Genomic DNA, 57,671 nt, shown 5'->3' with positions numbered 1-57,671 from the left:
CGATGCGGCGGCCCAGCGCCTGCTGCAGGTGACGATGCGCGAGCCCACGGCCATGACCACCCGGGCCTTTACCAACCCACCGTCGATCATGACCAGCACCAACAAGCCGGAATGGCGGCGCATGCAACAACCGGCGGCCAACGGCCACGGCAATGCCCGCAGCCTGGCCGGGTTCTATGCGGGGCTGCTGGACGGCAGCCTGCTGGAAGGTGAAATGCTCGACGAACTGACTCGCCAGCACAGCTTTGGCGAGGATAAGACGTTGTTGACCCAGACCCGTTTTGGCCTGGGTTGCATGCTCGACCAGCCGGATGTGCCGAACGCGACCTACGGCCTTGGCCCACGAGCGTTCGGTCATCCGGGGGCCGGGGGCTCCATCGGGTTTGCCGATCCCGAACATGATGTAGCGTTCGGTTTCGTGACCAACACGCTCGGGCCTTACGTGTTGATGGACCCGCGCGCGCAAAATCTTGCGCGGGTGCTTGCCGCTTGTCTATAAAACGCCATTGAAGGCCATGGACACAGGAACCTCGTGTCCTTTTCAGTTTCGAAGCGTCTGTTTATGCGGCCAAAACATGGCCTTGTTTTTTCATTTAGATCATTTTGTGGATATCCAATGTCATCGAATAAAACCCTCGCTCTGGCGCTGTGCTTCGCTATCACTGGTTGCGCACAAACCCCACAAAATGATGCCGAGGGCAGCGGCGGCTGGTGGCCGTTCGGCTCTTCCGACAAGGTGGCGGCCAAGGAAACAGCGCCAGCGGCGCCCCTGAAGCCTGCCGCCGTCGCACCGCAAGCCAAGGCCGAGGGCGCTAGCCACTGGTGGTGGCCGTTCTCTTCCGAGGAAACCGCCGCAGACGCCGCCAGAAAAGTCGAAGCAAAGGCAGAAGCGCAAGCCAAGCCTGAGGCCAAGGCGCCGACAACCGCTGTTGCCAAGGCCGAAGCCGAAAGCAATGGCAAGTGGTGGTGGCCGTTCGGCGGCAAGGACCAGGAAACCGCCAAGGCGGTGCCGATGCCCGATCCGAAAGTCACCCAGGCCTGGCTCGACGACTACGAACCGAAGCTGCGCACGGCGATCCAGGACAGCAAGCTCGAACTTGAGCGCCGCGATAATGTGCTGGTGGTCACCGCGCCCGTGGACGGCTCTTTCAACCCGGACCGTCCGGCGATGCTGCTGCCCGTGACCCTCGGCCCGTTCACCCGCGTGGCGAAGATCCTTGAAACCGACCCGAAGACCGCCGTGCTGATCCTTGGTCACGCCGACACCTCGGGCGCCGCACCGGCCAACCTCAAGCTCAGCCAGGAGCGTGCCCAGTCCGTGGCGGCGATTTTCCGCCTCAGCGGCCTGCAACGTGATCGCCTGATGCTGCGCGGCATGGGCGCCTTGGCGCCACGTGCGGCCAACGACAGCGTTGAAGGGCGCGCCTTGAATCGTCGTGTGGAATTGCTGGTCACGCCGGCCAACACCATGGTTGCGCTGCTGAGCAAGTACAACATGCCGGCCCCGGCCCCAGTGACGATGGTTGCGGCCCAGGATGTGAAGCCTGCTGCCCCGGCGCCTGCGCCTGCGGCTAAAAAAGCGGTGGCCTCGACCACCAAAGCTTCGGCCAAGAAAGCACCGGCCAAAAAAGCCGCGACCAAGGCGCCTGCAAAGAAGGCCGCGGCCAAGCCCGCTACTCCAGCGAAGAAGCCCCAACCGGCCAAAGCCGCCACCGATACCAAGAAAGTCGCGGCCGCCGATGCCCCCAAGCAGTGATGGGCTAACCACAAGGAATGCGCCATGACTCAAGCGCTGGCTGATATGCGCCGCGACTACACCCGCGACGGTTTGACCGAGGCGCAAGCCCCGGCCGAGCCGTTCGCCCTGTTCCACCAATGGTTCGCCGACGCGGTAAAGACCGAACAGGCCCCGGTGGAGGCCAACGCCATGACCCTGGCCACGGTGGATGAGCAGGGACGTCCGCACTGCCGGATCCTGCTGCTCAAGGGGTTGGATGCCCAGGGTTTCACGTTCTTCACCAACTACGACAGCGCCAAGGGCCAGCAACTGGCCGCGAACCCGTTTGCGGCCATGACGTTTTTCTGGCCGACCCTTGAGCGCCAGGTGCGCATCGAGGGCAAAGTGGTGAAGGTCACGGCGCAGGAATCGGACGCCTACTACCAAGTTCGTCCGCTGGGCAGCCGTTTGGGCGCTTGGGCGTCACCTCAGAGCCGCGTGATTGCCGGGCGCGGCGAACTGGAAGACCTGCTCAAGGCCACCGAGCAGCGCTTCAGCGACAGCCAGCCACACTGTCCCGAGCATTGGGGCGGTTATCGCCTGCTGCCCGAACGCATCGAGTTCTGGCAGGGCCGTCCGAGCCGCCTGCACGATCGCCTCAACTATCGCCTGCAAGGGGCGCAGTGGACTCGCGAGCGTCTGGCGCCTTAGCATCGGGATAAGCTGCCGCGGCGGTCTGGAGCCATTGCGGCAGGTCTCGGCGCTTGATGCCTTGTGCCTGGGCACGGGCCAATTGTTGCAACATGTAGGTTTTCTTTTGCCCATCCGGCCCCGCCAGTGAAAGCGCCAGATCGCGATCCACCCAGCGTTTGATCCGCACGTACAGCCACCAGTGGAAGTACAAACCGGCCACGGTGGTGGCGACGATAATGAAATAATCCATGAAAAATTCCAGGGTTGATGACGCAGGTTTCGGAAATTGACGCTACTGTTTGGTGAATTTTTCGGGCGCGCCTGTATCCCACCTGAATGAAAACAATTTTATCCCGGCGAGGCCGTGACAGGCGTCAAGCTGCGGAGTTTAATGAATCCCTGTCTTTTGGAGTTTGATGCTATGCGTAAGTCTGTTTTGCTGGTTGCTTCCTTTTCCACGATGGCGATGTTGCTCACTGGCTGTCAGTCGAGCCTGACCGGTGACTCCTACTCCCGTGACGAAGCGCGTCGCGTGCAGACGATTCGCATGGGGACCATCGAATCCCTGCGTCCGGTCAAGATCGAAGGCACCAAGACCCCTATCGGCGGTGCGGCCGGCGCTGTGGTCGGTGGTGTCGGTGGCAGCGCCATCGGTGGTGGCCGTGGCAGTATCGTCGCTGCCGTGATCGGCGCCGTGGCGGGTGGCCTGATTGGTTCCGCCACTGAAGAAGGCCTGACCCGCACCCAGGGTGTGGAAATTACCGTTCGTGAAGATGACGGCAGCATGCGTGCCTATGTGCAGCAGGTTCAGGAAAACGAGGTGTTCCGTGTGGGTGAGCGGGTTCGTATTTCCACTGTGGGTGGTACGAGTCGCGTATCGCACTAATTTACGGGAGGGATTCCAGAGTTGTGTGTATATCCGTTGTTGGGGTAACGGCTACTTATGGTTCCGCTCTTACAGCGGGTCACTTTTGAAAAGCGCAAAAGTAACCAAAACGCTCTTGCCCCACCACTCGGTGCCTCGCCTAGGCTCGGCATGCCCTCACTCCGGCATTGCTCCGTGGGCCGCCGCGAAGGGCCATCCATGGCCCAGCGCGGCTACCTCGGCATCCATGCCGAGGTGCCCACTGCGCAATGCCTGCGTTCGGCCATCGTGGTTAACGGGGCGCCCAGATCAAAATCAAAAGCGAGGCGGCCTGATAGCCGGCCTGGTTGGGGTGGGACCGCGTTTCTCCTGTGGGAGCGAGCTTGCTCGCGATAGCGGTAGTTCAGTTACATAGATGTTGGACCTGCTGTCGTCATCGCGAGCAAGCTCGCTCCCACAATGGTTCTATGTTTTATATAAGTTTTGTGCTCGCTGAGAACTTGATGCGAGCCTGCTCGCGATACTTGCTATTCAACTTAGATGCTTGCTCTTGCTCTTGCTCTTGCTCTTGCTCTTGCTCTGCTTTAGATGTTGATCTCGGCGCCCCATTAACCACGCTGGCTGAACGAAGGTATTGCGCAGTGGGCAACCCGGCATGGATGCCGGGTTAGCCGCGCTGGGCCATGGATGGCCCTTCGCGGCGGCCCACGGAGCAATGCCTTCGTTCAGGCATGCCGAGCCTAGGCGAGGCACCGAGTGGTGGGGCAAAGCGTTTTTGGTTACTTTTGGCTGGTCCGGCTCCCGGCTCTTCCAAAAGTGACCCGCTGTAAGAGCGGAACCCTAAGTGGCCGTTACCGCAGCAACGGATATACACACAAACCATACTTCTACTTGTCCATCAAATTGCTACTGGTAGAACCGGATATTGAGGACCCGAAACGACTTAAAGACGTGTTGGAAAGTATCAGGAAGGCAATGCCGCCCGCTTGCGACTGGCCGCCGCCGTCACCGCATAACCCAGCAACGCCGCCAGGATCGAACCGGTGAGGATCCCCATTCGGTCCATGCCAGCGTAGTCACTCACACCCGGTTCGAACGCCAGGGAGCCGACGAACAGGCTCATGGTGAAACCAATCCCGCACAGGATTGCCACGCCCAGTACCTGGCCCCAATTGGCGCCGGCGGGCAGGCTGGCGATGCCGATTTTCACGGCCAGCCAGGTCAGGCCGAAGACGCCGACGGTCTTGCCCAGCAACAGGCCGATGGCGATGCCCATCGGCACGTCATGGGTGAAGCTCTCGACGGTGACGCCGCTCAGGGACAGGCCGGCGTTGGCGAAGGCGAACAGCGGCAGGATGCCGTAGGCCACCCAGGGATGCAGGGCATGTTCCAAGGAGAGCAGCGGCGAAGTCTCGGCGTTTTTCGTGCGCAGCGGAATGCAGAACGCCAGGGTTACCCCGGCCAGCGTGGCATGGACACCGCTCTTGAGCACGCAGACCCAGAGGATCAGGCCCACGACCATGTAGGGCCCGAGCTTGACCACGCCCATCCGGTTCATCGCCACCAACACGGCGATGCAGGCGGCTGCCAGCATGAGCGACAAGGTCGACAGGGCGCCGGAATAGAAGATGGCGATGATGATAATGGCGCCCAGGTCATCGATGATCGCCAGGGTCATCAGGAACAGTTTGAGCGACACCGGCACCCGCTTGCCGAGCAAGGCCAGCACGCCGAGGGCGAAGGCGATGTCGGTGGCCGTCGGAATTGCCCAGCCGGCGAGGGCGGCCGGGTTATCGCGGTTGAGAAACCAGTAGATCAGCGCCGGCACCACCATGCCACCAATCGCTGCCGCGCCCGGCAAGACGATTTGCGACGGCTTTGATAGTTGCCCGTCGAGGACCTCACGCTTGACCTCGAGGCCGATGAGCAGGAAGAACATCGCCATCAGGCCGTCGTTGATCCACAGCAGCAGGGGTTTGGCGATCTTCAGGGCGCCCACCTGGGCGACCACCGGGGTGTCGAGCAGGCCGTTATACAACCAGGACAGCGGTGAATTGTTGATGACCAGGGCCAGTACGGCGGCGGCGATCAGCAGCAGGCCGCTGGCAGCCTCCAGTTGAAAAAAACGTGTCAGAGAATTGCGTAGAGCCACGATCGCTCTCCATGTATCGAATCAAAAAGATGGCACACCCTAACCCGTACTGTTAGTTGTTAAAACAAAAGTTATATTCTTTTTTGTTATATGGCGTTACAGGGCCTTCGCCACGCAGTCGGCAGTTACGGACCATATTGGACCTTAGCTGTACCTGTGCGTGATGTCGGTTTTTTCCTAAGCTGGCGTCTGGTTTTTCCGAACTCCAGCCGTGCCTGCACGACCGCGTGATCTCCCCGCGTCGAACCGATCAGTGAGCAAACACACCATGAACGACCACCGCCAGTGGGCCCGTGAAGCGATCCGCATCATCGAGGCAGACTTCCAGCGCAGCGCCGATACCCACCTGATTCCGCTGCCGCTGCCTGGCCTGCCGGGCATCGAGCTGTACTTCAAGGATGAGTCCAGTCATCCCACCGGCAGCCTCAAGCATCGGTTGGCCCGCTCGCTGTTTCTCTATGCGTTGTGTAACGGCTGGCTCAAGCCCGGTGCGCCAGTGATCGAGGCCTCCAGTGGCTCGACGGCGATTTCCGAGGCTTACTTCGCCAGGTTGCTGGGCCTGCCGTTCATTGCGGTGATGCCGGCGACCACCTCCAGGGAAAAAATCGCACAGATCGCTTTCTATGGCGGCCAGAGCCACCTGGTGGATGATCCTACGCAGATCTACGCCGAATCCGAGCGCCTGGCCCGCGAGCATGACGGGCATTTCATCGACCAATTCACCTATGCCGAGCGTGCCACGGACTGGCGGGCCAATAACAACATTGCCGAATCGATCTTCCAGCAGATGCGCTTCGAGCGGCATCCGGAGCCCACGTGGCTGATCTCCAGCCCCGGCACCGGCGGCACCACGGCCACCCTGGGACGCTATGTCCGTTACCGCCAGCATGGCACCCGCGTGCTGTGTGCCGACGCCGAGCGTTCGGTGTTCTTCGATTACTACCGCAGTGGCGACGCCAGCCTGCGCCTGGATTGCGGTTCACGTATCGAGGGTATCGGCCGGCCGCGAGTCGAAGCGTCGTTCCTGCCGAACGTCATCGATGCGATGGTCAAGGTGCCGGACGCCTTGTCGCTGGCGGCCATGCATTACCTGGCCGAGCGTCTGGGACGACGGGTCGGCGGGTCCAGCGGCACCAACCTGATCGGCGCACTCATGGCGGCCCGGCAGATGGCGGATGCGGGGGCGTCGGGGTCGATCGTGGCGATCTTGTGTGACGGTGGCGAGCGCTACGCCACGACCTATTACGACCCGGCATGGCTCAAGGCCCAAGGCTATGAGTTGAGCGGGCTGGTGGACATCGTGGCGGCGAGTGTGGAGCGGGGCGAGGCACTGCCAGAGAGTGTGTTGCGGGCCAATATCTGATCCTGAGTAAACCGAGGTCCCTTGTGGGAGCGGGCTTGCTCGCGAAGGCGGCAGATCATTCAACATCAATGTTGGCTGACAGTACGCCTTCGCGAGCAAGCCCGCTCCCACAGGGCCAACTGTCAGGCTTCGAGACCGAGAATGTTCCGCGCTACGGCCTCGGCAATCCGAATCCCGTCCACCCCCGCCGACAGGATTCCGCCCGCATAACCGGCGCCTTCACCCGCCGGGAACAGACCCTTGACGTTCAGGCTCTGCAGCGATTCGTTGCGGGTAATGCGCAGGGGCGATGAGGTGCGGGTTTCGATGCCGGTCAGCACGGCGTCGTGCAGCGAGTAGCCGCGAATCTGTTTCTCGAACGCCGGCAAGGCTTCGCGGATGGCTTCGATGGCGAAGTCCGGCAAGGCCAGGGCCAGATCACCCAGGGATACCCCTGGCTTGTAGGAAGGTTCGACGCTGCCCAGTGCCGTAGACGGCTTGCCGGCGATGAAATCGCCCACCAGTTGCGCCGGGGCCTCGTAGTTGCTGCCACCGAGTACGAACGCGTGGGACTCCAGGCGTTCCTGCAACTCGATGCCGGCCAGCGGGCCACCCGGATAATCCACTTCCGGGGTAATGCCGACGACGATGCCAGAGTTGGCATTGCGCTCATTGCGCGAATACTGGCTCATGCCGTTGGTGACGACGCGGTTCGGCTCGGACGTCGCCGCTACCACGGTGCCGCCCGGGCACATGCAGAAGCTGTACACCGAGCGGCCATTCTTGGCGTGGTGCACCAGTTTGTAGTCGGCGGCGCCGAGTTTCGGATGGCCGGCGTATTTGCCCAGGCGCGCGCTGTCGATCAGCGATTGCGGGTGTTCGATGCGGAAACCCACCGAGAACGGCTTGGCTTCCATATACACGCCACGGCTGTGGAGCATACGGAACGTATCCCGGGCGCTGTGGCCGAGGGCCAGGATCACGTGTTTCGAATGAATGCGTTCACCGCCGGCCAGTTCGACGCCGACCAGTTGGCCGTCCTCGATCAGCACATCGGTGACCCGTTGCTGGAAGCGTACTTCGCCGCCCAGGGCGCGAATCTGCTCACGCATGGTTTCCACCACGCCTGTCAGGCGGAACGTGCCGATGTGCGGCTTGCTGACATAGAGGATTTCTTCCGGCGCTCCGGCCTTGACGAATTCGTGCAGGACCTTGCGGCCAAGGAATTTCGGGTCCTTGATCTGGCTGTAGAGCTTGCCGTCGGAAAACGTCCCTGCGCCGCCTTCACCGAACTGCACATTGGACTCGGGGTTGAGCACACTTTTGCGCCACAGGCCCCAGGTGTCCTTGGTGCGCTGACGCACTTCCGGGCCACGTTCGAGGATGATCGGCTTGAAACCCATCTGCGCCAGCAACAGGGCGGCGAAAATCCCGCACGGGCCGAAGCCGACCACGATCGGTCGCTCGCTCAAGTCGGCCGGTGCCTGGCCCACCACTTTGTAGCTGACATCCGGCGCTTCGTTGACGTTACGGTCATCGGCGAACTTGCGCAGCAGGCTGGCTTCATCACGCACCGTCAGGTCGATGGTGTAGATGAAGCACAGTTCGGAGGATTTCTTGCGCGCATCGTAGCTGCGCTTGAACAGGGTGAAGTCGAGCAGGTCATCGCTGGCGATGCCCAGGCGCTGCACGATGGCAGGGCGCAGGTCTTCTTCGGGGTGATCGATTGGCAGCTTGAGTTCGGTGATTCGTAACATGGCGGGGTCCGGTTCGCGGGATGCACAACTGCACCAGGGCGTGAACCGGCGATTATAAGCCAAAAGCTGTGAATCAGTCGTCGCGCGCGCCACCGAAGTAGGCGCAGCCGCGTTGGACCTGGCCGTTGACCCGCAACTCGGCGCTCATGTGTTGCACGCTGTCGCTGACACTGTCGACACAACGCGCAGGTGTGACCCACAGCTCGACTTTCTGGCCATTGGCCTCGGTGCCCAGGTTGAAGCGGCCATCGCCCAATTGCTCCTCGACGTAAGGCACCGCCAGCGGCGGCTGGCCTTCGCGGTCCAGCACCAGGCCCTTGCCACTGGCCTTGAGCGTCCATTCCGGGCTGTGTCCCGCGGCGCGCAGGATCACTCGTTTGAAGTCGACGTCTTCGCAAGCTGTTCCCGAGCGTTCCAGGCGATACAGCTGTTCAATGTCCAACTGACTGTCGGTGCCGGCCGCTGCGCTGGAAACGATACGGCCACGTACGTCGGCAAACAGTTTGCCCTGGTCATCGGCCAGGCTGGCGGCCTGTTGCAGCACGCTGGTGCCACCGCTGTCGTTGACGATGTAGCGGCGCTGTTCCTGGCATGGCTGGAACACCAGTTTGCCATCGGCCGCCGTGAGTTCGCCCTGCAGGCGTGTCTGGCCGGCGTGGGAGGCGCTCTGACGTGGGGTGTCGAGCAATTGGCAGCCGGTGAACAGCGGCAGGAGGGCGACAAACAGCAGGGAGCGGGCGGCACGCATCATTGGGTCTCCAGACAAGTGCCGCCACGTTACTCAGACTGATCCTGCATCACAAGGGGTGTTAGCCCACGTGAAAGGTCTGACCGGTTTGTAGGCCTTCGACGCTCTTGGCGTAGGCCAATGCCACATCCACTGCGGGGACGGGTTTGAAGCCGCGGAAATAAGGCGCGTATTTGCCCATGGCTTCCAGCAGCACGTTCGGGCTCACCGAGTTGACCCGCATGCCCCGTGGCAACTCGATTGCCGCGGCGCGCACGAAACTGTCCAGGGCGCCGTTGACCAGGGCCGCCGAAGCACCACTCTTGATCGGGTCGTGGCCGAGCACGCCGGTGGTGAAGGTGAAGGATGCGCCGTCATTGGCGAATTCGCGACCGATCAGCAGCAGGTTGACCTGGCCCATCAGCTTGTCCTTCAAGCCCAAGGCAAAGCTGTCTTCGGTCATGTCGGCCAGGGGCGCAAAGGTGACGTTGCCGGCGGCGCAGACCAGGGCGTCAAAACGGCCAGTCTTCTCGAACAGGGCGCGAATCGAGGTGCTGTCGCTGATATCCACCTGCAATTCACCGCTGCGGCGGCCGATCCGAACGATTTCATGGCGGGGCGACAGTTCTTTATCAATGGCCGAACCGATGGTGCCGTTGGCACCGATCAAGAGGATTTTCATGAGCTGTTCCTTAATGGGTTGAACGAGTTTTCAGTCTAGAGGGGTTCTTTCCAGTGATAATCGTGCTAATAGGCAACCTTTGGTTTTCATTTGGAAACAATCCAATGAGCGAAATGGATGACCTGGCGGCGTTCGCCGTGTTGATGGAGGCCGGCAGTTTTACCTTGGCGGCCCAGCAATTGGGGTGCAGCAAGGGCCAGTTGTCCAAGCGCATCAGCCTGTTGGAGAGCCGGTTTTCGGTGGTGTTGCTGCAACGCACCACACGGCGCTTGAGCCTCACGGCGGCAGGGGCGGCGCTGTTGCCTCAGGCCCAGGCGCTGCTGGTGCAGGTGGAAAGGGCGCGTCAGGCATTGGCTCGGTTGAAGGATGACATTTCCGGGCCGGTGCGTATGACGGTTCCGGTTTCGTTGGGTGAAACCTTCTTCGAGGGCTTGCTGATGGAGTTCGCTCGCACGTATCCCAACGTGCAGATCGAACTGGAGCTCAACAACGGTTACCGTGACTTGAGCCGTGATGGTTTCGACCTGGCGATCCGTTCCGACGCCGCCATCGACGAGCGGCTGGTGGCCCGGCCATTGTTGGCGTGGCACGAAATGACCTGCGCCAGCCCGGCCTACCTCGAACACTACGGCGAGCCTGAGATGCCCCAGGCCCTGGCCGAGCACCGCTGTTTGCTCAACAGCCACTACAGTGGCCGGGAAGAATGGCTTTACCACCAACAACACGAACTGTTGCGGGTCCGAGTGTCGGGGCCGTTCGCCAGCAATCACTACAGCCTGCTGAAAAAAGCCGCCCTGGCCGGTGCTGGAATCGCCCGGCTGCCGTCGTACCTGCTGCATGAGGAGTTGGCTGACGGACGCCTGCATTGGCTGCTGCGCGACTACCAGACCCGGCGCATGCCGATGTACCTGGTACACCCGTATCAGGGCGGCCTGCCCAAGCGCACCCAGGTGCTGGCCGACTATTTGATCGACTGGTTCAAGCGTAGCGGCGAGGCGCTGGATCGGCTACAGCGATAACCCGGTCATTTGATATCCCTTGTGGGAGCGAGCTTGCTCGCGAAGGCGGTGGTACATCCGGTATTTGTGCAAGCTGACCCACCGCTATCGCGAGCAAGCTCGCTCCCACAGGGGATCTGTGAGGGGGGCTGTGTTCAGCCGTGGGCGTAACGCTGGGCTATCAGGTGATCGATCGACAACACCCCCGGTCCACGGGCCATCAGGTAGAGCAAGACCGCCGCCCAGGTGCCATGGGTCGGGTAGGCGTCGGGGTAGACGAACACCCGGAGGGTCACGGTCATGCCGAGCGCAATACCTGTTCGGTTAGGAGATGGGCAATGGCCTGGTGGCGGATGAGCCCCGCCAGGGTGTGTTCCAGGTCAAGATCGATTGAGGCCTCAATGGCAGCCGTCAGGGAAAACCCTTGTTGTGTCGTCGGCTGCGTGAACGGTCGGGACGGTTGTCATGCTCAGGGCTGAACCGAGGGCGAGGACCAAGGCAGCGGCGGACAGGGTACGGGTCGAGGCAGTCATGGTGATTCTCCAGTCTTCAGGGAAATGAACTGGCGTTAGCGCCGGTCTGCTGAACTAGAAAAGGGTGGTGGGAAAGCGTTACAGCGGACTCTCGATTTTTATGCACTGCAAAACCCGTGGCGCGGGAGCAAGCTCCCTCGCCACAGGGGATTGCGGGCGGTCCGGGCAAAAAAAACGGCCTGAAGGCCGTTTCTTTTACTGCGACAGACTCAACCGCCCAGATACGCCTCGCGCACTTTCGGGTCGGTCAGCAGGGCTTCACCGGTGCCTTGCATCACCACCCGGCCGTTCTCCAGCACGTACGCCCGGTCGGCGATTTTCAGCGCCTGGTTGGCGTTCTGCTCTACCAGGAACACCGTCACGCCATCCTTGCGCAGTTGCTCGATGATGTCGAAGATCTGCTGGATGATGATCGGTGCCAGGCCCAGGGAAGGCTCGTCGAGCAGCAGCAGCTTGGGTTTGCTCATCAGCGCACGGCCGATGGCGAGCATTTGCTGTTCGCCGCCGGACATGGTGCCGCCGCGCTGGGTAAAGCGTTCTTTCAGGCGTGGGAAAAGGTGCAGGACCTTGTCCATTTGTTCCTGATAGTCGCCCTTGTCGGTGAAAAATCCGCCCATGGCGAGGTTTTCTTCCACGGTCAGTCGGGCAAATACCCGACGGCCCTCAGGTACCACGGCGATGCTCTTGCGCATGATCCGCGCCGAGTCCTGGCCCACCAGTTCCTCACCCATGTAGCGGATGCTGCCGCTGTGGGCCTGGGGCGAACCGCAGAGCGTCATCAGCAGGGTGGATTTGCCGGCACCGTTGGCACCGATCAGCGTGACGATTTCGCCCTGGCGGACTTCGACGTTGACGCTGTGCAGGGCCTGGATCTTGCCGTAGAAGGTGGAAACGTTTTCGAACTGCAGCATTTACGCTTCCCCCAGGTAGGCTTTGATCACTTCAGGATTGTCGCGGATCTGTTCCGGCGTACCGTCGGCCAGGGGCGTGCCCTGGTTGATCACGACGATGTGGTCGGAAATGCTCATGACCAGCTTCATGTCGTGCTCGATCAGCAGCACGGTGACGTTGTGCTCCTCACGCAGCACGCCGATCAGGGCCTTCAGGTCTTCGGTTTCCTTCGGGTTCAGGCCGGCGGCCGGTTCGTCGAGCATGAGGATCCGCGGACGGGTCATCATGCAACGGGCGATTTCCAGGCGCCGTTGCTGACCGTAGGCCAGGGTGCCGGCGGTACGGTTGGCGAACTCGGTGAGATTGACCTTGTCCAGCCAGTACTCGGCGTACTCCATGGCCTCGCGTTCGCTTTTGCGGAACGCCGGGGTCTTGAACAGGCCGGCAAAGAAGTTGGTGTTCAAATGACGATGCTGGGCGATCAACAGGTTCTCGACCGCCGTCATGTCCTTGAACAGCCGCACGTTCTGGAAGGTACGCACCACACCCTTGCGGGCGATGTGGTGGCCGGGCAGGCCCTGGATCGGCTCGCCGTCCAGCAGGATGGTGCCGCCGGTGGGCTGGTAGAAGCCGGTCAGGCAGTTGAACACGGTGGTCTTGCCCGCGCCGTTCGGCCCGATCAGGGCAACCACTTGCTTCTCTTTCACGGTCAGGGCCACGCCGTTGACCGCCAGCAAACCGCCGAAGCGCATGCTCAAGTTTTCGACTTTCAGGATCTCGCGGCTCATTTGCGCAGCTCCATGTGGGGGCGTTGCATAGGCAGCAGACCTTGAGGACGCCAGATCATCATCAGCACCATCAAGGCGCCGAACATCAACATGCGGTATTCGCTGAATTCACGCATCATTTCCGGCAGCAGGATCATCACGATCGCCGCCAGGATCACGCCCAACTGCGAGCCCATCCCGCCCAGCACCACGATGGCGAGGATGATCGCCGACTCGATGAAGGTGAAGGATTCCGGCGTCACCAGGCCTTGGCGAGCGGCGAAGAAGCTGCCGGCAAAACCGGCGAACGCAGCGCCGAGGGTAAAGGCCGACAGTTTGATCACGGTTGGGTTGAGACCCAGGGCACGGCAGGCGATTTCGTCTTCACGCAGTGCCTCCCAGGCGCGGCCGATCGGCATGCGCAGCAGGCGGTTGATGACGAACAGCGCGGCCAGGGCCAGCAACAGGGCAACCAGGTAGAGGAAGATCACCTTGTTGATCGAGTTGTATTCCAGGCCGAAGTACTCATGGAAGGTCTGCAGGCCTTCGGCGGCTTTACGTTCGAAGGTCAGGCCGAAGAACGTCGGTTTCTCGATGTTGCTGATGCCGTTCGGGCCACCGGTGATGTCGGTCAGGTTGCGCAGGAACAGGCGGATGATCTCGCCAAAACCCAGGGTCACGATCGCCAGGTAGTCGCCGCGCAAGCGCAGGACCGGGAAACCCAGCAGGAAACCGAAGGTGGCGGCCATCATCCCGGCGATGGGCAGGCAGATCCAGAAGCTCAGGCCGAAGTAGTGGGACAGCAGCGCGTAGCTGTAGGCGCCGACGGCGTAGAAACCGACGTAACCCAGGTCCAGCAGGCCGGCCAGGCCTACGACGATGTTCAGGCCCAGGCCCAGCATCACGTAGATCAGGATCAGCGTGGCGATGTCCACCGCGCCGCGAGAGCCGAAGAACGGCCACACCAGGGCCACGACGATCAGGCCCAGCACGATCCAGCGCTGGGTGCTCGGCAGGGTCAGGAAGTGGCTGGCCTTGGCCGGGATCACCGGCAGGCCGGGCGAAGACTTCCACGCCGCGCTGATCTGCGTGCTGAACAGCACGCGCACGAACATCAGCAGCGAGCACACGGCGATGGTCGCCAGGATCGCCGGGCTGGTGCCGTGCACTTCCAGGTTGATGCCGACGATGGTCAGTTTAAGACCCAGTACCGGGTAGGCCACGGCCCAGACCAGCAGGGCGCTGAAAAGCGCCGATTTGAGATGCCTAGTCATACTTTCTCAACCTCCGGGCGGCCCAGGATGCCGGTCGGCCGGAATAACAGAACCAGAACCAACAAGCCGAACGCCACGACGTCCTTGTACTGGTCGCCGAAGATGTCGGCGCCAAAGGCTTCCGCCACGCCCAGCACCAGCCCGCCGAGCATCGCCCCGGGGATGCTGCCGATGCCGCCCAGTACCGCGGCGGTGAAGGCTTTCAGGCCCACGAGGAAGCCGGCGTTGGGGTTGATCACGCCGTATTGCATGCTCAACAGCACCGCGGCGATGGCCGCCAGGGCCGCACCGATGACGAAGGTCAGGGCGATGATGTTGTTGGTGTTGATGCCCAGCAGGTTGGCCATCTTGATGTCCTCGGCACAGGCGCGACAGGCGCGGCCGAGGCGGGAACGGGAGATGAACAACGTCAGGCCGAGCATGGCGACCAGGGTCACCACGAACACCACGATTTGCATGTAGGAAATCAGCACTTCATGTGCCCCGCCTGGCCCGATGGCAAAGTTGCCCGGGATCAGGTTGGGAATGGATTTGTCCTTGGAGTCTTGCGAAAGCAGTACCGTGTTCTGCAGGAAGATCGACATGCCGATGGCGGAGATCAGCGGGATCAGACGGTTGCTGCCGCGCAGGGGGCGGTAGGCGATCCGTTCGATGCTGTAGCCATAGGAGCTGGTGACGACGATGCTCGCGAGAAACGCCGCGGTCATCAACAGCGGGACACTGTCGAGTCCCATCATGCTCAGCCCGGCGATGGCGATGAACGCCACGTAGGAGCCGATCATGTACACCTCGCCGTGGGCGAAGTTGATCATTCCAATGATGCCGTAGACCATCGTATAGCCGATGGCGATCAGGGCATACGTGCTGCCAACGGTCAGGCCGTTAACCAGCTGCTGGAAGAAGTGATAGATGTCAGGCATTACAGCGCTCCTAAAAACCTGATACGCATTTCACTGGTGGAGTCATTTTCCCGCCCGGGCCCCGTGGATCTGCATCCACTTCGAACACGAGGTTTGCCAGCGAACCGCTGATGACGGTTTTGAGATTTTCAGGTGGGGAGGCTGGCGGATCACGCCAGCGCGGCCCAATACATTTAAAACAAAGCCCACGGCACGCCGTGGGCTTTATTGGCAGTCAGTCAGGCCAGGCCTTACTGAGGCGAAGCTTCGGTTTTAGGTTTGCCGAAATGCCACTCGTAGACCACGAACTTGAAGTCCTTCAGGTCGCCTTTGGCGTCAAAGCTCAGGTCACCGGTAGGGGTCTTGAAGGTGCCGGCGTGGATGGCTTCAGCCACTTTGCCTGCGTCTTCACTCTTGGCAGCCTTGATGGCGTCAGCGATCACGGTCACTGCGGAGTAGGACGGGAACACGAACGGACCGCTCGGGTCTTCTTTCTTGGCCTTGAACGCGTCAGCCAGGGCAACGTTGGCCGGATCCTGGTCGAAGGATTTCGGCAGGGTCACCAGCAGGCCTTCGGAGGATTCCTTGGCGATTTGCGAGATGGAGTCGTTACCCACGCCTTCCGGACCCATGAACTTGGCCTTCAGGCCTTTTTCCTGGGATTGACGCAGGATCAGACCCAGCTCCGGGTGGTAGCCGCCGTAGTAGACGAAGTCGACGTTGGCTTGCTTGAGCTTGGCGATCATCGAGGAGAAGTCTTTGTCGCCGGCGTTCACGCCTTCGAAGACGGCCACTTTCACGCCTTTGCCTTCGAGGGTTTTCTTCACGGCGCTGGCGATGCCTTCACCGTACTGCTGCTTGTCGTGCAGGACCGCAACGATCTTCGGCTTGACGTGGTCGGCGATGTAGTTGCCGGCCGCAGGGCCTTGGGCGCTGTCCAGGCCGATGGTGCGGAAGATCATCTTGTAGCCGCGAGCGGTGATGTCCGGGCTGGTAGCCGCCGGGGTGATCATGATCACGCCTTCGTCTTCGTAGATGTCGGAAGCTGGCTGGGTGGAGCTGGAGCACAGGTGGCCGACCACGAACTTGACGCCGTCGTTGACGACTTTGTTCGCGACCGCGACCGCTTGTTTTGGATCACAGGCGTCATCGTACTCGACGGCGACGAGCTGCTTGCCGTCGACGCCGCCCTTGGCGTTGATCTGTTCGATGGCCATTTTCGCGCCACTGAACTGCATGTCGCCGTATTGGGCTACAGGGCCGGTCTTGGGGCCGGCGATGCCGATCTTGATGGTGTCGGCGGCAAACGAATGGCTGGCAACCCCGGCCAGAACCATAGCGGCAAACAGTTTGGAAATCTGCTTAGTAGCCTTAGTCATAGTGCTCCACTCATGCTGTTGTAGTTTTTATAGTCCTGGCGCCGTAGCAGCAGAACCGGGTCAGATATCTTGGATACCCTCGCGGAAAATGCCCCCGGCAACTGTACCGGTACAGTGTAGAGCGCCCATTGTTGGCAAGGGAAGCTGGCGCTTGGGGGCAAAACCTGGGGGTGTCGCTTAATTGAAAGAAAAAGACAGAATAGCGGCGGGGGTTGTCCGGTCGTTTCGGCAATCCTTGGCTTTCCTGCGCTTTTCAATCGGTACCGCAATTTGCTACCGGGTTTTTCTGCCAGACCACCGACGTTATCATTCGCGCCGATTTCTTTTCCGGACAGGTCCCATGAATCAAGAACCTAGCACCCTCTATGCCAAGCTGCTTGGAGAAACCGCATCCATCACCTGGAAAGAGCTGGAGCCGTTCTTTGCCAAGGGTGCCCTATTGTGGGTCGATCCGGCACTGGATTTGATCGCCGCCGCCGAGGCTGTCGCCCAGGACGAAGGTACCAAAGTCGCCGCCTGGCTGGCCGCCGACCAGCTCGCCAAGCTGTCTGAAACGCGGGCGCTGGATTTTCTGGAGCGCGATCCACAGCTTTGGGCGGTGGTGGTTTCGCCGTGGATTATGATCCAGGAAAGGGCGTCGAATTGATTGATGCACCAAGTTGGTTCGTGTTTTTGCGTTTGAAAAAGTGTGTAGGTGAGTAGCGTGATGGCACCCTGCCGTGGCGAAACGCCACAGGGCAGGGTGACGTATACGTAACGGGAACAGTTCATGGAGCAGCCTTTGGGCTGCTCAATTGTTTCTGGATGTTGTTCAGGTGCAGGATTCAGGACCGCTATCGCGAGCAAGCTCGCTCCCACAGTGGGCCTGTGTTCATAAAACCCTTGTGGGAGCGAGCTTGCTCGCGATCGAGGCGACGCGGTCCCTGCACCAGCCTCAGTAAGTCCTGCCAGTATGGTTATTCAGGGAAATAACCTTGGTCTTGCCAATGCGGTGGCGGTAGATCTCGCGCAGGTACTTGATGGATTTCTTCACGCAGTCGCGGGACAGGCGGATGTCGTTGATCGAGACGAACTTGTCCTTGTCATTGATCAGCTCGCGGTACTTCTTCTCGTACATCGGCTTGATCGCGTACCAGTTGGTGTCGAGGATCTTCGCCGGGTTTTCGAATTCGTTGAGCAGGTCGTCGATGCGTGCTTCGTCGAAGTCCTCATTGATGATGAAGTCCAGGATCGAGTTGTCCAGGGTTTCGTCGAAACGGTACGGGGTGCGGGCGAAGCAGCGTTTGATGAAGGCGACGATCAAGGTCAGGAAATCATCCGACAGGCACGGGCTCTTGGCGATCAGGGTGGTCAGCGACAGGTTCGCCGAGGCGCCGATCACCAACGCGTAACGCTTGAGCGTGGTGTTGGGGAACAGGCTGTTGAGGTGGGTCTTGAGCCGGTTCAGATCCATGTAGGACAGCTTGTAGTCCTTGGGCAAGGAGACGATGGACACCACCGACGAGCAATTCTTGAAGAAGTGCAGGTCATGCAGGGCCGCGGCGTCGTAGCCGGAGTTCTTGTATTGCTCCAGCGAGGCGCGGTAGCGCTTGGATTCGATCGGCAACAGGCTGATGCCTTCGATGGCCTGGGTGACTTTGTTGAAGTGCGGCAGGTCGATGGAGCGGAAGAACAGGTCGTCGATGTTCAGGCGCGGCGGCTCTTTCTCGAACACCTTGAACTTGTCGCCGCTCGGCACCGGGGTTTCCGGGACGACAGACTCGGCATAGGCGATTGCCACCGGGCCGGCCAGGCTCATGAACAGGTCGTTGGCGTCCAGGCGAATGGTTTCGCCGATGTCGATGCCGGCACGGCGGAAGTAGTTCTGGTCGTAGTCGGTGGTGACGGCCTGGGCCGTCAGGATGTTGAAGATCTGCTGGGAGATGTACTGGTTGGCGTGCTTCTCCATGGCATTGACATCAATGTTCTGGATGTTGCCGTCATCGCTTTCTTCGGCGTAGCGCATGATGTCGTTGGAGATCAGCATCATCGCGTTCCATGGGCGGATACGGCCCATCACGCTGGCTTCGCTGCTGTCTTCGTTGGCGAAGTTGTACGAGAAATCCCATTCTTCCGACAGGTACTTGCACAGCAGGCGTCCGGCGTTGATGTGCAAGGCTTCGGACATTTCGCTGCGGTGGTCGGAAATGTTCGGCAGCACGCAGATGCCGCTGGTGAAGATCGGCTCGAAGACGAAGGAGTGGCCGCTCTTGCTGTCGTGTTCGTCCATTGGCTTGGTGTCGAACGTCTTGTTCATGTACGAGTACTGCTGGGCCAGGCCGAACTCCGAGGCCATGCCCGAGCCGGTACCGCCGCCGGCGCTGAAGATCGAGAAGTACAGGCGCGACTGGTTGGCCTTGATGCCGCAGCTGTCGATCAGGTACGAGTGGATCATTTTCCAGTCGGGGCTGGAGAAGCGCTGGGTGTCCTTGTTCAGGATGATCTTGGCCAGGTACTGGCCCAGGATCGGCGCGTTACCGGCACCACCGGCGTGGACTTCCGACAGGTCCATGATTTTCATTTTGCTGTAGTCGCGCAAGAAGCCGCTTTTTTCGCCCTTGCGCGAGAAACGGATGCGCCCGGCGATGTCCTTGTCCAGGTCGCCGAGCATCACCAGCGGCTCTACCAGGAACACCGGCTTGCTGGCCTTGCTGGTGCCCAGGCGCAGGTTGTTGCGGATCCATTGTGCGGGGCTGTAGCCCTTGTCGCTGTAGCCTTTGTCTTCGGCGTTGAATTCGTTGAGGTAGAACTTGCGGGCGTTGTACACCAGCTCGGCCACGTCCAGGGCGATGTTGGAGCCGCAGCGACCCAGGCCGATCAGGCACACCGACGGGAACTCCTGCTGGGCGCGGTCGTATTCGTCGTCCACCAGGTGCGGCGGGCGCGGGAACACGGTGTCACGCAGGCCGTCGAGGTTATCGAGGATACGGTCGGTGTTGGTTTCGGTGAAATACAGATACTGCTGGGTCGACAGAGGGCGCGGGGGGCTCGACGGCTTCGAGACTTCCGGGCCGTTGGCGGCCGGGCTCAAGGTCAGATCGGATACCGCAGTGGCTGTTTTTTTTGAGGTCATTGTGCGCCATGTGCCTGAACTGGTGGCTCGACGAATGCGATCATCGAACGCTCGCGGATGGGAGTTCGCGCCTGTATAAACGCGAAAATCGGTCCAAGCGGTCAGGGCTACGGCCTGAGCAGCGCTCGGGATAATCTTTTCCTGATCACGTTGAATCGGCCACCGGACTTCGATCTTTAACCAGCAAAAGGCAAAATGATGGCAATTGTTACAGGAGTTTGATCGGCATCAAGAAATACGCCGCGTCCCATGGGCGGGTATCAGCCTTGCGAATGATTGGAGACAGCTCCCGTGCCGCTGTCTAGATTGCATATCCAGGCCACGGACCGTTGGCCCATAACAATAAAAGAGACGGACCCATGCAGAACTCGACCCAAGCGGCGAATGCCTGGCGCATTCTGTTCCTGTTGTTCCTGGCCAACCTGTTCAATTTCTTCGACCGCACCATCCCGGCGATCATCATCGAGCCGATCCGCATGGAGTGGAGCCTCAGCGACTTCCAGATCGGCATCATCGGCACCGCTTTCACCATCGTTTATGCCATCGCCGGCTTGCCGCTGGGGCGCATGGCCGATACCGGTTCGCGCAGCAAGTTGATGGGCTGGGGCCTGGCGGCCTGGAGCGGACTGACGGCGGTGAACGGCCTGGTGGGCAGTTTCTGGGCGTTCCTGGTGGTGCGCATGGGTGTCGGTATCGGCGAGGCCAGCTACGCACCAGCCGCCAACTCACTGATTGGTGATCTGTTCCCGGCGCACCGTCGGGCTCGGGCGATGGGCATCTTCATGCTCGGCCTGCCCCTGGGCCTGCTGTTGGCGTTTTTCACCATTGGCGCGATGGTCAAGGCGTTCGACAGCTGGCGTGCGCCGTTCTTCATCGCGGCGGTACCGGGGCTGGTGCTGGCGGTGTTCATGTTTTTCATCAAGGAGCCCAAGCGCGGCGCGGCGGAAACCGTGCAGGTCTCCCAGGAAAAGATCGACAAGCCGGTTCGCCGAGTGTTGGCGATTCCCACCTTCCTGTGGCTGGTGCTGGCAGGGCTGTGCTTCAACTTCGCCACCTATGCCTGCAACTCCTTCCTGGTGCCAATGCTGCAACGTTATTTCCTGATGCCGCTGCACGAGGCGGCCGTGGCCACCGGGATCATGGTGGGCGTGACGGGGTTGTTCGGGCTCACCCTGGGCGGCTGGGTCGCGGACAAGATCCACCAGCGCGTGCCCAACGGCCGCCTGCTGTTTGCAGCGTTCAGCCTGGCGATCTCGACGGTCACCACGGCGTGGGCCCTGCATGCCGGACGCATTGAAATCGGCGTGTTCGTGGCGGTGTTCAGCGTGGGTTGGCTGTTTGCCTATAACTTTTACACCTGCGTCTACACCGCGATCCAGGACGTGGTGGAGCCACGCCTGCGCGCCACGGCGATGGCGTTGTACTTTGCCGGGCTGTATTTGCTCGGTGGCGGCCTGGGGCCGGTGGTGGTGGGCGGCTTGTCCGACTACTTCGCCCGCACGGCCATGGCCAGCGCGGGTGTCGACCAGATGACCGAAGCATTCAAGGCCATCGGCCTGCACGATGCGATGTACCTGATCCCGGTGGCGCTGCTCTTGACCATGGTGTTCCTGTTCCTGGCGTCACGCTGCTTCGTGCGCGATGCCAAGCGGATGAAGGACGGGATGAGCGCGGAGGTGATGTCGCAGGGCGTCGCGGCGACGGCTTGATAGCATTTGTGCGAGCAAGGCTTGTGTGGGAGCAGGGCTTGCCCGCGATGAAGGCGATGCGGTCTTTCAAAAAACCGAGGTGCCTGTTTCGCGAGCAAGCTTTGCTCCCACAATCCTTCTTCACCGATACAGGTTACCCAGCCTTCTCATCCCGCCCACGCAGCAAGCGATTGGGCATCGCCACCGCGGCCGCCAGCCCCAACAGCGATACCGCCGCGCTGATCAACAGCAAATGCCGGAATGTCGCCTGCAATGCCTGGCGCAAGGCGTTCTGGGCTTCGCCCGGGGCGGCGTTGAGGCCGTCCAGCAAGACGTTGCCGGCATGTCCTTCACCGATCAACGACGCGCCGGCGAGTTGGGCCAGGCTTGAGTCCTGCAGCAAGGCCAGCAGCAAGGCCGACATCAACGCCACGCCCACCGCGCCGCCAAGGGAACGGAACAGGTTGGTGGTGCTGGTGGCGACGCCGATATCCGCTTGTTGTACCGAGTTCTGCGAACCCACCAATGAGGTGGGGAACTGCATGCCGGAGGCGATGCCGCTGAGCAGCATGAACAGGCTGCTGAGCCAGAACGCGTCAGGCGCAGTGAAGGCCATGCCGAGGATGGCGAAGGGAAAGAGCAGGGCACCGCTCAGGATCATCGGTTTGTAGCGCCCCGTGACCGAGGTCCGGCGGCCGGCGAAATACGCACCGATCGGCAGCCCTATCGCCAGCGGCAACAAGTGCAACGCCGCACTGTCGGCACCGGCGCCGGTCACGCTCTGGAAGCGCAACGGCACCAGCACCGTCAGGGAAATCGCCTGGAAACTGGTGAAGAACACCGTGCACCAGCACAGCACCGCGCTGCGGTTGGCGAACAGGTGCATCGGCAGCAACGGTTCCCGCGCCCGGCGCTCGTACCAGGCGAACGTCCCCAGGGCTATCCCCGCGCAACCCAGCAACCCCAGCACTTCACGGCTGTGCCAGGCATGGCCCTGGCCGACCTCGGTGATCCCCAGCAGCAACGCCGTCAGGCCAATGATCAGCAACACGGTGCCCAGGTAATCGATGATCGGCGTGCGTTGCGGTACTGGCAGCCCCACCAGGGTGCGTCGGGCCACCCACCAGGCCGTGAGGCCCAGCGGCAGGTTGATCCAGAACACCCAGCGCCACGACAAGTATTCGGTCATGTAGCCACCGAGCACCGGCCCGGCCACGCTGGCCACCGCGTACATGCTGCTGAAATACCCTTGGTAGCGCCCCCGTTCGCGGGGCGGGATGATGTCGCCGATGATCGCCTGGCTCACCGAAATCATCCCGCCGGCGCCGATGCCCTGGACAATCCGCGCCAGCACCAGTTGTTCCATGTTTTGCGCCAGGCCACAGAACAGCGAGGCCAGGGTGAACAGGCCCATGCCGAACAGCATCAGCGGCCGGCGTCCGTAGAGGTCACCGAGCTTGCCGTAGATGGGCACCGCCACGGTCATGGCGACCATGTAGCCGGAAATCACCCAGGCCAGCAGGCTGACGTCGGCAAATTGTGCGGAAATGGCCGGCATCGAGACGGCGACGATGGTCTGGTCCAGCGCGCCCAGGAAAATCGCCAGCATCAGGGCCACCAGCACGCTGCGGATGGCCGGTTTCGGGGCTTGGAGTGTATTGAGCTGAGTCACGGCAGAACCTGCGGGCATTGCGCCGAAGAGGCGAATGGGACGAAGCCCGCAGTTTAAGTCGGTAGGCGGCTATTCGATAGCCTCGTAAGGAAGTCCGACGTAATTTTCCGCAATGGTTTTTCGGCCGGCCTCGGAGTCGAGGAAGTATTCGAGCTCGGCTTCGCTGATGCGCTGGTTGAAGGCATCGTCGTCGAAGCGGTGTAGCATCGAAGTCATCCACCACGAGAACCGTTCGGCTTTCCAGACGCGCCGCAGGCAGATGGCCGAATATTGCTCCAGCAAGTCCACACGGCCGTCGCGATAGACCTTGAGCAGGATGTTGAACAACGTACTGACATCGCTGGCGGCCAGGTTCAGCCCCTTGGCCCCGGTCGGTGGGACGATGTGGGCCGCGTCGCCCACCAGGAACATCCGCCCGTACTGCATCGGCTCGACCACGAAGCTGCGCAGCGGCGCGATGCTTTTCTCGATGGACGGGCCGGTCACCAGGGCCTCGGCCAGGTCGGTGGGCAGGCGGTTTTTCAGTTCATGCCAGAAACGCTCGTCCGGCCAGTCGGCCACTTGCTCCTCGGCGGGGACTTGCAGGTAGTAACGGGTACGGGTCTTGGAGCGCATGCTGCACAGGGCAAAACCGCGGGCGTGCCGAGCGTAGACCAACTCTTCGTGAACCGGCGGGGTGTCGGCCAGCACGCCGAGCCAGCCAAACGGGTAGACGCGCTCGAAAACCTTGAGTTTTTCCGCCGGAATGGACTGTCGCGCCACGCCGTGGAAACCGTCGCAACCGGCAATGTAGTCGCAGTCCAGGCGCAAGGTTTGCCCTTCATGCTCGAAGGTCACGAAAGGGTGCTCGGTTTGCATGTCATGGGGCTGGGCGTTGCTGGCCAGGTACAACGTGCGGGCGCCGGCGGCTTCGCGGGCGGCCATCAGGTCACGGGTCACTTCGGTCTGGCCGTAGACCATGACGTTTTTACCGCCAGTCAGGCCCTTGAGGTCGATGTGCACCCGCCGATCGTTGAGCACCAGTTCAAAGCCGTCATGGGGCAGGCCTTCGGCGTCCATGCGTTGGCCGACGCCAGCCTGGCGCAGCAGTTCGACCATGCCTTGCTCCAGCACACCGGCGCGGATGCGGCCCAGTACATAGTCCGGGGTCTGGCGTTCGAGGATGACAGTGTCGATGCCGGCGTTGTGCAGCAACTGGCCGAGCAGCAGGCCAGAGGGGCCGGCGCCGATAATAGCGACTTGGGTCTTGAGGGTTTTCATTGTTCTTATGACTCGCACGAAGCACGCGACCAGGGTCGGTGTTGATTATTAGAAATCGAGTGCCTACATTTTTCGCTTGCGGACCTGTCAGTTGAAGGGGAAAACTGAGCCGATACCTGTACTTTCTGCCAATTGGTGCGATTATCGCCCGCAACCCCAGGCCCGGATCCACGTTATGAAAAAACCTGACCTGCCTTCGATCCCGGTGTTCAAGCTCTATGGTGAGAGCCAGGAATGGCCGACCCCGGACCTGCTGCACTGCGAAACCATCTCCAAGCGCAGCCGCGAGCATCACTGGGAAATCAAACCCCATCGGCACGCCGATCTGTGTCAGTTGTTGTTTGTCTTCAAGGGCCAGGCGGAACTGGAAATCGAAGGCCGGCGCACGCAGCTCACCGAGCCGGCCGTGCAGATCCTGCCGCCGCTGTCGGTCCATGGCTTTCGTTTTTCCGAGGATGTGGAAGGTTACGTGGTGACCCTGGCGGCGCCGCTGGTCACGCACCTGCAAACGCAACTGGGGCATTCGGTCAATGTGCTGGCCCAGGCCGAAAGCTACCCCGCCCTCGAGAATGCCGAGTACCTCAACAGCCTGTTCAGCGCCCTGCAGAATGAATACATGGGGCATCAGCCGGCGCGGGAAATGCTGATGCATGCGCTGGTCAGCGTGATCATGGTCTGGGTCAGCCGCCAGGTGATGCAGCGACACACCCAGGCCCAGCGCCCGCAACGGGCCCGGGAATACCTCAACGGGTTCATTCAGTTGGTGGAAGAAACCTATCGCGAGCACGTCAAGGTCGAAGACCTGGCCCATCGCCTGGGCATTTCCGTGTCGCACCTCAACGGCACCTGCCGGGAACTGGCGGGGCAACCGGCGTTGCAGATCATGCACGAGCGCCAGTTGTTGGAAGCCAAGCGCCTGCTGACCTACACCGGCATGACCATCTACGAGATTTCCGAACTGCTCGGGTTTTCCGACCCGACCAACTTCACCCGGCTGTTCCGCCGGCGCGTCGGCATCTCGCCCAAGGCGTTCCGGGACCGGCTCAAGACCGATCAACAGGACGACTGACCACGCCTCAGCGCAGGGCGTTCAGGGTTGCGCTGTGGGGGATGCAGCGTTCGAAGTTGCAGCTGGCGTATTCACGGGGCAGTTGCCTGGCCTGCTCGACCCGGTAGGCCGCAGTGCCATACAGCGCAAGCGTGGCGGCGCAGGTGACGAAAATGGCGAGGCGTCTTCTTGTTTTGATGTTCATGGCGATGACCTCTGAACGAATACCCGGGGGTACTACTTTCAGCATAGGTCAGCCGTGGCGGGTTGCCAGCCAGACCGGTATCGCATGTAACTCGATATTCAGAACGCTGATGCCCCTGTGTGGAGCGAGCTTGTGGGAGCAAGGCCTGTGGGAGCAAGGCTTGCCCGCGATGCAGACACCTCGGTGTAGCGGATAAACCGAGGCGATGCCATCGCGGGCAAGCCTTGCTCCCACAGATCAGTTCCACAGGGGATTGGGGTGGTCTTTTAGCCGGGTTATGCCAGGTGTTCCGGCTTCATCGGATCGCCCGGCTTGACGTCCAGTTGCTTGCGCACGTCTTCGAACATTTTGTCGTAGTACTCGTGCATCGAGCCGATGCTGGCGGTCTTGGGCAGGCCGTATTTCTGGGCGATGCGCGTGGCGTGGCGGGCGAAGTCGAAGGCCTGGTCCTTGGCCAGGAAGAATGTCTCGTCCAGTGATTTGTCTTCGACGGTGCCATGCACCCGGAATGACATGCCCGTGCCTTCCTTGCCGTCTTGGTCGACCTTGTAGTCGATGCACAGGTTGTAGCTGAAATCTTCCTTGGTCAGCGCGTGGCGCTCCATGTGCAGGTGACCGGGTTCGAACATGGCCATAAACGACTCTCCTCAAGGGCGTGGGTGTAGGGCAGACCCCGGATCCACCCTGCAAGTTTCCTGTTATCGATAAGTGATGCCCGCTGTGGCCGTGCTGATGCGAGTGCCGGCCTGGCCCTGGACGATAGCATCGATGTCCGACAGCGACCCGATCACCGCGACCTTGCCCGTTTTGCGCGCGAACTCGCAGGCCGCCTGCACCTTCGGCCCCATGGAGCCGGCGGCGAAGCCGAGCTTTTCCATTTCGTCGGGGTGGGCCTGGGCGATGGCTTTCTGGGTCGGCTTGCCGAAGTCGATGAACGCGGCGTTGACGTCGGTGGCGATCACCAGCAGATCGCTTTCCAGCTGTTCGGCCAGCAGCGCCGAGCACAGGTCCTTGTCGATCACCGCTTCCACGCCCTGCAGCTTGCCGTTGGCGTCGTACATCGTCGGAATGCCGCCACCGCCGGCGCAGATTACGATGCTGCCTTTTTCCAGCAGCCATTTGATCGGGCGGATCTCAAAGATGCGCTTGGGCCTGGGGCTTGCGACCACCCGGCGGAACTTGTCGCCGTCCGGGGCGATGGTCCAGCCTTTTTCAGCCGCCAGCTTCTGCGCCTCTTGCTGGCTGTAGACCGGGCCGATGGGTTTGGTGGGGTTCTGGAAGGCCGGGTCGTTGCCATCCACTTCGACCTGGGTCAGCAGCGTGGCGAAGGGGACTTCGAAGTCCAGTAGATTGCCCAGTTCCTGTTCGATGATGTAGCCGATCATGCCTTCGGTTTCGGCGCCGAGCACGTCCAGCGGATACGGCGTGACCGCGGTGTAGGCCGCCGCCTGCAACGACAGCAGGCCGACCTGCGGGCCGTTGCCGTGGGCGATGACCAGTTGGTTGCCGGGGTGGATCTTGGCGATCTGTTCGGTCGCGGTGCGGATGTTGCTACGTTGGTTGGCAGCGGTCAGGGGTTCACCCCGACGCAGGAGGGCGTTACCGCCCAGGGCAACGACGATGCGCATGGTGCTGTCCTTTCAAAAATGGATCGGGAACGCAGTACCCCTGTGGGGTTTGTGGGAGCAAGGCTTGCCCGCGATGCAGGCACCTCGGTGTAGCTGATGGACCGAGGCGATACCATCGCGGGCAAGCCTTGCTCCCACAGACCTTGCTCCCACAGTTCTGCTCCAGAGCGCGCGAATGCATGAGGTCCTAGATATCCGCCAGCGCCGACACCAGGATCGCCTTGATGGTGTGCATGCGGTTTTCCGCCTGCTCGAAGGCGATGTTGGCTGGGGACTCGAACACCTCCTCGGTCACTTCCACGCCATTGGCCAGGTTCGGATAGCGGGCGGCGATGTCCTTGCCGACCTTGGTTTCGCTGTTGTGGAACGCCGGTAGGCAATGCATGAATTTCACCCGTGGGTTGCCCGAGGCTTTCATCATTTGCGCGTTGACCTGGTAGGGCAGCAATTGCTCGATGCGTTCATCCCAGGCTTCCACCGGCTCGCCCATGGACACCCAGATGTCGGTGTGGATGAAGTCCACGCCCTTGACGGCGGCCTTCGGATCCTCGGTGATGGTGATGCGCCCGCCGCTCTCGGCGGCGAAGGCCTGGCACTGGTCGATGAAGTCCTGGTGCGGCCACAGGACTTTCGGCGCGCCGATGCGCACGTCCATGCCCAGTTTGGCACCGATCATCAGCAGCGAATTGCCCATGTTGTAGCGCGCATCGCCCAGGTAGGCGTAGCTGATGTCATGCAGCGGCTTGTCGCTGTGTTCGCGCATGGTCAGGGTGTCGGCGATCATCTGGGTGGGGTGGAATTCGGCGGTCAGGCCGTTGAACACCGGCACGCCGGCGAACTTGGCCAGTTCCTCGACGATCTCCTGTTCGAAGCCCCGGTACTCGATGGCGTCGAACATCCGCCCCAGGACCCGGGCGGTGTCTTTCATGCTTTCCTTGTGGCCGATCTGCGACGACACCGGGTCGATGTAGGTGACGTGGGCGCCCTGGTCATGGGCTGCGACTTCGAAGGCGCAGCGGGTGCGGGTCGAGGTTTTCTCGAAGATCAGCGCGATGTTTTTGCCTTGCAGGTGTGGACGCTCGGTGCCGGTGTATTTGGCACGCTTGAGGTCGCGGGACAGGTCCAGCAAGTAGTGCAGCTCGCGAGGGGTGTGGTGCATCAAGCTCAGCAGGCTGCGGTTGCGCATGTTGAAAGCCATGATATGGATCTCCTTGGGTTTCGGTTATCCCCTGGGCGGATATCGGGTCGATACCGGCCCAGGCTCAAAGGTCAGTAGTCGATCGGGTCGCGGATGATCGGGCAGGTCATGCAGTGGCCACCGCCGCGGCCGCGGCCCAGCTCGCTGGCGCTGATGGTGATGACTTCCACCCCGGCCTTGCGCAGCAGGGTATTGGTGTAGGTGTTGCGGTCGTAGCCGATCACCACGCCCGGCTCCACGGCCACCACGTTGTTGCCGTCGTCCCATTGTTCACGCTCGGCGGCGAAGCTGTTGCCGCCGGTTTCCACCACGCGCAAGGCCGGCAGCTTGAGGGCAGCGGCCACGGTGTCGAGGAAGCTGCCTTCTTCGCGGCGCACATCGATGCCGCCGGGCTTGCTCTCGTCAGGGCGCAGGGAGAAGGCGACGATCTGGCTCACCACTTCCGGAAAAACCGTGACCAGGTCGCGGTCGCAGAAACTGAAGACGGTGTCCAGGTGCATGGCGGCGCGGGACTTCGGCAGGCCGGCGACGATCACCCGCTCCACGGCCTTGTGCTTGAACAGGTTCAGCGCCAGTTGGCCGATGGCCTGGCGGGACGAGCGCTCACCCATGCCGATCAGCACTACGCCGTTGCCGATGGGCATCACGTCGCCGCCTTCGAGGGTGGCGTTGCCATGCTCCTGGTCCGGGTCGCCGTACCAGATCTGGAAGTCAGCCTGGGTGAACTCGGGGTGGAACTTGTAGATGGCAGTGGTCAGCAGGGTTTCCTGGCGCCGCGCCGGCCAGTACATCGGGTTCAGGGTCACGCCGCCGTAGATCCAGCAGGTGGTGTCGCGGGTGAACTGGGTATTGGGCAGCGGCGGCAGGATGAAGCTGGAGTGCCCGAGGAAGTCGCGGAACATCTGGATGGTCTTGCCACCGAAGCTGTCCGGCAGGTCGTCGGCCGAGACGCCGCCAATCAGGAACTCGGCGATATGGCGTGGCTCCAGGCTGCGCAGCCACGAACCGACTTCATTCACCAGGCCCAGGCCCACCGAGTTGGCGGTGATCTTGCGTTGCAGGATCCAGTCCAGGGCTTCGGGGATGGCGACGATGTCGGTCAGCAGGTTGTGCATTTCCAGCACGTCGATGCCACGCTCGCGCATCTTGGTGACGAAATCGAAATGGTCGCGCTTGGCCTGGTTGACCCAGATCACGTCGTCGAACAGCAGCTCGTCGCAGTTGTTCGGGGTCAAGCGTTGATGGGCCAGGCCTGGGGAACACACCATGACTTTACGTAATTTACCGGCTTCGGAATGAACGCCGTACTTCACTTTTTCCGTGGTCATTACAAATCCTCCCGTTAAAACAATCAGCCAGCTACAAGGTCAGGAAGCCGTCGTAGAGCCCATAGGCGGCCACCAGGGCGCCTGCGATCACTGCGGCGAAAATCAGCTTCTCGACAGAGGTGAAAACCGGTTTGCCCAACTCGTGCTTGGCCTTGGCGAACAGAATCGCGCCGGGGGCATAGAGCAGGGCGGAGAGCAGCAGGTACTTGATCCCGCCGGCGTACAGCAGCCACACCGCGTAGATCAGGGCTATGGCGCCGATGAGCAGATCCTTGCGCCGCTCGGCCGCGAAGCCTTCGTAGGTCTCGCCGCGCACCGCCAGCAGCACGGCGTAGGCCGCCGACCACAGGTACGGCACCAGGATCATCGAGGTGGCGAGGTAGATCAGTGACAGGTAAGTGCTGGCCGAGAACAGCGTGATGATCAAAAACAGCTGGACCATCGCGTTGGTCAGCCACAGGGCGTTGGCCGGTACGTGGTTGGCATTCTCCCGGCGCAGGAACTCGGGCATGGTGTGGTCTTTGGCGGCGGCGAACATGATCTCGGCGCACAGCAGCACCCAGGACAGCAGGGCGCCAAGCAGCGAGATGATCAGGCCGACGCTGATCAGCACCGCGCCCCAGTGGCCCACGACATGCTCCAGCACGGCGGCCATGGACGGGTTCTGCAGCTTGGCCAGTTCAGGTTGGGTCATGATGCCCAGTGACAGCACGTTGACCAGCACCAGGAACAGCAGCACGGTGATGAAACCGATGACCGTGGCCTTGCCGACATCGGAGCGTTTCTCGGCCCGTGCCGAGAAGATGCTGGCACCCTCGATGCCGATGAACACCCACACGGTGACCAGCATCATCTTGCGCACCTGGTTCATCACGCTGCCCAGGTCCGGGTTTTTCACGCCCCAGATGTCGGCGGTGAAGATGTCGAGCCTGAAGGCGAACACTGCGATCAACACGAACAGCAGCAACGGCACGACCTTGGCAATGGTGGTGACCAGGTTGATGAACGCCGCTTCCTTGATGCCGCGCAGCACCAGGAAATGCACCGCCCACAGCAATACCGAGGCGCCGATCACCGCGGCAACGGTGTTGCCTTCACCGAAAATCGGGAAGAAGTAGCCCAAGGTGCTGAACAACAACACGAAGTAGCCGACGTTGCCCAGCCAGGCGCTGATCCAGTAGCCCCAGGCCGACGAGAAACCCATGTAGTCGCCGAACCCGGCCTTGGCGTAGGCATACACGCCGCCATCCAGGTCGGGCTTGCGATTGGCGAGGGTCTGAAAGACAAAAGCGAGGGTCAGCATGCCGACAGCGGTAATGGCCCAGCCAATCAGTACCGCACCGACATCAGCGCTGGCGGCCATGTTTTGTGGCAGGGAAAATATCCCGCCGCCGATCATGGAGCCGACAACCAAGGCAACTAACGCACCCAATCGAAGTTTTCCGGGGGTATCAGACATTTGCGAGACTCCAATGCAGGAGAAGAGAGTCGACAGAATAAGTCGATTTGAAAGTTGAATACCTGATCTGGATCAGTGCATGACAACATTCCATTGTTAATGAAGGAGTTGAGTGCTTTCCTTCACGTCCATAAGTTGCCAGAAGTCCAGTTTTAGAGGCTTCGGCAAGGTGTGGCGAGGCGGGTTTCATCCCGTAGGATTATTCACGCTAGTTGATTTTTGCTGGATCGCAACTATTTTGTAGGTTGTTTTCATGGCAGAAATAATTGTCTGGCGTGGTCTTTCTTATTGCTGTCCTGGACAATGGTCGGATTAATAATTCCTCGGACTTTGCGCGCGTGACGTTATTCAAAAACGTTATGTCGCATTATTTACTTAATGAGCGAGAAAGATGCCGCAGCCGATTGAAAAGTTACGACTCGGTGCGCTGGTGGCGCTGGTGGTGGGATCGATGATCGGTGGCGGGATATTTTCCCTGCCGCAGAACATGGCGGCCCGGGCCGACGTCGGAGCGGTGCTGATCGGTTGGGCGATCACCGCCGTCGGCATGCTGACCCTCGCCTTTGTATTTCAGACCCTGGCCAATCGCAAGCCCGAACTGGACTCGGGTGTCTATGCCTACGCCAAGGCCGGTTTCGGCGACTACATGGGCTTCTCTTCCGCGTGGGGCTACTGGATCAGTGCCTGGATGGGCAACGTCGGCTACTTCGTATTGCTGTTCAGCACCCTGGGGTATTTTTTCCCGGTGTTCGGCCAAGGCAACACGCCGGTGGCCATCGCCTGTGCATCGTTGCTGCTGTGGGCGGTGCATTTCCTGGTATTGCGCGGCATCAAGGAGGCGGCGTTCATCAACCTGGTGACCACCATCGCCAAAGTGGTGCCGCTGGTGATGTTTATCGTCATCGCCGCGGTGGCGTTCAAGGCCGAGGTGTTCACCCGGGACATCTGGGGCGAGATGAACCCTGACCTGGGCAGCGTGATGGACCAGGTGCGCCACATGATGCTGGTCACGGTCTTCGTGTTCATTGGCATCGAAGGCGCCAGTGTCTATTCGGCGCGGGCGGAAAAACGCGCGGACGTCGGGCGGGCGACGGTGATCGGCTTCCTCGGGGTCCTGGCGCTGCTGGTGCTGGTGAACGTGTTGTCCCTGGGGATCATGAGCCAGCCAGCCCTGGCGCAATTGCAGAACCCGTCACTGGCCGGCGTGCTGGAACATATCGTCGGGCCTTGGGGCGCGTTGTTGATCAGCCTCGGCCTGGCGGTGTCGTTGTTGGGTGCGTTGTTGTCCTGGGCGCTGTTGTGCGCCGAAATTCTCTATGCCACCGCCAGGGACAAGACGATGCCGGCGTTCCTGACCAAGGAAAACGCCAACCGTGCGCCGGTCAACGCGTTGTGGCTGACCAATGGCATGATCCAGTTGTTTTTGCTGATTACCCTGTTTTCCGCAGGCACCTATACCAGCCTGATCTACCTCGCGTCATCGATGATTCTGGTGCCGTACCTGTGGTCGGCAGCCTATGCGGTGTTGCTTTGCGCACGGGGCGAAACCTATGGGCAAGCCTCGGCCCGGCGCATGAAGGACCTGTGCATCGGTGGCGTTGCGCTGTGCTACGCGGTGTGGCTGCTGTATGCCGGCGGCGTGAAATACCTGCTGCTGTCGGCGCTGCTGTATGCGCCGGGGGTGATCCTGTTTGCCCAGGCCAAGCGCGAGCAGCGCCAACCCTTGTTCACCCATGTGGAAAAAGGCGTCTTTGCCTGCGTGATGGCGGGGGCGGGGGTGGCGGCTTATGGGTTGTACAGTGGATTTTTGACGCTGTGAGGCTTACCGGGAGGTTGAGGTGACGCCTTGGCGAGAGGGTTATGTGGGAGCAAAGCTTGCTCGCGAAACAGGCGCCTCGATTTCTGAGAGACTGCGGCGCTTCCATCGCGGGCAAGCCTTGCTCCCACATCAATCCCCTTACCACTGCGGGCGATGGGCGCCCAGTTCTGCCGCCGGCAAGGTCCATTGCAGTGGCGTCCCGGTGATTTTCAATGGCACCTGCAAGCGGTGGGCTGGCCCCCATGGCGTTTGTTCGACCACCAGGCCCTGATCATTATCGTCCTCGGCGCGCAATGGGGTCGGGTCCCCTGGGCCACGCTCGATCAACAGCTTCGCCGTGCGCGCCAGTGACAAGCGAGCCGAGCCGCCGTGCCCCCTCTCCAGGCGCCGGGTTAACAACACCAGGGCGCTGGCCGCCAGCAGATAGCCGGTGCCATGGTCCAGCGCCTGCACCGGCAGCGGTGTCGGTTTGTCGGTGTGTTTCCAACCCATGCCGGCTTCGGCAATGCCGCTGCTCATCTGCACCAGGCTGTCGAAGCCGCGCCGGTTCTGCCACGGGCCGCTCCAGCCGTAGGCGTTGAGGCTGACGTCGATCAGCCCCGGGGCCAGTTGCCGACGCTGTTCGACGCCATAGCCCAGGCGTTCGAGAGCGTCGGCACGGTAGCCGTGCAGGAGGATGTCAGTGTCCTTGAGCAGCGCCTCGAACACCGCGCGGTCGTCGGGCCGATGCAAGTCGAGGCGGGCGCAGCGTTTGCCCAGGGTGACTTCCGGGACCACGCCGGGTTCGTTCCAGGTCGGTGGGTCGATGCGCAGCACGTCGGCCCCCAGGCCAGCGAGGAAGCGGCTGGCGACGGGGCCGGCCAGCACGCGGGTCAGGTCCAACACCTTGAGGCCCGCCAGTGGCTGGGTCACGGAGCCGAGCCAGGGCTTGCGCTGTTCTGCAGTCGTTTCACTCAGGTGCACCAGCGGTTCGGCATTTACCGCCATGCCTTGGGGATGGGCCTGCCAGGACTGCCACGAGCGCATCTCGGCGGCGCAACCGCCAGCGTCGACCACGGCCTGTTCCAGCTCGGCCTTGTTCCAACGGGCTACCCTCGCAGCCATGTCGGCGCGGTCGGTGCAGGTGCCGAGGACTTTTTCCGCGGCCAGGCGATGATGCGGTGCGTTGGTGTGCAGGCGAATCCAACCGTCGGCGCAGGCGTAGTCACCGGCCACCGGGTCCCACATCGGCGGCACGCTCCAGCCGATGGGGCGCAGGGAAGTGGAGAACCAGAACGACGCCAGGCGCCGGTCGACCTCGACGGGCGGCAGGCGACCGGTTTGTTGATGGATGAGGGCGGCGGTTGCCTGGCCCGCCACGGCGATGCTGGCGCTGGCCAACTCCGTGACGGCGAAGGCCGAGGGCAGGGCGCCTTCGCCGCTGAAGGTGATTGGGGTCGTGGGCAAGCCGAGTGCGGTTTGCATGGACGTGAGCAGATCTGACATCGAAAGCCCTCCAGTACGAGAGGGCGATCATAGATCAAAAATCCGGTGGGGGCCGCTTTGCGGCCCAGCGGGAGCAAGCGCCCTCGCCACAAGTGCCCTGTGCCTGTTCCGGGCGCGACCAGATCCACAGATTGCCCAGGCCCATGCCCGCGAGCGCCAGATAAACCGGCCAGCCGTGGTCGAGCATCACCAGCATCAGCCCGGCACACAGCAGCATGCTGACGGTGGCACCCACCTTGGTCCGGCGCGGGATGACCTTGCCATTGCGCCAGTTGTGCAGCATCGGCCCGAACAACCGATGGTTCTCCAGCCAGGCGCTCAGGCGCGGTGAACTGCGGGTCGCGGCCCAGGCGGCCAGCAGGATGAACTCGGTGGTCGGCAGGCCGGGCACGACGAGGGCGACCAGGCCGATGGCCAGGCTGGTGTAGGCGAGCAGGGCGAAGAGCAGTTGGGTGAGTTTGGAGGGCGTGCGGCTCATGTACTTCTATCCGACATGCACTTTACCTTGTGGGAGCGAGCTTGCTCGCGATAGCGGTGTATCAGGCGGCCAATAAGGTGGCTGAAAGTCCGCCATCGCGAGCAAGCTCGCTCCCACAGATCAAGCCGGCTCGGCCGCATAAGCCTGTTCCAGCAGCACGGTAAAGCGGTTGAAGGCGTCCAGCGCGCCTTTATCCGCTTCGGCTTCCTGCTGTGCGGTGAAGGCCAGGCCGTCGAGGGTGCGGGTGAAGGTTTTCCAGCCTTCGGCGCGCCCGCCGGCAGGTTCCGCCAGGTGCCGGGCGCCGAAGGTTTCGCTCAGCCCCAGGCCCACGGCACGCTTGATCAGGAACGCGGCGCCGAGCTTGGAACCTTCGGAGACGAACAGCCAGCCCAGGGCTTCGGCCTGGGTCGGGTTGTTCACCGCTCCGGCCACCGGCGCCGGGACTTCGGTGTCCAGGTCGGCGAGATCCGCCTTGGCTGCGTCGGCCCGGCAACGGGCCGGCAGGTCGGGAATCAGGGCGGACAGCTCGGCGTCGTTGTACAGCGCCACCAGTTCCGACTGGAACAGGTACTGGGCGACGACGAAACGGGCGAAGCTGGCCGGAGTTTCGAACGGGGCGTGGGCCTTGACCAGGGCGTCGAGCTTGCTGTGAGGCTCGTGGGTGATCTGGTTCAGGCGTTGGGAACGTGAAGCGGGACGTTGTGTGGTCATGAACAATTCCTTTGAATTAGATCGCTGTGGCGAGGGGCTGTGGGAGCAAAGCTTGCTCGCGAAACAGGCGCCTCGATCTCTGAAAGACCGCATCGCCTTCATCGCGGGCAAGCCTTGCTCCCACATGACTCTCCTCGCCACAGGTGTTTGTGTTGCCTGGGAAATCGGGTCAGATATCCCAGATCAGGTTCACCGCGAAGTTACGCCCGGGCGCGGTCAGGCGATCGAGGTTGGCGGGGCTCAGCACGGCCGCTTCGCCGACGCTGTCGTAGCCGCGCACGTCATCCCACAGCCAGTATTTCTTGTCGGTGAGGTTGTAGAGGCCGCCACTGACGGTCACGTCGCGGGTCACCTTGTAGAAACCCGTCAGGTCGAGGATGCCGAAGCCTGGCGTCTTGAACTGGCTGCTCACGCCATCGGGCGAGTTGAAGTTGCTGTCGTCGACGCGGTCCTTTTTCTTGACCAGGGTCCAGCTGAGCAACGTGCCGAACTGCTCCTGGTCGTAGCCCAGGCCGAACACGCCGGTCAGCGGGTTGACGCTGTTGAGCGGCTCGCCGGTGTCGTTGTTGCGACCGTAGGCGTAGGCCACCGAACCTTGGGTATACAGGCCCTTTGGCGCGCCCAGCACGTCCAGGTCCAGGCGTCCCTTGACTTCGGCGCCCTTGATGGTGGCGTGCTTGATGTTGTTGCTCTGGAAGGTCAACTGGTCGGCACCGGGGGTGATGGCGTCCTCGTTGATGAAGTCGCGGTACTTGTTGTAGAACACTGCCACGTCGAACGAACCGGAGTCGAAACGGCCGCGCAGGCCGGTCTCGTAGCCCTGGCTTTTTTCCGCTTCCAGGTCGGCGTTGGGCTCCACGCTATAGCCGGCGCCAGGGTTGTCGAAACGGCCATACAAGGCCTTGGCGGTCGGGGTGCGGAAACCCTCGGCGTACTGCCCGTACCAGGTGTACTGGTCGGTCAGGGCATAGGTCACGCCGAATTTTGGCGAGACGCGGTGCCAGGTCTTGTTCTTGTCGCTGACCTCACCACCACTGGTGGGGTCCACGGTGTTGAGGAATTCCTCGGTCAGGTGCGGCTTGAGCTGGGTGTAGTCATAGCGCAGCCCAGGCGTGAAGGTCCATTTGTCCCAACTGATCTGGTCCTGGACGAACAGGGCGTAGCTGTTGATGGTCGGGTCCGGGAAGTCACTGGCTTTTGCCAACACGTCTCGGGTGCTGATGGCGCCCACCGCAGAGCAACCGACACCGACCGCCAGGCACACGCCATTGCCGCTGCGTGAGCCGGTGACTTTCTGTTGCTTGATCGTGGTGCCGTAGGTCAGCGCGTGATCGGTGTCGGCGATGCTGAAGGCCTTGTCCAGTTGCGCATCGAAGACCCACTGCTTTTCTTCGTAGAGGGTATCCCGGGTGCGCAGGACCTGGCGGGTGATCGGGAAATAGAACTCGGCGGTGCTCTGGTCGGTCTTGGCGACCTGGTGATTCAGGCTCCACTTGATGTGATCGGCCAGCAAGCTGTCGAGGGCGAAGCTGTGCTCCAGGCCGAAACGCTCGCGGGTGATGGTGTCGTTGCCGGTGCGCCACTGGTACATGCCGCCGGGCAGTACAAAGTCGGGGATCGCCGGCTGGCCGTTGGCGTAGGGGCCGCCGTAGGCACTTTTCAGGTCGCTGTCGCGGTCGTCCTTGTATTTCTCGTAGACCAGGCCAAGGCGTGCGTCATCGCTGTAGTTCCAGCCGAGCTTGGCCAGCACGTTGTTGGCGCGCACGTCTTCCGGGTTGGCCGCGGTGCGGGCCAGGCCAGTGCCGTTGTGGCTGCCGTAGGATTCGGTTTCGTGACCGTCGCGCTGGCTGTAGTGCAGCAGGCCATCGAATGGGCCGCTACGGCCGGCGACGGTGGCGGATTTGAGCCAGCTCTCGTCGGCGGAGCTGTAGCCGGTCTTCAGGCGGGCGCCAACGTCCTGGCCGGGCTTGATGATGTCGTCCGGATCAAGGGTGAAGTAGCTGACGGCACCGCCAATGGCATTGCTGCCGTACAGCACCGAGGCCGGACCGCGGAGGATTTCCACGCGCTTGATGATTTCCGGGTCGACGTAATTGCGCTGGGTCTTGGCGTAGGGGCCGTTGAAGAAACCGCCGGGTACTTCCACGCCGTCGACCTGGGTCAGGATCCGGTTGCCGTCGATGCCGCGAATGTTATAGCCGCTGATGCCGCCGCGCTGGCCCGCACCGCCCACCGACACGCCCGGTTCATAGCGCACCAGGTCCTTGAGGGTATTGACGTTGTTGCGGTCCAGTTCCTGGCGGTCGTGGACAGTGACCGTGCTGGGTACGCTGGTGATGTCCTGTTCCTGGCGGGTGGCGCTGATGGTCACCTGTTGCAGCTCCATCGCGCTACCGCTGCTGCGCTTTTCCAGCACGATGCTGTTGTCGCCCAGCTTGCGGTAGCCCAGCTGGGTCCCCACCAACAGGCGCTCCAGGGCTTTTTCCGGCGGCAGCGAGCCGTTCACCCCTGGCGACGCGACGCCTTCGGCCAGTTCCGCCGGCATGCCGACTTGCCAGCCGGTGACCGCGGTGAATGCATTCAAGGCCGAGACCAGTGGCTGTCGGGCGATGGCAAAGGTGTAGTCGCCCATGTTGCGGGCAGGGGGTTGTACGGCGGTGGCAGCCAGGGCGAGCGGCGCGGTGCCGGCCATCAGGATGGCGGCGGCGAGCAATGACAGCGTGCAAGAGGGGGCAAGAAACCGGCAAGTAAGGCGAGAGGACATCGATAGCGCTCCGTGTCGCATCTGTTATAGGTGCAGATCGCATCGATGGATGCGAATCAATTGCATTGGCTATAACGAGACGAACCAGCGGAGCCTATCGAGTAAAAATAATTCTCATTTAGTTCAAGATCACCAGCGCCGGGAATTCCTGAAGCCGCGCCGAGGTGATATGGGCCAGGGAGCGGACCACGTCCAGCGGCTGATCGAGGCGGTAATTGCCGGTCACCGCGACATTGGCCAACTGTTCGTTACTGTTGATGATCCAGCCGGGGTAGTAGCGGCGCAGCTCGGCCAGTACCTGGCTCAACGGCCGGTTCTCGAACACCAGCCGACCCTGGACCCAGGCCAGGTCCGTGTTGGCATCGAGGCGGGACGGCCGGTCGAAGCCGTTGGGGCCGATGCGGATGCTCTCCCCGGCCGACAGCCGCACATGGGTGTCGTTGCGATTGGCCCGCAGATCCACATCGCCACGCTGGACCTGGACCTGGGCCACGCCGTCGAGGTAACGCACGGCGAACGTGGTGTCGCTGACGCTGGCGGTGACCGGGCCGGCGTCGATTTCCAGCGGCAGGGTGCGGTTGCCCGGGACTTCGAAGAAGGCCTCGCCCTTGTACAAGCGAGCCACGTACCGTTGTTCGTTGAACGTGCTGGAGAACGCCGAGTCAGTGTTGAGCAGAACCTTGGAGCCGTCTTCCAATTGCAGGCGCTGGCGTTCACCGACCACGGTCAGGTGATCGGCCTGCAAGCGCAGGGGCAGGTCGCTGAAGTTGAACAGGCCGAGAAACAACACGGCGGCGGTGGCCAGGGGTTTCCAATGGGCACGCAGGCGCGACAGCGCGGTGACCTTGGGGGCGGTTTCAAGTCGACGGGCACTGGCCATCACCTGGGGGCCGTTCCAGATCGCCTGGGCCCGGGCGAACGCCTCGCCGTGACGTGGATCGGCCGCCAGCCAGGCCTGGAATTGCCGCGTCTGTTCCTCGCTGGGGCTGTCCAGCAGGATCAGCCAGTCCAGCGCCTGCTCCATGGCATGGGCGGTTTCCGGCGTCGGCGCAGGAGAAGGGGAGTTGTCCGTCACGGTGGGTTCTCGTATTAGCGGCCAGCACAAGCTACAAGCCGCGGGCAGTAGGAGGCAAGCCTGTGCGCAACGTGAAACTATAGGCTGCGTTCAGCCACACCCACACAGATCGCCATGATCAGTTTCAGTTCCTTTTGCACCGTGCTCAAGGACACGCCCAGCCGTTCGGCGATTTCCTGGTAACTGTGGCCATGCAGGCGGCTGAGGATGAAGATCTGCCGTTGTCGCGGGCTCAGGGCCTGCAGGCTGACATTCAGGCGCTCGAGCAGTTGCTGGGCATGGGCGGCGTCCTCGGCGCTGCTCTGGGGGGCGACGACGTTTTGGACGACTTCCAGCGGCACGTCATCCAGCAGGGTCCGGGCCTGGATGCGTCGGGCACGCAAATGGTCCAGCGCCAGGTTGCGGGCGGTCTGGAAAACAAAGGGTTCGAGGTGCTCGACCGTGCGTTCAGCCAGTGCACGGGTGACACGCAGGTAGGTTTCCTGAAGCAGGTCTTCGGCGGTACTGGGGTTGCTGACCATGCGCTCGAGGGTGCGCAGCAGCGGCACTCGCTGGGCGAGGAAGACGTGATGAAAGCGCGATTGACTCACGGTAGGGCCCGATCCGGTTCGAGTAGATGATAATGCTTATCATCTACGTCGCGGGTCAAGCCTTGATTCATTTCACGAGTGTGAACCCTTGTGGGAGCGAGCTTGCTCGCGATGATGGCGTGTCAGTCGCCATCGATGTTGGCTGATACACCGCTATCGCGAGCAAGCTCGCTCCCACAGAAAGGCTCAATACTGCCGTGTCAGTTACTCGGCGTTACACAACGCCAGGCAGTTATCCAGCATGCGGTTGGAGAAGCCCCATTCGTTGTCATACCAGGCCAGTACCTTGAGCAGCTTGCCGCTGGCCTTGGTGTGGTTGGCATCGAAGATCGACGACAGCGGGTTGTGGTTGAAATCGCTGGAGACCAGCGGCAGGGTGTTGTAGCCGAGGATCTTCGAATGCTGGCTGGCCTGGCGCAGCAGTTCGTTGACTTCCTCGGCCGACGCTTCGCGCTTGAGCTGCACGGTGAGGTCCACCAGCGAGACGTTGATCACCGGTACGCGCACCGCCATGCCGGTCAGCTTGCCGGCCAGTTCCGGCAGCACCAGGCCCACCGCTTCGGCGGCGCCGGTCTTGCTCGGGATCATGTTCTGGGTGGCCGAGCGAGCACGGTACGGGTCGCTGTGGTAGACGTCGGTCAGGTTCTGGTCGTTGGTGTAGGCATGGATGGTGGTCATCAGGCCGCTTTCGATGCCCAGCTCGCGGTGCAGCACCTGGGCCACCGGGGCCAGGCAGTTGGTGGTGCACGAAGCGTTGGAGATGATCTGGTGGGACTGGCGCAGGATGTCGTGGTTCACGCCATATACGACGGTGGCATCGGCGCCCTTGGCCGGGGCCGAGATGATCACCTTGCGGGCGCCGGCGCTGATGTGGGCCGCGGCCTTGGCGCGGTCGGTGAACAGACCGGTGCATTCGAACACAACGTCGATCTTCTCGGCCGCCCAAGGCAGTTCGGCCGGGTTGCGGATGGCACTGACCGAGATGCGGTCGCCATTGACCGTCAGGCTTTCGTGATCGTGCTGGACGTCGGCGTCGAAGGTGCCATGCACGGTGTCGAACTTGAGCAGATGGGCATTGATTGCACTGTCGCCCAGGTCGTTGATGGCGACGATCTGCAGGTCGCGACGATAGCCTTGGGTATACAGTGCACGGAGGACGTTGCGGCCGATGCGGCCAAAACCATTGATTGCGATTCGAAGAGTCATTAACTGCGCCGCCGTCGATTTGTTGTTGGAATTACAAGATTATTCGCATAAAAATAGAAAACAAGCCTTTTTAGTGGCAATATTTTGTTTTATCTACAACGAGTGACCTGAATCAACTGGTCCGAATGGTCAAAAACCGTCTGTCGCCCCGCCTTCCACACAGCGCGCAGCGGGCTTTTGACCAGCATAGACAATCAGGTCGCCACACCCGTTAGCCTGGAGTTCTACACATGCATCCCCGCGTTCTTGAGGTCACCGAACGGCTTATCGCCCGCAGCCGCGCCACGCGTCAGGCTTACCTTGCATTGATCCGTGATGCCGCCAGCGACGGTCCTATGCGCGGCAAGCTGCAGTGCGCCAACTTCGCTCACGGCGTGGCCGGTTGCGGCACCGAAGACAAACACCACCTGCGGATGATGAACGCCGCCAACATCGCCATCGTGTCGTCCTATAACGACATGCTCTCGGCCCACCAGCCCTACGAAACCTTCCCGGAACAAATCAAGAAAGCCCTGCGTGAGATTGGCTCGGTCGGCCAGTTCGCCGGAGGCACGCCGGCGATGTGCGACGGCGTGACCCAGGGCGAGGCGGGGATGGAACTGAGCCTGCCGAGCCGCGAAGTGATCGCGCTCTCCACGGCGGTGGCGCTGTCCCACAACATGTTCGACGGTGCGCTGATGCTCGGCATCTGCGACAAGATCGTCCCGGGCCTGATGATGGGCGCGCTGCGCTTCGGTCACTTGCCGACGATCTTCGTGCCAGGCGGGCCGATGGTCTCGGGCATTTCCAACAAGGAAAAAGCCGACGTGCGCCAGCGCTACGCCGAAGGCAAGGCCACCCGCGAAGAGCTGCTGGAATCGGAGATGAAGTCCTACCACAGCCCCGGCACTTGCACCTTCTACGGCACCGCCAACACCAACCAGTTGTTGATGGAAGTGATGGGCCTGCACTTGCCGGGCGCCTCGTTCGTCAACCCGAACACGCCGCTGCGCGATGCCCTGACCCGTGAAGCGGCGTTCCAGGTGACGCGCATGACCAAGCAAAGCGGCAATTTCATGCCCATCGGCGAAATCGTCGACGAGCGCTCGCTGGTCAATTCCATCGTTGCGCTGCACGCCACCGGCGGCTCCACCAACCACACCCTGCACATGCCGGCCATCGCCATGGCGGCGGGTATCCAGTTGACCTGGCAAGACATGGCCGACCTCTCCGAGGTGGTGCCGACCCTGAGCCACGTCTACCCGAACGGCAAGGCCGACATCAACCACTTCCAGGCTGCCGGCGGCATGTCGTTCCTGATCCGTGAGTTGCTGGAAGCCGGCTTGCTGCATGAAAACGTCAACACCGTGCTCGGCCACGGCCTGAGCCGCTACACCCAGGAACCGTTCCTGGAGGATGGCGAGTTGGTATGGCGCGACGGCCCGATCGAAAGTCTCGACGAAAACATCCTGCGCCCGGTGGCCCGCGCCTTCTCGCCAGAAGGTGGGTTGCGCGTGATGGAAGGCAACCTGGGCCGTGGGGTGATGAAGGTCTCGGCCGTGGCCCTGGAAAACCAGATTGTCGAAGCCCCGGCCATGGTCTTCCAGGACCAGCAGGACCTGGCAGACGCGTTCAAGGCCGGCCTGCTGGAAAAGGATTTTGTCGCGGTGATGCGCTTCCAGGGCCCGCGCTCCAACGGCATGCCGGAGCTGCACAAGATGACGCCATTCCTGGGTGTGTTGCAGGACCGTGGCTTCAAAGTGGCGCTGGTGACCGACGGGCGCATGTCCGGCGCGTCGGGGAAAATCCCGGCGGCCATTCATGTCAGCCCCGAAGCTTATGTCGGTGGTGCGTTGGCCCGGGTGCAGGAGGGCGATATCATCCGTGTCGATGGCGTCAAAGGCACCTTGGAATTGAAGGTGGACGCCGAGGAATTCGCCGCGCGCACGCCGGCCAAGGGCCTGTTGGGCAACAACATCGGCACCGGTCGCGAGCTGTTCGGTTTCATGCGCATGGCCTTCAGCTCGGCGGAGCAGGGCGCCAGCGCCTTCACTTCTGCCCTGGAGACGCTTAATTGAAACTGGCTTTGGTCGGTGACATCGGTGGGACCAACGCACGCTTCGCGCTGTGGAAAGACCACACCCTGGAAAACATCCAGGTGCTGGCAACGGCGGATTACGCCTGCCCGGAAGATGCCATCCAGGTGTACCTGAGCGGCCTGGGCCTGAAACCGGGCGCCATCGGTTCGGTGTGCCTGTCGGTGGCCGGTCCCGTGAGCGGCGATGAGTTTCGCTTTACCAACAATCACTGGCGCCTGAGCAATCTGGCGTTCTGCAAGACCCTGCAGGTGGAGCAGCTGTTGCTGGTCAACGACTTCTCGGCCATGGCCTTGGGCATGACCTGCTTGCGTCCTGATGAGTACCGGGTCGTGTGCGAGGGCACCCCGGAGCCGATGCGTCCGGCGGTGGTGATCGGGCCGGGTACGGGGCTGGGCGTCGGCACGCTGCTGGATCTGGGGGAGGGCCGTTTCGCCGCGTTGCCGGGGGAGGGCGGCCATGTCGACCTGCCCATGAGCAGCCCGCGGGAAACCCAGCTGTGGCAGCACATCTACAACGAGATCGGCCACGTCAGCGCCGAAACCGCCTTGAGCGGCAGCGGTTTGCCTCGGGTGTACCGGGCCATTTGCGCAGTGGACGGCCATGTGCCGGTACTCGACACCCCCGAATCCATCACCGCGGCCGGCCTGGCCGGCGATCCCATCGCCCTGGAAGTGCTCGAACAGTTCTGCCGTTGGCTGGGGCGCGTGGCCGGCAACAACGTGTTGACCCTGGGCGGACGCGGCGGCGTCTACATCGTCGGTGGCGTGGTCCCGCGTTTTGCCGATTTCTTCCTCGAAAGCGGTTTCGCCCGCTGCTTCGCCGACAAGGGTTGCATGAGCGATTACTTCAAGGGCATTCCGGTCTGGCTGGTGACCGCGCCATACTCCGGCCTGATGGGCGCGGGCGTGGCGTTGGAGCAATCCGCCGCCGCTTAAGGTTCGATAGGTACCCCACCCCTGTGGGAGCGAGCTTGCTCGCGATGACGGAGTATCAGTCGCCATTGAGGTTGACTGTTGCACCGCTATCGCGAGCAAGCTCGCTCCCACAAAGGTTTTGTGGTGTGTTTGTAGGCCTTGTCCATCAGGCATAATCGCCCCAATCCAAACAACAAGGACGAGGCCCGTGAGTTCAGTAAACAAATCGATTTTGTTGGTCGACGACGACCAGGAGATTCGCGAACTGCTGGACACCTACCTCAGCCGTGCGGGGTTCCAGGTGCGTACCACGCCCGACGGCGCCGGGTTTCGCCAGGCGTTTAACGATGCGCCGAGCGACCTGGTGATCCTCGATGTGATGCTGCCCGATGAAGACGGCTTCAGCCTTTGCCGCTGGGTTCGCCAGCACCCACGCCAGGCTCATGTGCCGATCATCATGCTCACCGCCAGTTCCGACGAGGCCGATCGGGTCATCGGCCTTGAGCTGGGCGCCGATGATTACCTGGGCAAACCGTTCAGCCCGCGTGAGTTGCAGGCGCGCATCAAGGCGCTGCTGCGCCGGGCGCAATTCGGCCAGGAACGCTCCGGCGGTGAAGTGCTGGCCTTCGATGAATGGCGGCTGGACATGGTCAGCCATCGGCTGTTCCACACCGACGGTGAAGAAGTGATTCTCTCCGGCGCCGACTTCGCCCTGCTCAAGCTGTTTCTCGATCATCCCCAGGAAATCCTCGACCGCGACACCATCGGCAATGCGACCCGTGGTCGTGAGTTGATGCCCCTGGACCGGATCGTCGACATGGCGGTCAGTCGCCTGCGCCAGCGCCTGCGTGACACCGACAAACCACCGCGGCTGATTCGCACGGTGCGTGGCAGCGGTTATCAACTGGCGGCCAGCGTGGTTGCCAGCAATGGGCATTGACTGGATCAGGAAAATCGCCCGGCGGGTACCGGTACCGCGCTCGTTGCTGGGCCGGATGCTGCTGCTGACCTTGCTGGTGGTGTTGTTCGCCCAGACCCTGTCCAGCCTGATCTGGGTCTCGCAACTGCGCGCCACCCAGCTCGAAGGCCTGGTCACCAGCGCCCGTAGCCTGGCCCATTCGATGACCGCCAGCGTCAGTTACTTGCGTTCGCTGCCGGTGGCGTACCGGCCATTGGTGCTGGACCAACTGCGCAGCATGGGCGGTACGCGGTTCGTCGTCACCCTCAACGACAAGCCCCTGGGCATGGACGTGCTGCCGGTGACGCCGCGCAAGCAGGCGGTGCTCAAGGCCGTGGATGAAGTGCTACGTCGCTCCTTGGGCACTAACGCCGACATCTCGGTGACGTTTGTCAGCCCCGACGACCTGCGGATTTTCAATGCCGGGCTCAAGCTCGATGAACTGCCTCGTTCGTGGGCCCACTATGCCCTGACGTTGGAACCGGTGAATCCGCCGGTGCTGGTCACGCAGATCCAGATGGCGCCGGGGGAATGGCTGTACATTGCCTCGTTGCTGCCCGAACCCTACACCAGCCTTGAAGAACAAGACCTGCCCAAGCAACAGGTCGGTTTCATCGTGCTCACCAGCAGCCTGTTGTTGCTGTTCATCGGTTTGCTGGTGCATTGGCAAAGCCGGCCCCTCAAGCGTTTGGCCCGGGCCGCGCGCGACATGTCCCTGGGGGCCGAAGTGGAACCGGTGGCCGAGGGCGGTGGCAGCGAAGTGGTGGAAGTGGGGCGAGCGTTCAATGCCATGCGCGAACGCATCAGCCGTTACCTGACGGAGCGCAGCCAGTTGTTCAGCGCGATTTCCCACGACTTGCGCACACCGATCACTCGATTGCGGCTGCGGGTCGAGCTGCTGGAGGACGAAAACCTGCAAGCCAAGTTCGGCCGTGACCTGGATGAGCTGGAGCTGCTGGTCAAAGGCGCGCTGCAATGCGTCAAGGACACCGACATTCACGAAAACATCGAGCCGGTGGACCTCAACCATGTGCTCGATTGCCTGGTGGAGCCTTACCTGGCACCCAACGGCAACGGCCGGGTGACCCAGGATGGTCGGGCGCTGGCGCCGTATCCCGGCAAGCCGCTGGCCCTCAAGCGCTGCATCGGCAACCTGATCGACAATGCCTTGAAATACGGACAGAACGCCCACCTGCACATCGATGACGATGAAACCGCGTTCATCCTGCACGTCGACGACGAAGGGCCGGGTGTGCCGGAGCAGCGCCTGGAGCAAGTCTTCGAACCGCACTTCCGCCTCGCCGGGCAACAGCAGGGCTATGGCCTGGGCCTGGGCATCGCCCGCAACATCGCCCACAGCCATGGGGGGGAGGTGAGCCTGCAAAACCTGCGTGAGGGTGGGTTGCGGGTGACCTTGCAGTTGCCTCGCAGTGTGGATTGATCGGACCGCGTCATCGTTCATCGCGAGCGAGCTCGCTCCCACACTGGATCTTCGGCGTTCACAAAACCCCTGTGGGAGCGAGCTTGCTCGCGATGGCGCCAGTCGTCTCAATCCATCTCTCCCAGTCGAATGTCACAAGTCGGTGACATAACTCGCCCCTTTCGTTACCTGCCGCCCGCCATCCCTTGTTTAGACTCCCTGCGTCAAAACAACAAAAAAAGGTACCCCGATGGACACCTTCCAACCGGCCTTCAGCAGTTGGCTGAATGCCCCTGCCCACCAGCAATGGCTTGCCGATGAAGGCTTGCGGCTGCTGGCGTTCGCCAAGGCCTCGAAGCTGCCGGACGGCTTTGGCAACCTGGATGAGCTTGGGCGCCTGCCGGCCGATGCCCGGGCCGAAACCATGAACACAGCGCGCATGACCCACAGCTTCGCCATGGCTCACATCCAGGGCCTGCCGGGTTTTGCCGAGTTGGTGGACCACGGCATCCAGGCTCTCAATGGCCGTTTGCGCGACGCCGAGCACGGTGGCTGGTTCGCTACGACGCGGCCTGATGAAGACGGTGCTGGCAAGGCGGCCTACCTGCATGCATTCGTTGCCCTGGCGGCCAGTTCCGCGGTGGTGGCCCAGCGTCCTGGCGCTGCGGCGTTGCTGGACGAAGCGGTGCGGATCATCGATGAGCATTTCTGGTGTGAGGAGGAGGGCGCCTTGCGCGAATCCTTCAACCGCGACTGGAGCGAGGAAGAGGCCTATCGCGGCGCCAACAGCAACATGCACGCCACCGAAGCCTTCCTGGCCCTGGCCGATGCCACCGACGATCCTCGTTGGTTGGCCCGTGCCCTGCGTATCGTCGAGCGGGTGATCCACGGCCATGCCGCCGCCAACGACTATCTGGTAGTGGAGCATTTCGACCGCCACTGGCAGCCGCTGCGCGAATACAACCAGGACAATCCTGCCGATGGTTTCCGCCCTTATGGCACCACTCCCGGCCACGGTTTCGAATGGGCGCGGCTGCTGCTGCACCTTGAAGCCGCACGGGTCCAGATCGGCATGCTGACCCCGGGGTGGCTGGCCCAGGACGCGCAAAAACTCTTCGACCAGAACTGCCGCCATGGCTGGGACGTCGATGGCGCGCCGGGCATTGTCTACACCCTGGACTGGGACAACCGCGCCGTGGTTCGTCACCGCCTGCATTGGGTCCACGCCGAAGCAGCGGCGGCTGCCAGCGCCTTGCTCAAACGCACCGACGAGGCGAAGTACGAAGCCTGGTACCGGTGCTTCTGGGAGTTCTGTGACAAACATTTCATCGATCGCTGCAACGGCAGCTGGCATCACGAACTCGATCCGCAAAACCGTCCCAGCGCCGATATCTGGCCGGGCAAGCCGGACCTGTATCACGCCTGGCAGGCGGTCCTGATCCCGCGCCTGCCCCTGGCACCGAGCATGGCGTCAGCCCTGGCGCGGTTATCCAGCCCAGCGCCTGTGTAACCATGTCGTGACATTTGCACGTCCCTTCGTTACCTGCGAAGGGATTCCCTCTGATTAGAATCCATGCAGCGCAAGCACCAGACTTGCATGCATAACAACAAGAAAGGTAATTCTAGATGAATGCGATTTCTCGCCTCGCTACTGTCATTTCTCTTGCTTCCCTGCTTCCCGTCGCAGCCTTCCCTGTCACTACCCTTGCCGCCGAATCCAAAGGTTCCGTGGAAGTCGTCCACTGGTGGACGTCGGGTGGTGAAAAAGCCGCGGTCGATGTGCTCAAGGCCCAGGTAGAGAAAGACGGCTTTACCTGGAAGGACGGCGCTGTCGCCGGTGGTGGCGGTTCCACTGCCATGACCGTGCTCAAGAGCCGTGCCGTGGCCGGCAACCCACCGGGTGTCGCCCAGATCAAGGGCCCGGACATCCAGGAATGGGCGTCCACCGGGCTGCTCGACACCGACATCCTCAAGGACGTCGCCAAGGCCGAGAAGTGGGACAGCCTGCTCGACAAGAAAGTCTCCGATACCGTGAAGTACGACGGTGACTACGTCGCCGTGCCGGTGAACATCCACCGCGTCAACTGGCTGTGGATCAACCCGGAAGTCTTCAAGAAAGCCGGTATCACCAAGAACCCGACCACCCTCGAAGAATTCTACGCGGCCGGCGACAAGCTCAAGGCTGCGGGCTTCATTCCGCTCGCCCACGGTGGCCAGCCTTGGCAGGACAGCACTGTGTTCGAAGCCGTGGTGCTCTCGGTGATGGGTGCCGATGGCTACAAGAAGGCCCTGGTCGACCTGGACAACAAGGCCCTGACCGGTCCGGAAATGGTCAAGGCACTGACCGAACTGAAGAAAGTCGCGACCTACATGGACGCCGATGGCAAGGGCCAGGACTGGAACCTGGAAGCGGCCAAGGTCATCAACGGCAAGGCCGGCATGCAGATCATGGGTGACTGGGCCAAGAGCGAGTGGACCGCGGCGAAGAAAGTCGCCGGCAAGGACTACGAGTGCGTGGCCTTCCCGGGCACCGACAAGGCCTTCACCTACAACATCGACTCCCTGGCGGTGTTCAAGCAGAAGGACGCGGGCACCGCGGCCGGTCAGCAGGATATCGCCAAGGTCGTGCTGGGTGAGAACTTCCAGAAAGTCTTCAGCATCAACAAAGGCTCGATCCCGGTGCGCAACGACATGCTGGGCGACATGGCCAAGTACGGTTTCGATTCCTGCGCCCAGACCGCGGCCAAGGACTTCCTGACGGACGCCAAGTCCGGCGGCCTGCAACCGAGCATGGCGCACAACATGGCGACCACGCTGGCGGTACAGGGTGCGTTCTTCGATGTGGTGACCAATTACATCAACGACCCGAAAGCCGACCCGGCCGATGCTGCCAAGAAACTGGGCGCAGCGGTTCAGTCTGCCAAGTAATTTGCGCCGCGGTCCCTTGTGGGAACGAGCCTGTGGGAGCAAAGCTTGCTCGCGATGAACGATAACGCGGTCATTAGAAAGACCGAGGCGCCTTCATCGCGAGCAAGCTCAGCTCCCACACAAGCTCGCTCCCACAAAGGGATGCCCTTGTAACCTTGTTTTGGATCTTCCCATGAGTTCTGTTGCTGTGTTCAGCAAGGCCTCGCCGTTCGATGCACTGCAGCGCTGGCTCCCGAAGCTGGTGCTGGCGCCGAGCATGTTCATCGTTCTGGTGGGCTTCTATGGCTATATCTTGTGGACCTTCGTCCTGTCGTTCACCACCTCGACGTTCTTGCCGAACTACAAGTGGGCCGGCCTGGCGCAATACGCGCGGTTGATGGACAACGACCGCTGGTGGGTGGCGAGCAAGAACCTGGTGCTCTTTGGTGGCATGTTCATCGGCATCACCCTGGTGATCGGCGTGCTGCTGGCGGTGTTTCTCGACCAGCGCATTCGTCGCGAAGGTTTCATCCGCACCATTTACCTGTACCCGATGGCGCTCTCGATGATCGTCACCGGTACGGCCTGGAAATGGCTGCTCAACCCGGGCATGGGCCTGGACAAATTGTTGCGTGACTGGGGTTGGGAAGGCTTCCGCCTGGATTGGCTGATCGACCCGGACCGCGTGGTGTACTGCCTGGTGATCGCGGCGGTATGGCAGGCCTCGGGCTTCATCATGGCGATGTTCCTGGCCGGCCTGCGGGGTGTCGATCAATCGATCATCCGTGCCGCGCAGATCGATGGCGCGAGCATGCCGCGCATCTACTGGAAAGTGGTGTTGCCGAGCTTGCGCCCGGTGTTCTTCAGCGCCGTGATGATCCTGGCGCACATCGCGATCAAGAGCTTCGACCTGGTGGCGGCGATGACGGCCGGTGGCCCGGGTTATTCCTCCGACCTGCCAGCGATGTTCATGTATTCCTTCACCTTCAGTCGCGGCCAGATGGGCATGGGCTCGGCCAGTGCAATCCTGATGCTCGGTGCGATCCTCGCAATCATCGTGCCTTACCTGTACTCCGAGCTGAGGACCAAGCGTCATGACTAGTCTCGCTGCCAAACCTTCCATCAGCCTGAGTCGCATCGCGATCTACGCGGTGCTGATCCTCGCCGTATTGCTTTACCTGGTGCCATTGGTGGTCATGTTGTTGACCAGCTTCAAAACGCCGGAGGACATCAGCACCGGCAACCTGCTGAGCTGGCCGACTGTGGTCAGCGGCATTGGCTGGGTCAAGGCCTGGGCCACGGTGGACAGCTACTTCTGGAACTCGATCAAGATCACCGTCCCGGCGGTGCTGATCTCTACCGCCATCGGTGCCTTGAACGGCTACGTGTTGTCGATGTGGCGTTTTCGCGGTTCGCAGTTGTTCTTCGGCCTGTTGCTGTTCGGGTGCTTCCTGCCGTTCCAGACTGTCCTGCTGCCGGCCTCGTTCACCCTCGGCAAGATGGGCCTGGCCAGTACCACCACGGGCCTGGTGTTCGTGCACGTGGTCTATGGCCTGGCGTTCACCACGCTGTTCTTCCGTAACTACTACGTGAGCATTCCCGATGCACTGGTGAAGGCGGCGCGACTGGACGGTGCGGGTTTCTTCACCATCTTCCGGCGGATCATCCTGCCGATGTCCACCCCGATCATCATGGTGTGCCTGATCTGGCAGTTCACGCAGATCTGGAACGACTTCCTGTTCGGCGTGGTGTTCTCCAGCGGTGATTCGCAGCCCATCACAGTGGCGCTGAACAACTTGGTCAACACCAGTACCGGGGCCAAGGAATACAACGTGGACATGGCGGCGGCGATGATCGCCGGGCTGCCGACCCTGCTGGTCTATGTGGTCGCAGGCAAGTATTTCGTGCGCGGCCTGACGGCCGGCGCAGTCAAGGGGTAATCATGGCAACGCTTGAACTTCGCAACGTAAACAAGACCTATGGTGCCGGCCTGCCGGACACCCTGAAGAACATCGAGTTGTCGATCAAGGACGGGGAGTTCCTGATCCTCGTCGGACCTTCGGGCTGCGGCAAGTCGACGCTGATGAACTGCATCGCCGGCCTGGAGACCATTACCGGCGGCGCGATCATGATCGGTGACCAGGATGTCAGCGGCATGAGCCCGAAGGATCGTGACATCGCCATGGTGTTCCAGTCCTACGCGCTGTACCCGACCATGAGCGTGCGCGAGAACATCGAGTTCGGCCTGAAAATCCGCAAGATGAACCAGTCGGCCATCGACGAAGAAGTCAATCGAGTGGCCAAGCTGCTGCAGATCGAGCACCTGCTCAATCGCAAGCCCGGCCAGCTTTCCGGCGGCCAGCAACAGCGCGTGGCCATGGGCCGGGCGCTGGCGCGGCGGCCGAAGATCTACCTGTTCGACGAGCCGCTGTCCAACCTCGACGCCAAGCTGCGGGTCGAGATGCGTACCGAAATGAAGCTGATGCACCAGCGCCTGAAGACCACCACGGTCTACGTGACCCACGACCAGATCGAAGCCATGACCCTGGGCGACAAAGTGGCGGTGATGAAGGACGGGATCATCCAGCAGTTCGGCACTCCGAAAGACATCTACACCAACCCGGCCAACCTGTTCGTGGCGAGCTTCATCGGTTCGCCGCCGATGAACTTCATCCCGCTGCGCCTGCAACGCAAGGACGGTCGCCTGCTGGCGCTGCTCGACAGCGGCCAGGCCCGTTGCGAACTGCCGATGGGCATGCAGGACGCCGGCCTGGAAGACCGCGAAGTGATCCTGGGCATGCGCCCGGAGCAGATCATGCTGGCGGGCAGCGAGCCCAATGGCTTGCCGACCATTCGCGCCGAAGTGCAGGTCACCGAGCCTACCGGGCCGGACACCCTGGTGTTCGTCAGCCTCAACGACACCAAGGTTTGCTGCCGCCTGGCGCCGGACGTGGCGCCGCAAGTCGGGGAGACCCTGACGCTGCAATTCGATCCATCGAAAGTGCTGCTGTTCGATGCCCAGTCCGGCGAACGCCTGGGCGTGGCCGGCCAGCCGCAAACAGATGCCCGGACTGCAAACGTAGCGCAGTTCAAGGGCCGGTGAAGAGTAAGTGTGGGAACAGGTTTGCTCCCACAGGAAAGGAGTATGCGGTGGATGGGGACATTCGCCGCAATCGTTGTAAACCGCGTTAGATAAAAACAGTTAATAACAATAAATAAAGACGAGGATGTAGGGATGAAAAAGAAAAACAACGCCCAGCTTATCTGCCAGTTGTCAGCCGTTGCGGCGATGATGCTGGCCGGTAGCGCACACGCAGCCGACGCGTTCAGCGCCGACTCGAAGTGGATGACGGGCGATTGGGGCGGTGAACGGACCAAGCTGATCGAGCAAGGTATCGATATCAAGGCTGACTTTGTCGGGGAGATGGGTGCCAACCTCCACGGCGGCTACAACGATGACAAGACCGCGCGCTGGTCCCAGCAGTTTGGCCTGGGCGTCGCGCTCGATCTGGAGAAGCTGGCGGGCTGGGGCGATACGGAAGCCAAGATCCAGTTCACACGGCGTGACGGTCGCAACATCTCCAACGACCGTATCGGTGATCCCCGTGCCGGTACCCTCAGTTCTTCCCAGGAAGTCTGGGGTCGTGGGCAAACCACTCGTCTGACCCAGTTGTGGATCAAACAGAAATACTTCGACAGCAAACTGGATGTCAAAGCCGGTTACTTCGGTGAGGGCGAAGACTTCAACACCTTCCCGTGCGAGTTCCAGAACCTGGCGTTCTGCGGTTCACAAGCGGGTAACTGGGCGACCGGCATCTGGTACAACTGGCCGATCATGCAGGCGGCGATTCGCGTCAAATATAACCTCACGCCTGAGCTCTATGCGCAAATCGGTGCCTACAACCAGAACCCTTCGCAACTGGAAAACAACAACCGCTACAAACTCAGCGGCAGCGGTACCAAGGGTACCCTCATTCCGGTCGAGCTGGTCTGGTCACCCAAGATCAATAACCTGCCGGGCGAGTACCGTGTCGGTTATTACAAAAGTACGGCCAAGGCCGATGACGTCCGTGAAGACGACGATGGCAACGACGCCGCGACCACCGGCAACGCCTATCGCAGCCACAGCAGCAAGGACGGCTACTGGTTCGTCGCGCAACAACAACTCACTACCCACAATGGTGATGCTTCGCGCGGCCTGAACATCGCGGCCAACGCCACCTTCCATGACAAGGAAACCAACGTCGTCGACAACTACCAGTCGCTGATGTTCGTGTACAAGGGACCGTTCGATGCGCGTCCAAAAGACGATGTCGGCATCGGTTTCTCCCGTATCCATGTCAACGAAGATGTGAAGAAAAACTCTGAACTGGTCAACGCCGCCAATGGCGTCAGCGACTACGATAATCCGCTGTTCGCGCCACTGCGTAGCACTGAGTACAACTACGAGGTCAACTACGGTTTCCACGTGACCAACTGGCTGACCGTGCGTCCGAACCTGCAGTACATCACTCACCCGGGCGGTGTTGATGAAGTCGACAACGCGCTGGTGGCCGGCTTGAAAATTCAGTCGGTGTTCTAACGCTGTTGCGATAAGCTCCTCTCTATGTGCGCATATTTGCGGACGGCCAAGGCTGTCCGCTTTTTTTTGGGGAGCGCGTTGGGTTGCATGAGGAACCTGTGGCGAGGGAGCTGTGGGAGCAAAGCTTGCTCGCGACACAGGCGCCTCGGTTCCAGGGCAAACCGCGTCAGCTTCGTCGCGGGCAAGCCTTGCTCCCACAGCAAGCTCCCTCGCCACAAAAATAGTGTCGTACTTAGTTGAGTATTCAATGATCTCCAGGACCGCGGCCCATGCATGAGCATCCGCTACAACGCTTTTTCAGATCCTTGCGCGAACGCCCGGTATTCGCGTGGGAGCGCTATCGGCAACGCGATGTGTTGGTGATCGATCACCCGTTGTGCCAGGCGGTGTTCAGTCGCCAGGGCGCGCAGTTGCTGCACTTCCAGCCGCGAGGCCAGAAGCCCTGGTTGTGGTGCGCGGCCAAATGGCCACACGTCGGTGCGATCCGTGGCGGAGTACCGGTGTGCTGGCCGTGGTATGGCCGTCATCCCAGCGAAAACGCCTGGCCGTCCCATGGTTGGGCGCGGTTGATCGATTGGAAGCTGCTCGACAGCCGCAGTGATGAAGACGGTGTGCATCTGCACTGGCAACTGCAATTGTGCGACTGGCAAGTGGACTTGCACGCCGACCTGGGCGAGCGCATGGAACTGCGCTTGAGCACCGAGCACCAGGACAGCCTGCCGTGCCAGTTGAGCCAGGCCTTGCACGCCTATTGGCGTATTGGTGACGTCGGTGAGGTAGCGCTGTCTGGGCTCGAAGGTGCCCAGGGTTACGACCAGTTGAGCCGTGCGGCTTGCCAGCAGGAAGGCGAGTTGCGGGTCGAGGGCGGCTGCCAGCGGGTGTTCCAGCATGAGGGTGAATTGCAGCTCAAGGATCACGCCTGGCAGCGCGAATTGTGCATCGACACCGGCGACAGTGCCGACACCGTGGTCTGGCATCCCGGCACGCGGCCGTTGCTGGGGGTGAGTTGGGATGAGGTCAGCGAATTCGTCTGTGTCGAAGCGGCCAGTGGCGGCACCGATAGCCTGTGCCTGGCGCCGGGGGAGCGGGCGCACCTGAGTTTGCAGGCGTGGGTGGGGGCTTGATGCAGGGGGCAGGGTGGTGGGTGAGGCTGCTGGCCCCATCGCGAGCAAGCTCGCTCCCACACTGGATCTTCGGCGTTCACAAAACCCATGTGGGAGCGAGCTCGCTCGCGATGACGGACTACCCGGCAGCGAGGATTCTGGATCGAATCAGTTGAACTCATCCCCCACCGGATACCGGCTGGCATTCAGGCTTTCCTTGATCTTGCGCAGATGCGGCTGGAAGTCCACGCCCCGACGCAGGGTCATGCCGGTGGCGAGCACGTCCAGTACGGTGAGTTGGATGATCCGCGAGGTCATCGGCATATAGATGTCAGTGTCTTCGGGCAGGGGGATGTTCAGGCTCAGGGTGCTGGCCTTGGCCAGCGGCGAGCCTTCGGCGGTCAGGCCCAATACCGAGGCGCCGTTTTCCCGGGCGATGCGCGCCACTTCCACCAGCTCGCGGGTGCGGCCGGTGTAGGAAATGATCACGAACAGCTCGCCTGTATGGGCCACCGACGCAATCATGCGCTGCATCAGGACGTCGGCGTGAGCGGTCACTGCCAAGTTGAAGCGGAAAAACTTGTGCTGGGCATCCAGAGCCACCGGGGCGGAGGCGCCGAGGCCGAAGAAGTGGATCTGCCGGGCCTGGATCAGCAGGTCCACGGCGCGACTGATCAAATTGGGATCGAGGGCCTGGCAGGCGCTGTCCAATGAGGCAATGGCACTGCCAAAGATCTTGCGGGTATAGGCTTCCGGGTTGTCATCGGCTTCTACCGCGCGGCTGACATAAGCGGCGCCGCTGGCCAGGCTCTGGGCCAATTGCAGTTTGAGTTCCGGGTAACCGCTGACGCCGAACGAGCGGCAGAAACGGTTGACGGTCGGTTCGCTGACCGAAGCCGCCTGGGCGAGGGCGGCGATGCTGAAGCGGGTCGCCTGCTGCGGGTTGAGCAGGATGATCTCGGCCACCTTGCGTTCGGCCTTGTTCAGGTCTTCAAGGCGACTCTGGATCTGTTCCAGTAAGTTTCGCACGCGGTCCATACAAGATTCCTAGGAAGACGGGTCTTTGATACGACCCTTTGCGGTGGCCTATCCTACTGATGGCTCCGACGGACCACCACTCGGAATCGGTATTTTCGAAAAATGTTGTGGTTATTACTACATTTTTCCTTGAGTGATACCTTGAAAAAAGGTATTTGTAGTTTAACTTGATAAAAGAACAAACATCATGCCTTCGATTACGGTTGAACCGTGCACCTTTGCCTTGTTCGGCGCGTTGGGCGATCTGGCCTTGCGCAAGCTCTTTCCTGCCCTGTACCAGCTCGATGGCGCCCAATTGTTGCACGAGGACACGCGGATCATTGCGCTGGCCCGTGAGCCCGGCGGTGAGCAGCAGCACCTGGCATTCATCGCCGCCGAGCTGCGCCGTTATGTTGGCGAAAAAGACCTGGACGAAGCCGTACTCGAGCGCTTCCTGGCACGTTTGACCTACCTGCATGTGGATTTCCTCAAGGCCGACGATTATGTCGCCCTGGCCGAAGCGGCCGGTTCGACCCAGCAGGTCATTGCCTATTTCGCCACCCCGGCGGCGGTGTATGGGGCAATCTGCGAGAACCTGGCGAAGGTCGGCTTGAGCGAGAACACCCGGGTCGTGCTGGAGAAGCCCATTGGCTCGGACCTGGAGTCGTCGCGCAAGGTCAACGACGCCGTGGCGCAGTTCTTCCCGGAAAACCGTACCTATCGCATCGACCATTACCTGGGCAAGGAGACGGTGCAGAACCTGATCGCCCTGCGGTTCGCCAACAGCCTGTTCGAAACCCAGTGGAACCAGAACTACATTTCCCACGTGGAAATCACCGTGGCCGAGAAGGTCGGTATCGAAGGCCGCTGGGGCTATTTCGACAAGGCCGGCCAACTGCGGGACATGATCCAGAACCACCTGCTGCAGCTGCTGTGCCTGATCGCCATGGACCCACCGGCCGACTTGTCCGCCGACAGTATCCGTGACGAGAAGGTCAAGGTGCTCAAGGCCCTCGCGCCGATCAGCCCGGAAGGCTTGACCACCCAGGTGGTGCGTGGCCAGTACATCGCCGGCCACAGCGAAGGCAAGGCGGTGCCTGGCTACCTCGAAGAACCGAATTCCAACACCCAGAGCGACACCGAGACGTTCGTCGCCCTGCGCGCCGACATCCGCAACTGGCGTTGGGCCGGGGTGCCGTTTTACTTGCGTACCGGCAAGCGCATGCCGCAGAAGCTGTCGCAGATCGTTATCCACTTCAAGGAACCGTCCCACTACATCTTCGCGCCCGA

At 61.8% G+C, this 57,671-nt stretch carries 50 protein-coding genes and 1 pseudogene (2 of these 51 running past the window's edge); 22 read left to right on the top strand and 29 right to left on the bottom strand.

Translation table 11 applies throughout. The features are described from left to right. From IB266_RS20800 to pdxH, 3 genes are all read left to right on the top strand, one after another. A protein-coding gene (locus tag IB266_RS20800) for a serine hydrolase domain-containing protein (RefSeq protein ID WP_060738911.1) crosses the window boundary here: on the top strand, nt 1–499 show its final stretch. It extends 647 nt beyond the left edge of the window; the window shows 499 of its 1,146 coding nt (coding positions 648–1,146); the start codon falls outside the window, past its left edge; it ends in the stop codon at nt 497–499. Nucleotides 500–616: 117 nt separating this feature from the next. Continuing rightward, complete coding sequence (locus IB266_RS20795; protein ID WP_192262273.1) at nt 617–1,756, top strand: OmpA family protein; 1,140 nt, start codon at nt 617–619, stop codon at nt 1,754–1,756. A gap of 24 nt (nt 1,757–1,780) precedes the next feature. Next, nucleotides 1,781–2,428: a pyridoxamine 5'-phosphate oxidase gene (gene pdxH, locus IB266_RS20790; RefSeq protein WP_192262272.1), complete on the top strand. Its 648-nt coding sequence runs from the start codon at nt 1,781–1,783 to the stop codon at nt 2,426–2,428. Here the strand turns inward: pdxH and IB266_RS20785 are convergent. Continuing rightward, a complete protein-coding gene (locus IB266_RS20785; RefSeq protein ID WP_192262271.1) occupies nt 2,376–2,660 on the bottom strand; it encodes a hypothetical protein in 285 nt (94 codons plus the stop codon). The two genes, pdxH and IB266_RS20785, sit on opposite strands and share 53 nt — an antisense overlap. A 171-nt stretch (nt 2,661–2,831) precedes the next feature. Here IB266_RS20785 and IB266_RS20780 point away from each other — a divergent pair, with 171 nt between their 5' ends. Beyond that, nucleotides 2,832–3,296: a glycine zipper 2TM domain-containing protein gene (locus IB266_RS20780; RefSeq protein ID WP_024776354.1), complete on the top strand. Its 465-nt coding sequence runs from the start codon at nt 2,832–2,834 to the stop codon at nt 3,294–3,296. 943 nt (nt 3,297–4,239) lie between these two features. Here IB266_RS20780 and nhaA read toward each other — a convergent pair. Beyond that, nucleotides 4,240–5,427 (bottom strand): Na+/H+ antiporter NhaA, encoded by a 1,188-nt coding sequence (gene nhaA, locus IB266_RS20775; protein WP_192262270.1) that lies wholly within the window; start codon nt 5,425–5,427, stop codon nt 4,240–4,242. 268 nt (nt 5,428–5,695) lie between these two features. On the opposite strand from nhaA, the gene IB266_RS20770 reads away from it, so the two are divergent. Continuing rightward, nucleotides 5,696–6,790, top strand: a complete 1,095-nt coding sequence (locus IB266_RS20770) for a PLP-dependent cysteine synthase family protein (protein ID WP_192262269.1) — start codon at nt 5,696–5,698, stop codon at nt 6,788–6,790. Nucleotides 6,791–6,912: 122 nt separating this feature from the next. Here IB266_RS20770 and IB266_RS20765 read toward each other — a convergent pair whose 3' ends face one another. The 3 genes from IB266_RS20765 to IB266_RS20755 all read right to left on the bottom strand — a co-directional run bounded on the left by IB266_RS20765 (nt 6,913) and on the right by IB266_RS20755 (nt 9,935). Next, nucleotides 6,913–8,526 carry an NAD(P)/FAD-dependent oxidoreductase gene (locus IB266_RS20765; protein WP_192262268.1) on the bottom strand — a complete coding sequence of 538 codons (1,614 nt, stop codon included), beginning with the start codon at nt 8,524–8,526 and terminating at the stop codon, nt 6,913–6,915. A gap of 73 nt (nt 8,527–8,599) precedes the next feature. Continuing rightward, a complete protein-coding gene (locus IB266_RS20760) occupies nt 8,600–9,274 on the bottom strand; it encodes a COG3650 family protein (RefSeq protein WP_060743073.1) in 675 nt (224 codons plus the stop codon). A 61-nt stretch (nt 9,275–9,335) separates the two neighbouring features. Continuing rightward, entirely contained in the window at nt 9,336–9,935 is a 600-nt protein-coding gene (locus IB266_RS20755) for a short chain dehydrogenase (RefSeq protein WP_192262267.1), read from the bottom strand. A gap of 104 nt (nt 9,936–10,039) precedes the next feature. On the opposite strand from IB266_RS20755, the gene IB266_RS20750 reads away from it, so the two are divergent. Beyond that, complete coding sequence (locus IB266_RS20750) at nt 10,040–10,954, top strand: LysR family transcriptional regulator (protein ID WP_192262266.1); 915 nt, start codon at nt 10,040–10,042, stop codon at nt 10,952–10,954. Between the two features lie 134 nt (nt 10,955–11,088). On the opposite strand, the gene IB266_RS20745 is transcribed toward IB266_RS20750, so the two are convergent. The 7 genes and pseudogenes from IB266_RS20745 to IB266_RS20715 all read right to left on the bottom strand — a co-directional run bounded on the left by IB266_RS20745 (nt 11,089) and on the right by IB266_RS20715 (nt 16,676). Then, entirely contained in the window at nt 11,089–11,235 is a 147-nt protein-coding gene (locus IB266_RS20745) for a hypothetical protein (protein ID WP_192262265.1), read from the bottom strand. Nucleotides 11,236–11,367: 132 nt separating this feature from the next. Continuing rightward, a pseudogene (locus IB266_RS20740) lies at nt 11,368–11,466 on the bottom strand (DUF2282 domain-containing protein); the annotation flags it as partial. 209 nt (nt 11,467–11,675) lie between these two features. Further along, nucleotides 11,676–12,377: an ABC transporter ATP-binding protein gene (locus IB266_RS20735; RefSeq protein WP_003184675.1), complete on the bottom strand. Its 702-nt coding sequence runs from the start codon at nt 12,375–12,377 to the stop codon at nt 11,676–11,678. Continuing rightward, nucleotides 12,378–13,145, bottom strand: coding sequence for a high-affinity branched-chain amino acid ABC transporter ATP-binding protein LivG (gene livG / locus IB266_RS20730; protein WP_060738896.1), 768 nt, complete (start codon nt 13,143–13,145; stop codon nt 12,378–12,380). Further along, the gene (locus IB266_RS20725; RefSeq protein ID WP_060738895.1) at nt 13,142–14,398 is read right to left on the bottom strand and encodes a high-affinity branched-chain amino acid ABC transporter permease LivM; all 1,257 of its coding nucleotides are present in this window, start codon (nt 14,396–14,398) and stop codon (nt 13,142–13,144) included. Before IB266_RS20725 ends, livG begins: the two co-directional genes overlap by 4 nt. Then, complete coding sequence (gene livH, locus IB266_RS20720; protein ID WP_060738894.1) at nt 14,395–15,318, bottom strand: high-affinity branched-chain amino acid ABC transporter permease LivH; 924 nt, start codon at nt 15,316–15,318, stop codon at nt 14,395–14,397. Before livH ends, IB266_RS20725 begins: the two co-directional genes overlap by 4 nt. Before the next feature lie 230 nt (nt 15,319–15,548). Continuing rightward, entirely contained in the window at nt 15,549–16,676 is a 1,128-nt protein-coding gene (locus tag IB266_RS20715) for a branched-chain amino acid ABC transporter substrate-binding protein (RefSeq protein WP_060738893.1), read from the bottom strand. Between the two features lie 340 nt (nt 16,677–17,016). On the opposite strand from IB266_RS20715, the gene IB266_RS20710 reads away from it, so the two are divergent. After that, on the top strand, nt 17,017–17,322 hold the full coding sequence (locus IB266_RS20710) for a DUF2288 domain-containing protein (protein WP_053119051.1): 306 nt from the start codon (nt 17,017–17,019) through the stop codon (nt 17,320–17,322). Between the two features lie 288 nt (nt 17,323–17,610). Here the strand turns inward: IB266_RS20710 and IB266_RS20705 are convergent, their stop codons facing one another. Beyond that, on the bottom strand, nt 17,611–19,788 hold the full coding sequence (locus tag IB266_RS20705) for a hypothetical protein (protein WP_060738892.1): 2,178 nt from the start codon (nt 19,786–19,788) through the stop codon (nt 17,611–17,613). Between the two features lie 359 nt (nt 19,789–20,147). Here IB266_RS20705 and IB266_RS20700 point away from each other — a divergent pair, with 359 nt between their 5' ends. Then, nucleotides 20,148–21,497 carry a spinster family MFS transporter gene (locus IB266_RS20700; protein ID WP_192262264.1) on the top strand — a complete coding sequence of 450 codons (1,350 nt, stop codon included), beginning with the start codon at nt 20,148–20,150 and terminating at the stop codon, nt 21,495–21,497. Between the two features lie 133 nt (nt 21,498–21,630). Here IB266_RS20700 and IB266_RS20695 read toward each other — a convergent pair whose 3' ends face one another. Both IB266_RS20695 and pobA read right to left on the bottom strand, forming a co-directional pair. Next, nucleotides 21,631–23,166 (bottom strand): MDR family MFS transporter, encoded by a 1,536-nt coding sequence (locus tag IB266_RS20695; protein ID WP_219739289.1) that lies wholly within the window; start codon nt 23,164–23,166, stop codon nt 21,631–21,633. 51 nt (nt 23,167–23,217) lie between these two features. Next, nucleotides 23,218–24,408 carry a 4-hydroxybenzoate 3-monooxygenase gene (pobA, locus tag IB266_RS20690; RefSeq protein WP_060738889.1) on the bottom strand — a complete coding sequence of 397 codons (1,191 nt, stop codon included), beginning with the start codon at nt 24,406–24,408 and terminating at the stop codon, nt 23,218–23,220. Between the two features lie 175 nt (nt 24,409–24,583). Between pobA and IB266_RS20685 the strand changes: the two genes are divergently transcribed. Continuing rightward, a complete protein-coding gene (locus IB266_RS20685; protein ID WP_060738888.1) occupies nt 24,584–25,477 on the top strand; it encodes a helix-turn-helix domain-containing protein in 894 nt (297 codons plus the stop codon). A 7-nt stretch (nt 25,478–25,484) separates the two neighbouring features. Here the strand turns inward: IB266_RS20685 and IB266_RS20680 are convergent, their stop codons facing one another. From IB266_RS20680 to arcD (IB266_RS20655), 6 genes are all read right to left on the bottom strand, one after another. Continuing rightward, on the bottom strand, nt 25,485–25,661 hold the full coding sequence (locus tag IB266_RS20680; protein WP_162843733.1) for a hypothetical protein: 177 nt from the start codon (nt 25,659–25,661) through the stop codon (nt 25,485–25,487). A 275-nt stretch (nt 25,662–25,936) separates the two neighbouring features. Next, on the bottom strand, nt 25,937–26,296 hold the full coding sequence (locus IB266_RS20675) for a DUF5064 family protein (RefSeq protein ID WP_192262263.1): 360 nt from the start codon (nt 26,294–26,296) through the stop codon (nt 25,937–25,939). 63 nt (nt 26,297–26,359) lie between these two features. Beyond that, a complete protein-coding gene (gene arcC, locus IB266_RS20670; protein ID WP_192262262.1) occupies nt 26,360–27,289 on the bottom strand; it encodes a carbamate kinase in 930 nt (309 codons plus the stop codon). Nucleotides 27,290–27,476: 187 nt separating this feature from the next. Beyond that, nucleotides 27,477–28,487, bottom strand: a complete 1,011-nt coding sequence (locus IB266_RS20665) for an ornithine carbamoyltransferase (protein WP_192262261.1) — start codon at nt 28,485–28,487, stop codon at nt 27,477–27,479. A gap of 71 nt (nt 28,488–28,558) precedes the next feature. Beyond that, nucleotides 28,559–29,815, bottom strand: coding sequence for an arginine deiminase (arcA, locus tag IB266_RS20660; protein ID WP_192262260.1), 1,257 nt, complete (start codon nt 29,813–29,815; stop codon nt 28,559–28,561). A gap of 31 nt (nt 29,816–29,846) precedes the next feature. Further along, the gene (gene arcD / locus IB266_RS20655) at nt 29,847–31,274 is read right to left on the bottom strand and encodes an arginine-ornithine antiporter (RefSeq protein ID WP_192262259.1); all 1,428 of its coding nucleotides are present in this window, start codon (nt 31,272–31,274) and stop codon (nt 29,847–29,849) included. A gap of 391 nt (nt 31,275–31,665) precedes the next feature. Here arcD (IB266_RS20655) and arcD (IB266_RS20650) point away from each other — a divergent pair, with 391 nt between their 5' ends. Continuing rightward, nucleotides 31,666–33,093 (top strand): arginine-ornithine antiporter, encoded by a 1,428-nt coding sequence (arcD, locus tag IB266_RS20650; RefSeq protein WP_192262258.1) that lies wholly within the window; start codon nt 31,666–31,668, stop codon nt 33,091–33,093. 138 nt (nt 33,094–33,231) lie between these two features. Here arcD (IB266_RS20650) and IB266_RS20645 read toward each other — a convergent pair whose 3' ends face one another. The 7 genes from IB266_RS20645 to gap all read right to left on the bottom strand — a co-directional run bounded on the left by IB266_RS20645 (nt 33,232) and on the right by gap (nt 41,402). Continuing rightward, nucleotides 33,232–34,578 carry a CoA transferase gene (locus IB266_RS20645; RefSeq protein ID WP_192262257.1) on the bottom strand — a complete coding sequence of 449 codons (1,347 nt, stop codon included), beginning with the start codon at nt 34,576–34,578 and terminating at the stop codon, nt 33,232–33,234. Between the two features lie 34 nt (nt 34,579–34,612). After that, nucleotides 34,613–35,056 carry a YbaN family protein gene (locus IB266_RS20640; protein WP_192262256.1) on the bottom strand — a complete coding sequence of 148 codons (444 nt, stop codon included), beginning with the start codon at nt 35,054–35,056 and terminating at the stop codon, nt 34,613–34,615. Nucleotides 35,057–35,176: 120 nt separating this feature from the next. Beyond that, nucleotides 35,177–35,767: a biliverdin-producing heme oxygenase gene (locus IB266_RS20635; RefSeq protein ID WP_192262255.1), complete on the bottom strand. Its 591-nt coding sequence runs from the start codon at nt 35,765–35,767 to the stop codon at nt 35,177–35,179. 169 nt (nt 35,768–35,936) lie between these two features. Next, a complete protein-coding gene (locus tag IB266_RS20630; protein ID WP_192262254.1) occupies nt 35,937–38,531 on the bottom strand; it encodes a TonB-dependent receptor in 2,595 nt (864 codons plus the stop codon). Nucleotides 38,532–38,649: 118 nt separating this feature from the next. Next, on the bottom strand, nt 38,650–39,555 hold the full coding sequence (locus IB266_RS20625) for a FecR family protein (RefSeq protein ID WP_092166017.1): 906 nt from the start codon (nt 39,553–39,555) through the stop codon (nt 38,650–38,652). A 128-nt stretch (nt 39,556–39,683) separates the two neighbouring features. Then, entirely contained in the window at nt 39,684–40,196 is a 513-nt protein-coding gene (locus tag IB266_RS20620; RefSeq protein WP_192262253.1) for an RNA polymerase sigma factor, read from the bottom strand. 204 nt (nt 40,197–40,400) lie between these two features. After that, entirely contained in the window at nt 40,401–41,402 is a 1,002-nt protein-coding gene (gene gap / locus IB266_RS20615) for a type I glyceraldehyde-3-phosphate dehydrogenase (RefSeq protein ID WP_047228368.1), read from the bottom strand. Between the two features lie 230 nt (nt 41,403–41,632). Here gap and edd point away from each other — a divergent pair, with 230 nt between their 5' ends. From edd to IB266_RS20560, 11 genes are all read left to right on the top strand, one after another. Further along, nucleotides 41,633–43,459 (top strand): phosphogluconate dehydratase, encoded by a 1,827-nt coding sequence (gene edd, locus IB266_RS20610; RefSeq protein ID WP_060738875.1) that lies wholly within the window; start codon nt 41,633–41,635, stop codon nt 43,457–43,459. Continuing rightward, the gene (locus tag IB266_RS20605) at nt 43,456–44,415 is read left to right on the top strand and encodes a glucokinase (protein WP_192262252.1); all 960 of its coding nucleotides are present in this window, start codon (nt 43,456–43,458) and stop codon (nt 44,413–44,415) included. The genes edd and IB266_RS20605 overlap by 4 nt, the downstream gene beginning before the upstream one ends. A gap of 187 nt (nt 44,416–44,602) precedes the next feature. Further along, nucleotides 44,603–45,334, top strand: coding sequence for a response regulator (locus IB266_RS20600; protein WP_060738873.1), 732 nt, complete (start codon nt 44,603–44,605; stop codon nt 45,332–45,334). Continuing rightward, nucleotides 45,324–46,793, top strand: coding sequence for an ATP-binding protein (locus IB266_RS20595; RefSeq protein WP_103308808.1), 1,470 nt, complete (start codon nt 45,324–45,326; stop codon nt 46,791–46,793). Before IB266_RS20600 ends, IB266_RS20595 begins: the two co-directional genes overlap by 11 nt. Nucleotides 46,794–47,022: 229 nt before the next feature. Continuing rightward, nucleotides 47,023–48,282, top strand: a complete 1,260-nt coding sequence (locus IB266_RS20590; RefSeq protein ID WP_192262251.1) for an AGE family epimerase/isomerase — start codon at nt 47,023–47,025, stop codon at nt 48,280–48,282. A 116-nt stretch (nt 48,283–48,398) separates the two neighbouring features. Next, nucleotides 48,399–49,700 carry an ABC transporter substrate-binding protein gene (locus IB266_RS20585; RefSeq protein WP_060738870.1) on the top strand — a complete coding sequence of 434 codons (1,302 nt, stop codon included), beginning with the start codon at nt 48,399–48,401 and terminating at the stop codon, nt 49,698–49,700. A gap of 172 nt (nt 49,701–49,872) precedes the next feature. Beyond that, entirely contained in the window at nt 49,873–50,781 is a 909-nt protein-coding gene (locus IB266_RS20580) for a carbohydrate ABC transporter permease (RefSeq protein ID WP_060738869.1), read from the top strand. Further along, on the top strand, nt 50,774–51,619 hold the full coding sequence (locus IB266_RS20575) for a carbohydrate ABC transporter permease (RefSeq protein ID WP_192262250.1): 846 nt from the start codon (nt 50,774–50,776) through the stop codon (nt 51,617–51,619). The genes IB266_RS20580 and IB266_RS20575 overlap by 8 nt, the downstream gene beginning before the upstream one ends. A gap of 2 nt (nt 51,620–51,621) precedes the next feature. Then, nucleotides 51,622–52,782, top strand: a complete 1,161-nt coding sequence (locus IB266_RS20570; protein WP_060738868.1) for an ABC transporter ATP-binding protein — start codon at nt 51,622–51,624, stop codon at nt 52,780–52,782. Nucleotides 52,783–52,914: 132 nt separating this feature from the next. After that, a complete protein-coding gene (locus tag IB266_RS20565; RefSeq protein ID WP_192262249.1) occupies nt 52,915–54,261 on the top strand; it encodes a carbohydrate porin in 1,347 nt (448 codons plus the stop codon). A 269-nt stretch (nt 54,262–54,530) separates the two neighbouring features. Continuing rightward, on the top strand, nt 54,531–55,385 hold the full coding sequence (locus tag IB266_RS20560) for a D-hexose-6-phosphate mutarotase (protein ID WP_192262248.1): 855 nt from the start codon (nt 54,531–54,533) through the stop codon (nt 55,383–55,385). Between the two features lie 147 nt (nt 55,386–55,532). On the opposite strand, the gene IB266_RS20555 is transcribed toward IB266_RS20560, so the two are convergent. Then, on the bottom strand, nt 55,533–56,393 hold the full coding sequence (locus IB266_RS20555; protein ID WP_170842276.1) for a MurR/RpiR family transcriptional regulator: 861 nt from the start codon (nt 56,391–56,393) through the stop codon (nt 55,533–55,535). A gap of 196 nt (nt 56,394–56,589) precedes the next feature. Here IB266_RS20555 and zwf point away from each other — a divergent pair, with 196 nt between their 5' ends. Continuing rightward, a protein-coding gene (zwf, locus tag IB266_RS20550) for a glucose-6-phosphate dehydrogenase (protein ID WP_192262247.1) crosses the window boundary here: on the top strand, nt 56,590–57,671 show its 5' portion. It continues 388 nt past the right edge of the window; only the first 1,082 of its 1,470 coding nucleotides appear in the window; the start codon lies at nt 56,590–56,592; its stop codon lies off the right edge, out of view.

It is taken from the genome of Pseudomonas sp. Pdm06 (genome assembly GCF_014851795.1).
GTDB classification, from domain to species: Bacteria; Pseudomonadota; Gammaproteobacteria; order Pseudomonadales; family Pseudomonadaceae; genus Aquipseudomonas; species Aquipseudomonas fluorescens_AA.
This window is presented reverse-complemented; position numbering and strand designations above follow the sequence as displayed.

Coding starts and splice junctions, on each gene's coding strand:
- livG (WP_060738896.1), bottom strand. CDS start 13,145: ATGAGCCGCGAGATCCTGAAAGTCGAAAACTTGAGCATGCGCTTCGGC.
- IB266_RS20630 (WP_192262254.1), bottom strand. CDS start 38,531: ATGTCCTCTCGCCTTACTTGCCGGTTTCTTGCCCCCTCTTGCACGCTG.
- IB266_RS20685 (WP_060738888.1), top strand. CDS start 24,584: ATGAAAAAACCTGACCTGCCTTCGATCCCGGTGTTCAAGCTCTATGGT.
- edd (WP_060738875.1), top strand. CDS start 41,633: ATGCATCCCCGCGTTCTTGAGGTCACCGAACGGCTTATCGCCCGCAGC.
- IB266_RS20750 (WP_192262266.1), top strand. CDS start 10,040: ATGAGCGAAATGGATGACCTGGCGGCGTTCGCCGTGTTGATGGAGGCC.
- IB266_RS20575 (WP_192262250.1), top strand. CDS start 50,774: ATGACTAGTCTCGCTGCCAAACCTTCCATCAGCCTGAGTCGCATCGCG.
- IB266_RS20795 (WP_192262273.1), top strand. CDS start 617: ATGTCATCGAATAAAACCCTCGCTCTGGCGCTGTGCTTCGCTATCACT.
- IB266_RS20635 (WP_192262255.1), bottom strand. CDS start 35,767: ATGACCACACAACGTCCCGCTTCACGTTCCCAACGCCTGAACCAGATC.
- IB266_RS20645 (WP_192262257.1), bottom strand. CDS start 34,578: ATGTCAGATCTGCTCACGTCCATGCAAACCGCACTCGGCTTGCCCACG.
- IB266_RS20765 (WP_192262268.1), bottom strand. CDS start 8,526: ATGTTACGAATCACCGAACTCAAGCTGCCAATCGATCACCCCGAAGAA.
- IB266_RS20565 (WP_192262249.1), top strand. CDS start 52,915: ATGAAAAAGAAAAACAACGCCCAGCTTATCTGCCAGTTGTCAGCCGTT.
- IB266_RS20595 (WP_103308808.1), top strand. CDS start 45,324: ATGGGCATTGACTGGATCAGGAAAATCGCCCGGCGGGTACCGGTACCG.
- IB266_RS20675 (WP_192262263.1), bottom strand. CDS start 26,296: ATGGCCATGTTCGAACCCGGTCACCTGCACATGGAGCGCCACGCGCTG.
- IB266_RS20780 (WP_024776354.1), top strand. CDS start 2,832: ATGCGTAAGTCTGTTTTGCTGGTTGCTTCCTTTTCCACGATGGCGATG.
- gap (WP_047228368.1), bottom strand. CDS start 41,402: ATGACTCTTCGAATCGCAATCAATGGTTTTGGCCGCATCGGCCGCAAC.
- arcC (WP_192262262.1), bottom strand. CDS start 27,289: ATGCGCATCGTCGTTGCCCTGGGCGGTAACGCCCTCCTGCGTCGGGGT.
- IB266_RS20580 (WP_060738869.1), top strand. CDS start 49,873: ATGAGTTCTGTTGCTGTGTTCAGCAAGGCCTCGCCGTTCGATGCACTG.
- IB266_RS20710 (WP_053119051.1), top strand. CDS start 17,017: ATGAATCAAGAACCTAGCACCCTCTATGCCAAGCTGCTTGGAGAAACC.
- IB266_RS20760 (WP_060743073.1), bottom strand. CDS start 9,274: ATGCGTGCCGCCCGCTCCCTGCTGTTTGTCGCCCTCCTGCCGCTGTTC.
- IB266_RS20770 (WP_192262269.1), top strand. CDS start 5,696: ATGAACGACCACCGCCAGTGGGCCCGTGAAGCGATCCGCATCATCGAG.
- IB266_RS20590 (WP_192262251.1), top strand. CDS start 47,023: ATGGACACCTTCCAACCGGCCTTCAGCAGTTGGCTGAATGCCCCTGCC.
- IB266_RS20585 (WP_060738870.1), top strand. CDS start 48,399: ATGAATGCGATTTCTCGCCTCGCTACTGTCATTTCTCTTGCTTCCCTG.
- IB266_RS20665 (WP_192262261.1), bottom strand. CDS start 28,487: ATGGCTTTCAACATGCGCAACCGCAGCCTGCTGAGCTTGATGCACCAC.
- pdxH (WP_192262272.1), top strand. CDS start 1,781: ATGACTCAAGCGCTGGCTGATATGCGCCGCGACTACACCCGCGACGGT.
- IB266_RS20695 (WP_219739289.1), bottom strand. CDS start 23,166: ATGCCCGCAGGTTCTGCCGTGACTCAGCTCAATACACTCCAAGCCCCG.
- IB266_RS20725 (WP_060738895.1), bottom strand. CDS start 14,398: ATGACTAGGCATCTCAAATCGGCGCTTTTCAGCGCCCTGCTGGTCTGG.
- IB266_RS20785 (WP_192262271.1), bottom strand. CDS start 2,660: ATGGATTATTTCATTATCGTCGCCACCACCGTGGCCGGTTTGTACTTC.
- IB266_RS20560 (WP_192262248.1), top strand. CDS start 54,531: ATGCATGAGCATCCGCTACAACGCTTTTTCAGATCCTTGCGCGAACGC.
- pobA (WP_060738889.1), bottom strand. CDS start 24,408: ATGAAAACCCTCAAGACCCAAGTCGCTATTATCGGCGCCGGCCCCTCT.
- IB266_RS20700 (WP_192262264.1), top strand. CDS start 20,148: ATGCAGAACTCGACCCAAGCGGCGAATGCCTGGCGCATTCTGTTCCTG.
- arcD (WP_192262259.1), bottom strand. CDS start 31,274: ATGTCTGATACCCCCGGAAAACTTCGATTGGGTGCGTTAGTTGCCTTG.
- IB266_RS20680 (WP_162843733.1), bottom strand. CDS start 25,661: ATGAACATCAAAACAAGAAGACGCCTCGCCATTTTCGTCACCTGCGCC.
- IB266_RS20755 (WP_192262267.1), bottom strand. CDS start 9,935: ATGAAAATCCTCTTGATCGGTGCCAACGGCACCATCGGTTCGGCCATT.
- IB266_RS20705 (WP_060738892.1), bottom strand. CDS start 19,788: ATGACCTCAAAAAAAACAGCCACTGCGGTATCCGATCTGACCTTGAGC.
- arcA (WP_192262260.1), bottom strand. CDS start 29,815: ATGACCACGGAAAAAGTGAAGTACGGCGTTCATTCCGAAGCCGGTAAA.
- IB266_RS20735 (WP_003184675.1), bottom strand. CDS start 12,377: ATGCTGCAGTTCGAAAACGTTTCCACCTTCTACGGCAAGATCCAGGCC.
- arcD (WP_192262258.1), top strand. CDS start 31,666: ATGCCGCAGCCGATTGAAAAGTTACGACTCGGTGCGCTGGTGGCGCTG.
- livH (WP_060738894.1), bottom strand. CDS start 15,318: ATGCCTGACATCTATCACTTCTTCCAGCAGCTGGTTAACGGCCTGACC.
- IB266_RS20570 (WP_060738868.1), top strand. CDS start 51,622: ATGGCAACGCTTGAACTTCGCAACGTAAACAAGACCTATGGTGCCGGC.
- IB266_RS20640 (WP_192262256.1), bottom strand. CDS start 35,056: ATGAGCCGCACGCCCTCCAAACTCACCCAACTGCTCTTCGCCCTGCTC.
- IB266_RS20745 (WP_192262265.1), bottom strand. CDS start 11,235: ATGACCGTGACCCTCCGGGTGTTCGTCTACCCCGACGCCTACCCGACC.
- IB266_RS20715 (WP_060738893.1), bottom strand. CDS start 16,676: ATGACTAAGGCTACTAAGCAGATTTCCAAACTGTTTGCCGCTATGGTT.
- IB266_RS20625 (WP_092166017.1), bottom strand. CDS start 39,555: ATGGAGCAGGCGCTGGACTGGCTGATCCTGCTGGACAGCCCCAGCGAG.